General features: G+C 70.6%; 50 protein-coding genes (2 of these 50 running past the window's edge). 33 read left to right on the top strand and 17 right to left on the bottom strand.

Going from position 1 to position 57,287, the window contains the following annotated elements; all coding sequences use genetic code 11:
* From ACT3UL_RS06120 to ACT3UL_RS06130, 3 genes are all read left to right on the top strand, one after another.
* Positions 1–154: the final stretch of a hypothetical protein gene (locus ACT3UL_RS06120; RefSeq protein WP_193116932.1), read on the top strand. 551 nt of this gene lie to the left of the window's left edge; the window shows 154 of its 705 coding nt (coding positions 552–705); the start codon falls outside the window, past its left edge; the stop codon is at positions 152–154.
* A gap of 212 nt (positions 155–366) precedes the next feature.
* A complete protein-coding gene (locus tag ACT3UL_RS06125) occupies positions 367–2,583 on the top strand; it encodes a 3-hydroxyacyl-CoA dehydrogenase NAD-binding domain-containing protein (RefSeq protein ID WP_444577245.1) in 2,217 nt (738 codons plus the stop codon).
* Positions 2,584–2,748: 165 nt separating this feature from the next.
* Positions 2,749–3,819 (top strand): hypothetical protein, encoded by a 1,071-nt coding sequence (locus ACT3UL_RS06130; RefSeq protein ID WP_444577246.1) that lies wholly within the window; start codon positions 2,749–2,751, stop codon positions 3,817–3,819.
* A 127-nt stretch (positions 3,820–3,946) separates the two neighbouring features.
* On the opposite strand, the gene ACT3UL_RS06135 is transcribed toward ACT3UL_RS06130, so the two are convergent.
* The 4 genes from ACT3UL_RS06135 to ACT3UL_RS06150 form a co-directional block, all read right to left on the bottom strand.
* Complete coding sequence (locus ACT3UL_RS06135) at positions 3,947–4,144, bottom strand: hypothetical protein (protein WP_443335723.1); 198 nt, start codon at positions 4,142–4,144, stop codon at positions 3,947–3,949.
* A gap of 41 nt (positions 4,145–4,185) precedes the next feature.
* Complete coding sequence (locus tag ACT3UL_RS06140; protein WP_443335722.1) at positions 4,186–4,848, bottom strand: DUF4352 domain-containing protein; 663 nt, start codon at positions 4,846–4,848, stop codon at positions 4,186–4,188.
* 392 nt (positions 4,849–5,240) lie between these two features.
* Positions 5,241–6,464 carry an aminotransferase class I/II-fold pyridoxal phosphate-dependent enzyme gene (locus ACT3UL_RS06145; RefSeq protein WP_444577247.1) on the bottom strand — a complete coding sequence of 408 codons (1,224 nt, stop codon included), beginning with the start codon at positions 6,462–6,464 and terminating at the stop codon, positions 5,241–5,243.
* A gap of 96 nt (positions 6,465–6,560) precedes the next feature.
* A complete protein-coding gene (locus tag ACT3UL_RS06150) occupies positions 6,561–7,295 on the bottom strand; it encodes a GtrA family protein (protein WP_444577248.1) in 735 nt (244 codons plus the stop codon).
* A gap of 302 nt (positions 7,296–7,597) precedes the next feature.
* On the opposite strand from ACT3UL_RS06150, the gene ACT3UL_RS06155 reads away from it, so the two are divergent.
* The 11 genes from ACT3UL_RS06155 (at position 7,598) to ACT3UL_RS06205 (ending at position 17,646) form a co-directional block, all read left to right on the top strand.
* A complete protein-coding gene (locus ACT3UL_RS06155; protein WP_444577249.1) occupies positions 7,598–8,398 on the top strand; it encodes a hydroxymethylpyrimidine/phosphomethylpyrimidine kinase in 801 nt (266 codons plus the stop codon).
* Positions 8,399–8,909: 511 nt separating this feature from the next.
* Positions 8,910–9,764: an amino acid ABC transporter ATP-binding protein gene (locus tag ACT3UL_RS06160; RefSeq protein ID WP_444577250.1), complete on the top strand. Its 855-nt coding sequence runs from the start codon at positions 8,910–8,912 to the stop codon at positions 9,762–9,764.
* Between the two features lie 154 nt (positions 9,765–9,918).
* Positions 9,919–10,902, top strand: a complete 984-nt coding sequence (locus tag ACT3UL_RS06165; protein ID WP_444577251.1) for a glutamate ABC transporter substrate-binding protein — start codon at positions 9,919–9,921, stop codon at positions 10,900–10,902.
* Positions 10,903–10,974: 72 nt separating this feature from the next.
* Positions 10,975–11,673, top strand: coding sequence for an amino acid ABC transporter permease (locus ACT3UL_RS06170; RefSeq protein ID WP_444577252.1), 699 nt, complete (start codon positions 10,975–10,977; stop codon positions 11,671–11,673).
* Positions 11,670–12,527: an amino acid ABC transporter permease gene (locus tag ACT3UL_RS06175; RefSeq protein ID WP_443351208.1), complete on the top strand. Its 858-nt coding sequence runs from the start codon at positions 11,670–11,672 to the stop codon at positions 12,525–12,527. The genes ACT3UL_RS06170 and ACT3UL_RS06175 overlap by 4 nt, the downstream gene beginning before the upstream one ends.
* Positions 12,528–12,789: 262 nt before the next feature.
* Positions 12,790–13,734 carry an ABC transporter ATP-binding protein gene (locus tag ACT3UL_RS06180; RefSeq protein WP_444577253.1) on the top strand — a complete coding sequence of 315 codons (945 nt, stop codon included), beginning with the start codon at positions 12,790–12,792 and terminating at the stop codon, positions 13,732–13,734.
* A complete protein-coding gene (locus ACT3UL_RS06185) occupies positions 13,731–14,489 on the top strand; it encodes an ABC transporter permease (RefSeq protein ID WP_444577254.1) in 759 nt (252 codons plus the stop codon). The genes ACT3UL_RS06180 and ACT3UL_RS06185 overlap by 4 nt, the downstream gene beginning before the upstream one ends.
* Complete coding sequence (locus ACT3UL_RS06190; protein ID WP_444577255.1) at positions 14,486–15,157, top strand: ABC transporter permease; 672 nt, start codon at positions 14,486–14,488, stop codon at positions 15,155–15,157. Before ACT3UL_RS06185 ends, ACT3UL_RS06190 begins: the two co-directional genes overlap by 4 nt.
* Positions 15,158–15,241: 84 nt before the next feature.
* The gene (locus tag ACT3UL_RS06195) at positions 15,242–16,189 is read left to right on the top strand and encodes an ABC transporter substrate-binding protein (protein WP_444577256.1); all 948 of its coding nucleotides are present in this window, start codon (positions 15,242–15,244) and stop codon (positions 16,187–16,189) included.
* Positions 16,189–17,034, top strand: coding sequence for an SDR family oxidoreductase (locus ACT3UL_RS06200; RefSeq protein WP_444577257.1), 846 nt, complete (start codon positions 16,189–16,191; stop codon positions 17,032–17,034). The genes ACT3UL_RS06195 and ACT3UL_RS06200 overlap by 1 nt, the downstream gene beginning before the upstream one ends.
* A gap of 123 nt (positions 17,035–17,157) precedes the next feature.
* On the top strand, positions 17,158–17,646 hold the full coding sequence (locus ACT3UL_RS06205; protein ID WP_444577258.1) for an SRPBCC family protein: 489 nt from the start codon (positions 17,158–17,160) through the stop codon (positions 17,644–17,646).
* 136 nt (positions 17,647–17,782) lie between these two features.
* On the opposite strand, the gene ACT3UL_RS06210 is transcribed toward ACT3UL_RS06205, so the two are convergent.
* Positions 17,783–18,394, bottom strand: coding sequence for a dihydrofolate reductase family protein (locus tag ACT3UL_RS06210; protein ID WP_444577259.1), 612 nt, complete (start codon positions 18,392–18,394; stop codon positions 17,783–17,785).
* 343 nt (positions 18,395–18,737) lie between these two features.
* Between ACT3UL_RS06210 and ACT3UL_RS06215 the strand changes: the two genes are divergently transcribed.
* The 5 genes from ACT3UL_RS06215 to ACT3UL_RS06235 all read left to right on the top strand — a co-directional run bounded on the left by ACT3UL_RS06215 (position 18,738) and on the right by ACT3UL_RS06235 (position 21,888).
* Positions 18,738–19,238, top strand: coding sequence for a polyketide cyclase (locus ACT3UL_RS06215; RefSeq protein ID WP_444577260.1), 501 nt, complete (start codon positions 18,738–18,740; stop codon positions 19,236–19,238).
* 134 nt (positions 19,239–19,372) lie between these two features.
* Positions 19,373–19,867: a polyketide cyclase gene (locus tag ACT3UL_RS06220; RefSeq protein WP_444577261.1), complete on the top strand. Its 495-nt coding sequence runs from the start codon at positions 19,373–19,375 to the stop codon at positions 19,865–19,867.
* Positions 19,864–20,268 carry an ArsR/SmtB family transcription factor gene (locus ACT3UL_RS06225; protein ID WP_444577262.1) on the top strand — a complete coding sequence of 135 codons (405 nt, stop codon included), beginning with the start codon at positions 19,864–19,866 and terminating at the stop codon, positions 20,266–20,268. The genes ACT3UL_RS06220 and ACT3UL_RS06225 overlap by 4 nt, the downstream gene beginning before the upstream one ends.
* Positions 20,269–20,375: 107 nt before the next feature.
* Complete coding sequence (gene fdhD, locus ACT3UL_RS06230; RefSeq protein WP_444577263.1) at positions 20,376–21,248, top strand: formate dehydrogenase accessory sulfurtransferase FdhD; 873 nt, start codon at positions 20,376–20,378, stop codon at positions 21,246–21,248.
* Between the two features lie 172 nt (positions 21,249–21,420).
* Positions 21,421–21,888 carry an ASCH domain-containing protein gene (locus ACT3UL_RS06235; RefSeq protein ID WP_444577264.1) on the top strand — a complete coding sequence of 156 codons (468 nt, stop codon included), beginning with the start codon at positions 21,421–21,423 and terminating at the stop codon, positions 21,886–21,888.
* 398 nt (positions 21,889–22,286) lie between these two features.
* Here the strand turns inward: ACT3UL_RS06235 and ACT3UL_RS06240 are convergent, their stop codons facing one another.
* A complete protein-coding gene (locus tag ACT3UL_RS06240; RefSeq protein ID WP_444577265.1) occupies positions 22,287–23,246 on the bottom strand; it encodes a sugar-binding transcriptional regulator in 960 nt (319 codons plus the stop codon).
* 221 nt (positions 23,247–23,467) lie between these two features.
* Here ACT3UL_RS06240 and ACT3UL_RS06245 point away from each other — a divergent pair, with 221 nt between their 5' ends.
* The 4 genes from ACT3UL_RS06245 (at position 23,468) to putP (ending at position 30,163) form a co-directional block, all read left to right on the top strand.
* Complete coding sequence (locus ACT3UL_RS06245; protein ID WP_444577266.1) at positions 23,468–25,210, top strand: glycerol-3-phosphate dehydrogenase/oxidase; 1,743 nt, start codon at positions 23,468–23,470, stop codon at positions 25,208–25,210.
* 262 nt (positions 25,211–25,472) lie between these two features.
* Entirely contained in the window at positions 25,473–26,195 is a 723-nt protein-coding gene (locus ACT3UL_RS06250; RefSeq protein WP_443352353.1) for an MIP/aquaporin family protein, read from the top strand.
* Between the two features lie 101 nt (positions 26,196–26,296).
* Positions 26,297–27,841: a glycerol kinase GlpK gene (glpK, locus tag ACT3UL_RS06255; protein ID WP_444577267.1), complete on the top strand. Its 1,545-nt coding sequence runs from the start codon at positions 26,297–26,299 to the stop codon at positions 27,839–27,841.
* Between the two features lie 747 nt (positions 27,842–28,588).
* Positions 28,589–30,163 carry a sodium/proline symporter PutP gene (putP, locus tag ACT3UL_RS06260; RefSeq protein WP_444577268.1) on the top strand — a complete coding sequence of 525 codons (1,575 nt, stop codon included), beginning with the start codon at positions 28,589–28,591 and terminating at the stop codon, positions 30,161–30,163.
* Between the two features lie 129 nt (positions 30,164–30,292).
* Here the strand turns inward: putP and ACT3UL_RS06265 are convergent, their stop codons facing one another.
* The 3 genes from ACT3UL_RS06265 to ACT3UL_RS06275 form a co-directional block, all read right to left on the bottom strand.
* Positions 30,293–31,144: an SMP-30/gluconolactonase/LRE family protein gene (locus ACT3UL_RS06265; protein ID WP_444577269.1), complete on the bottom strand. Its 852-nt coding sequence runs from the start codon at positions 31,142–31,144 to the stop codon at positions 30,293–30,295.
* Between the two features lie 195 nt (positions 31,145–31,339).
* Complete coding sequence (locus ACT3UL_RS06270) at positions 31,340–33,496, bottom strand: glycogen debranching N-terminal domain-containing protein (RefSeq protein ID WP_444577270.1); 2,157 nt, start codon at positions 33,494–33,496, stop codon at positions 31,340–31,342.
* 37 nt (positions 33,497–33,533) lie between these two features.
* Positions 33,534–35,024: an FGGY-family carbohydrate kinase gene (locus tag ACT3UL_RS06275; protein ID WP_444577271.1), complete on the bottom strand. Its 1,491-nt coding sequence runs from the start codon at positions 35,022–35,024 to the stop codon at positions 33,534–33,536.
* Positions 35,025–35,308: 284 nt separating this feature from the next.
* On the opposite strand from ACT3UL_RS06275, the gene ACT3UL_RS06280 reads away from it, so the two are divergent.
* The 9 genes from ACT3UL_RS06280 (at position 35,309) to ACT3UL_RS06320 (ending at position 46,700) form a co-directional block, all read left to right on the top strand.
* On the top strand, positions 35,309–36,259 hold the full coding sequence (locus tag ACT3UL_RS06280; RefSeq protein WP_444577272.1) for a sugar-binding transcriptional regulator: 951 nt from the start codon (positions 35,309–35,311) through the stop codon (positions 36,257–36,259).
* Positions 36,260–36,584: 325 nt separating this feature from the next.
* Positions 36,585–37,673: a zinc-binding dehydrogenase gene (locus ACT3UL_RS06285; RefSeq protein ID WP_193116956.1), complete on the top strand. Its 1,089-nt coding sequence runs from the start codon at positions 36,585–36,587 to the stop codon at positions 37,671–37,673.
* Positions 37,674–38,092: 419 nt separating this feature from the next.
* Positions 38,093–38,767, top strand: a complete 675-nt coding sequence (locus ACT3UL_RS06290) for a DUF2291 domain-containing protein (RefSeq protein WP_193116957.1) — start codon at positions 38,093–38,095, stop codon at positions 38,765–38,767.
* Positions 38,764–40,317, top strand: coding sequence for a sugar ABC transporter ATP-binding protein (locus tag ACT3UL_RS06295; protein ID WP_444577273.1), 1,554 nt, complete (start codon positions 38,764–38,766; stop codon positions 40,315–40,317). Before ACT3UL_RS06290 ends, ACT3UL_RS06295 begins: the two co-directional genes overlap by 4 nt.
* Before the next feature lie 26 nt (positions 40,318–40,343).
* Complete coding sequence (locus ACT3UL_RS06300) at positions 40,344–41,648, top strand: ABC transporter permease subunit (protein ID WP_444577274.1); 1,305 nt, start codon at positions 40,344–40,346, stop codon at positions 41,646–41,648.
* Between the two features lie 146 nt (positions 41,649–41,794).
* Positions 41,795–42,814 carry a D-ribose ABC transporter substrate-binding protein gene (locus ACT3UL_RS06305; protein ID WP_193116959.1) on the top strand — a complete coding sequence of 340 codons (1,020 nt, stop codon included), beginning with the start codon at positions 41,795–41,797 and terminating at the stop codon, positions 42,812–42,814.
* 211 nt (positions 42,815–43,025) lie between these two features.
* Complete coding sequence (locus ACT3UL_RS06310; protein ID WP_193116960.1) at positions 43,026–44,402, top strand: RbtT/DalT/CsbX family MFS transporter; 1,377 nt, start codon at positions 43,026–43,028, stop codon at positions 44,400–44,402.
* 43 nt (positions 44,403–44,445) lie between these two features.
* The gene (locus ACT3UL_RS06315) at positions 44,446–46,158 is read left to right on the top strand and encodes a dihydroxyacetone kinase family protein (RefSeq protein WP_444577275.1); all 1,713 of its coding nucleotides are present in this window, start codon (positions 44,446–44,448) and stop codon (positions 46,156–46,158) included.
* A 71-nt stretch (positions 46,159–46,229) separates the two neighbouring features.
* On the top strand, positions 46,230–46,700 hold the full coding sequence (locus tag ACT3UL_RS06320) for a ribose-5-phosphate isomerase (RefSeq protein WP_444577276.1): 471 nt from the start codon (positions 46,230–46,232) through the stop codon (positions 46,698–46,700).
* 219 nt (positions 46,701–46,919) lie between these two features.
* Here ACT3UL_RS06320 and ACT3UL_RS06325 read toward each other — a convergent pair whose 3' ends face one another.
* From ACT3UL_RS06325 to ACT3UL_RS06340, 4 genes are all read right to left on the bottom strand, one after another.
* Positions 46,920–48,437 (bottom strand): MFS transporter, encoded by a 1,518-nt coding sequence (locus tag ACT3UL_RS06325; RefSeq protein ID WP_444577277.1) that lies wholly within the window; start codon positions 48,435–48,437, stop codon positions 46,920–46,922.
* A 122-nt stretch (positions 48,438–48,559) separates the two neighbouring features.
* Positions 48,560–49,051, bottom strand: a complete 492-nt coding sequence (locus ACT3UL_RS06330) for an NUDIX domain-containing protein (RefSeq protein ID WP_444577278.1) — start codon at positions 49,049–49,051, stop codon at positions 48,560–48,562.
* Positions 49,052–49,097: 46 nt separating this feature from the next.
* Positions 49,098–51,095, bottom strand: a complete 1,998-nt coding sequence (locus ACT3UL_RS06335) for a carboxyltransferase domain-containing protein (RefSeq protein ID WP_444577279.1) — start codon at positions 51,093–51,095, stop codon at positions 49,098–49,100.
* Positions 51,092–51,862: a LamB/YcsF family protein gene (locus ACT3UL_RS06340; RefSeq protein WP_444577280.1), complete on the bottom strand. Its 771-nt coding sequence runs from the start codon at positions 51,860–51,862 to the stop codon at positions 51,092–51,094. Before ACT3UL_RS06340 ends, ACT3UL_RS06335 begins: the two co-directional genes overlap by 4 nt.
* A 160-nt stretch (positions 51,863–52,022) precedes the next feature.
* On the opposite strand from ACT3UL_RS06340, the gene ACT3UL_RS06345 reads away from it, so the two are divergent.
* On the top strand, positions 52,023–52,970 hold the full coding sequence (locus tag ACT3UL_RS06345) for a hypothetical protein (RefSeq protein ID WP_444577281.1): 948 nt from the start codon (positions 52,023–52,025) through the stop codon (positions 52,968–52,970).
* 543 nt (positions 52,971–53,513) lie between these two features.
* Here the strand turns inward: ACT3UL_RS06345 and ACT3UL_RS06350 are convergent.
* From ACT3UL_RS06350 to ACT3UL_RS06365, 4 genes are all read right to left on the bottom strand, one after another.
* Positions 53,514–54,044, bottom strand: coding sequence for a hypothetical protein (locus tag ACT3UL_RS06350; RefSeq protein WP_444577282.1), 531 nt, complete (start codon positions 54,042–54,044; stop codon positions 53,514–53,516).
* A 198-nt stretch (positions 54,045–54,242) separates the two neighbouring features.
* Entirely contained in the window at positions 54,243–55,256 is a 1,014-nt protein-coding gene (locus ACT3UL_RS06355; protein ID WP_444577283.1) for an NAD-dependent protein deacetylase, read from the bottom strand.
* Positions 55,257–55,344: 88 nt separating this feature from the next.
* A complete protein-coding gene (locus ACT3UL_RS06360; RefSeq protein WP_444577284.1) occupies positions 55,345–56,286 on the bottom strand; it encodes a VTT domain-containing protein in 942 nt (313 codons plus the stop codon).
* Between the two features lie 120 nt (positions 56,287–56,406).
* Positions 56,407–57,287, bottom strand: partial view of a DUF222 domain-containing protein gene (locus ACT3UL_RS06365; RefSeq protein ID WP_444577285.1) — the 3' portion only. 820 nt of this gene lie beyond the right edge of the window; the window shows 881 of its 1,701 coding nt (coding positions 821–1,701); its start codon lies beyond the right edge, outside the window — the gene reads right to left on this strand; the stop codon is at positions 56,407–56,409.

Raw genomic sequence — 57,287 nt, forward strand, 5'->3', positions numbered from 1 at the left:
GTCCCAGCTGCCCTGGGAGGTCGCCGACGGGACCGACTTCTCCCAGCAGATCGCCTTCCTGATCCCGCAGGACGCCCCCGAGGGCGGGCACATCGTGCTCTCCCCGGTCGTCGCCGCGGACCTCGAGGAGGGCACGTGGGTGACTGCGGCCTGACTGTGCCAGGCCGCCCGGGACCCTGCCCGACCGTGCCAGGCCGCGCGGGAGCATGCCCGGCTGTGCCGGACCCTGCCCGACCTCGCCTGAGCGCTGCGGCCGCGGTGGACACCGGCCCGCGCTCTGAGGCATGATCTATCTGAAACCCGCGGTATCAGACAACCGTGCGGGGATCCGCCACCCCTCGACGAAGAGATCGCGAAAGGTCACCGATGAGCAGCTACACCGAGCACGTCACCCGAGTCCTCACGGAGGACCGCGAGCACCCCGGCGTCGGCACCGTGGCCGTGCTGACCTTCGCCCCGCCCGAGGGTGAGGAGAAGCGGCCCGCGACCCTCGGCCCCCGCTCGATCGACGCCGTCACCGGGGCGATCGGCACCGCGCTCGACCGCGCCGAGGCCGGGGAGATCCAGGCCGTCGCCCTGACCGGCACCGGTCGCGTCTTCCTCGCCGGCGCCGACCTGTCGATGTTCACCGACCCCACCGCCGTCTCGAACGTCGAGGCCATGACCCGGGCCGCCCATGCGCTCCAGGTCCGCGTGCGCACCAGCTCCGTCCCGGTCCTCGCGCATCTCAACGGGGTCGCGCTCGGCGGCGGCCTCGAGGTCGCGCTGATGGCCGACGTCCGCACGGCCGCCGCCGGCGTGAAGGGCCTCGGCGTCCCCGAGACCAGCCTCGGGATCCTCCCCGGCTGGGGCGGCACCACGCTCCTCCAGTCCGTCGTCGGCCCGGAGAACGCGGTGCGGATGATCCTCGAGGACCCCGCCCGCGACAAGCAGCTGGGGGCCGACGAAGCCCTCGAGATCGGACTGATCGACGAGATCGCCGAGGACCTCGACGAGGCGCTCGACGAGTTCGCCGCGCTGATCGCCGCGCACGTCGACGTCGACGAGGCGGATACCGACATCGTCGACCCGAGCGTCGTCGAGGCCGTCGTGTCCTCCACCTCTCCGATCCCCGGTGCCTGGGCGGGCCGCGAGGCGCCGCTGCCCGGCGTCGACACCCCCGAGGCCGAAGCTCTGCTCGACGCACTCGATGCCGCGCACGGCAGTGCCGAGACTCGCCGCACCTGGTCCGCCCGGCTCGAGAGCCAGGGCGCGCCCGCTGTCGCCCGCGCCATCGGCCTGCTCCAGAAGCTGCCCGGCTCCACCCTGGAGGACGCCCTGGCCCGGGAGGCCGACGCGCTCGCCGAGCTCGTCCGCTCCGATGCCGCCGCGGCCTCGATGTACAGCGCCGAGCTGCTGCGTCGCGGCAAGCCCGGCCGTCGGCCCGTCGACGGGGCGCGGGAGATCCAGCGCGTCGGCGTCGCCGGCGCAGGCCTCATGGCCGCCCAGATCGCGGCACAGCTCGCCCTCGGGCTGCAGGTCCCCGTGATCATGCGCGACCTCGACGAGGCCACCGCCGCCAAGGGCCTCGCCGCCGCCCGCGAGGTCATCGCCCAGACCGCGGCCCGCGGCCGGATCGACGAGGAGATGGCGACGAGGATCGCCGCCGCGCTCGACGCCACCACCGACCTGCAGCAGCTCGCCGACTGCGACCTCGTGCTCGAGGCGGTCCCCGAGGTCCTGACGATCAAGAAGTCCGTGTTCGCAGAGCTCGAGGGCGTCCTGGCCGACGACGCCCTGCTGGTCACGAACACCTCCTCGCTCTCGGTCACCGCGATGTCGGAGGGGCTCGCCCACCCCGAACGGGTCGTGGGCCTGCACTTCTTCAACCCGGTCGCCAAGATGCCCCTGGTCGAGGTGATCCACACCGAGGCCACCGACGAGGCCACCCTCGCGACCGGCCTCGAGGTGGTGCGCCGGCTGCGGAAGTTCGCCGTACGCAGCGCCGACGCGCCCGGGTTCATCGTCAACCGCCTGCTGTTCCGGGTGCTCGGCGGGGTGCTCGCCCCGCTCGACGCCGGCGCGGACCCGGCCGAGGTCGACGCCTCCCTGGATGCCCTCGGCCTGCCGATGCGACCGTTCGCGCTGCTGGACCTCGTGGGGCTGGCCGTCGCCGACCACGTCGGCACCGTGCTCCAGGGGGAGCTCGGCGACCGTTTCCACGCCTCGCCGGGCCTCTCCGTGATGGCGGAGAAGTCCGCACACTTCACCGAGCGCAGCCGGGACGCCGTGCATCCGCCCGTCTCCCCGACGGTCGCGGAGGTGTTCGGGGCCGACGCACAGGGCGCGCCCGGAGCGGAGTCCTCGGCCCCCGTCGGCGACGCGCTGCTGGAGCGGGTCCGGGACGGGCTCGCGGAGGAGATCGCGATCATGCTGGAGGACGGCGTCGTCGAGCGGCCCGAGCAGATCGACCTGGCGCTCATCCTCGGCGCGGGCTTCCCCCGGCACCGCGGCGGCATCACCCCGTACCTCGACGCCACCGGCACGTCCGAGCGGGTGGCCGGGCGCAGCTTCCACGGGGAGACGTTCAGCCCGAAGCGGTGACGGCTCGGATCGGCGCCGTCCCATCGTGACCGGATAGCGATCCGGTGCACGTTCCTGCGCCTGATCGCCCCCGTACTATGTGGCGATCGGGCCCAGGGGGGCTCGACCTCACACAGACGTGTCGGGAGAGAGGGGACGGCGCCGGGTACGGCGCCGGAGGAGACTATGTCGCAGCCACCGCAGAACGGATGGGGCCAGCAGCCCCCGTCCGGTGACCCATTCGGCCAGGATCCGCAGGGCGGCTACGGTCAGCCGTCGCCGAACGGTGGATACGGCCAGGACCAGCCAGGGGGCTTCGGGCAGGGCCAGCAGAACGCCGGCCAGGACCAGCAGGGCTACGGCCAGGACCAGCAGGGCTACGGCCAGCAGTCCGCGAACGGCGCATTCGGCCAGCAGAACTCGCAGAACCCGCAGAACCCGCAGAACGAGCAGGGCGGCTTCGGGAACGCACCGTCCTTCGCGCCGGCCTTCGGGGACAGCGGTCAGATGCCGACCGAGCAGCTGCCCGTCAAGAAGGGACCCGGCAAGCTGCCGTTCATCATCGGTGGCTGCTGCGTGCTGCTCATCCTGGCTCTGATCGTCGTGGGCGGCGGGATCTTCCTCTTCTCGCGCGGTGGGGGCGATACCCCCGGCGGTGGGGGCGAGACCACCACGCAGGAGGAGACCACCACCGAGGAGACCACTGACGAGGAGACCACCGCCGAGGAGCCGACCACCGACGAGGCCACGACTGACGAGGCCACGACCGACGAGGCGACCACGGAGGAGGAGACCACTGCGGCTGCGGGGGATGGCAAGGGCACCGAGGACAGCCCCTACGCCCTCGGGCAGAAGTTCACCCTCGAGGATGGTGAGGGCGGCACCCTGGACGTCACGATCGGAGAGGTCGATTGGGACGCGACCTCGACCGTCATGGAGACCAACTCCTACAACACCGAGCCTGCTGACGACGAGACCTACATCCTCATCCCCATCGAGATGACCTATCACGGCGATGGCGAGGCCGAGGCATATATGTCGCTGGTGATCGAGTACGTCAGCAGCAGCGGCGACCGGTTCTCCGACGAGGGCACTGTGACGCCCCACAGCTCGATCGAGGTCGGGACCATGAAGGACGGAGACACCGGGAGCTGGGAGGTCGGCATGATCGTGCCGAAGGCGAACACCAAGGACGGGAAGCTCGCCGTCGAATCCCTGTTCAACTTCGCGGGCGAACCGGTGTGGGTCGCCGTCTGACGAGAGCCGGCACGCGCACGACCTGAAGAGCTCTCCCTGCTCGCCGGATGATCGGTGAGCAGGGAGAGCTCGTCGTCGAGGGTCGCGGCGCAGCTCAGCGGAGTCGTCGATCCCCCTGCGGGGATGCTCAGCGCCGCGGAGCCGCCCAGGTCTCGAGCCGCTCGAGGGACTGCTCGATCGTGGCGCGGGACTTGCAGAACGCGAGTCGCAGGTACGAGCTTGCCTCGCCGGCCTGCCCGTCGCGGTAGAACGCGGACAGCGGGATCCCCACCACGCCGGCCTCCGCGGGCAGGCGCTCGCATAGGGCGGCCGTGAGGAGCCGCACGAGCTTGATGCGCTGTCTCCTCCCGAGGAGCGCTCTATCGCTTAGGGAAAGGGGACCGTCAGCGACGTGCTGGTGCCGAACGACTCCTGGAGACGCATCTCAGTGAATTCCGTGCCTGGAGGAACCTCGAATATGAGGGTTCCACTGATAGTGAGGCCTGGGTTCACCTCCTCAATTATGAGCGGGTCTTCCACAGCAAGGGAGGCATCTGTGTTCGAGGAGTACTCTTTGCCGTCCGTCCCTACGAGAATGAAGTCATTTGCCCAGAGGTCCTGGGATTCTTCGGATTTGTTTGTGTAATCGATGTTGACTACGAAGTACTCGTTGGAGGTCGTACTCTCCCATAGTGAGTCGCTCAGTTCCTGTGTCCGTTCGGTGGACGTCACTGTGATTGCTGAGCCGTCGGACTCGCCGGACATCCCTGAAGGGGTTCCGGCGGCAGGGGGATCTGCTGTGGCCGACTCAGTGGGACCGTCTTCCTCATCGGGACCGTCTTCGTCGATCGCGCCCGGGTCGCCGCCCCCGTCACTCGCGCTGGACGCCGAAGGGGACGTTCCGCCTGAGCTCTCGGTGCTGTCGCCAATGCTGCTGAGTGCTCCGAGCAGTACGAGGGCGATGAATCCGAACACCAGGAGGCCGCTACAGCCGAGGCAGCCGATGACCAGCCACTTGATGGCGCCGCCCGAAGGCTGTGCGGGCACCATCTGAGATGGCTGAGGGCCCGCATACGGCTGGTATCCGGGGCCGCCGTAGGGCGAGTTCGACGTCGGATAACCGTAGGGACCACCAACATTCGGCGAGGGGGGCTGACCGTTCGGTGCCTGGTATCCTCCGCCTCCAGTTGAGGACGTGTGTATCGATCCCTGAGGTGGATTGTTGATTGGTTGCCAGGAATCAGGCCTAAAAGGGTCGGGTGGAATATTTGGCGAAGGCTGGGACATGGCGACGGGCGCCGAGGCGCCACCCTCCTTGGGGGCGGTTGTGGACCGGAGGGAGTCTCCGGTTCATCAAAGATTAAGTCGATGAACCGTCAATCGGGTGCGCAATATGCCTACAAAAGGTCACATTAAGGACACGCCCCCACAGCGAGTCCTGCTCAGCGCCGCGGAGCCGCCCACGTCTCGAGGCGCTCGAGGGACTGCTCGATCGTGGCGCGGGACTTGCAGAACGCGAGCCGCAGGAACGAGCTCGCCTCGCCGGCCTGCCCGTCGCGGTAGAACGCCGACAGCGGGATCCCCACCACGCCGGCCTCCCCGGGCAGGCGCTCGCACAGGGCGGCGGCGTCGGCCTCGCCGAACGGGGCGGCGTCGGCCACCGCGAAGTACCCGGCCTCCGGGACGCTCACGCGGAACCCGATCGAGCGCAGCCCGTCGGTGAGAAGGTCGCGCCGCTCTCGGAGGTCCTGGGCGAGATCGTGGAAGGCCGAGGACGGCATCGCGAGGCCGGCCGCGACAGCGGGCTGGAAGGGTGCCCCCGAAGAGTAGGTCAGCCACTGCTTGAGGCTCATGATCGCGGTGATCAGCTCGGGCCGGGCGGTGATCCAGCCGATCTTCCACCCGGTCACGGAGAAGGTCTTGCCCGCCGAGGAGATCGACACGGTGCGGTCCTTCGCACCGGGCAGCGTCGCGATCGGCAGGTGCGCGGGGCCGAAGGTCAGGTGCTCGTAGACCTCGTCGGTCACGATGATCGCGTCGTGCGCGACGGCCTCGTCGACGATCGCCTGCAGCGCCCCCACCCACAGCATCAGGCCGGTGGGGTTGTGCGGCGTGTTCACCAGCACCAGACGCGTGCGGTCGGAGAACGCGGCGCGGAGGTCCTCCTCGACGACGCCCAGCACCAGGTCACCGTCCTCGCCCGTGCGGGAGGAGACCGGGACCGTGCGGTGCACGCCTCCGGCGAGGGCGATGATCGCCGCGTACTGGTCGTAGAACGGCTCGAGGGTCACCACCTCGTCGCCCGGCTCCACGAGCGCCAGGATCGTCGCGGCCAGCGCCTCGGTGGCCCCGGTGGTCACCAGCACCTCGCTCGCGGGGTCCCAGCGCAGCCCGTACCACTGGGACTGGTGCTCGGCGATCGCCTCGCGCAGCACGCTCTCGCCGAGCCCCGGCGGGTACTGGTTCTGCCCGGCCCGGATCGCGGCGACCGCGGCGTCGGCCACCACGGCGGGCGGGGCGTCGTCGGGGAAGCCCTGCCCCAGGTTCAGCGCGCCGGTCTCGGCCGCCTTCGCGGACATGCGGGCGAAGACGGTGGGGCGGGCCTCGCCGTCGATGAGCAGGCCGGCCGCAGCGGCGGCACGGGTCCAGGGGCCGGTGGTCTCCATGCCCCCGAGTCTGTCAGAGAGGGGCACGGATCGCCCAGATCGTCCGGGCCGCTGTCGGCGATGTCCTCGGCGGCGGGGGATTCAGCAGCGGGGGATTCAGCGGCGCGGGAAGACGAAGCGGCCGTAGGTGACGTAGCGGAACGACGTCGAGACGATCTGCCCGATGAGCGTGCCGGAGATGTTGTCGGCCAGCAGCGAGTCCAGCCCCAGCACGTAGCGGGAGAAGCCCAGACAGGACAGCTGCAGCCCGGAGGCGATCACGTTGATCAGGATGAACAGCATGATCGAGCGGGTGGTGTCCGGGCGCGGGCGGTCGCCGAAGGTCCACAGCCGGTTGCCGAGGTAGGTCAGGCTGGATGCGGCGGCGATCGTGAGCACCTTCGCCGTGAGCGGGTTGCCGTGCATGAGGCCCTGGCCCCAGCCCTGGGTGGGGTGCCAGAACACGAGCAGGTTGTACATCGCGGCGTCCAGGAGGAACACGAGCCCGCCGACCGCCAGGAATTTGAGCGTCGAGGCCAGGTGGTCGTCGATCAGACCGCGCAGGGGCGGGCGCGGGGTGCGCGGGCTCTGCCGGGAGCGCTGGGCACGGGGGGCCGACGGACGGGGCCGGCGGCCGGGTGCCTGCCGCTCGTCCGCCGCGGCGAGCTCGAGGGACGAGCAGGAATCCCAGCAGGGGGAGGGGGCCGACGGGTGATCGCCCGGCGCAGGCCCGTCGTCCGACAGCGGTGTCGTGGCGGGGTCCGGGGCACTCTCGGCGCGGCGTCCGGACGTCGTGGAGCGCGCGGGCCGGGCCTGGTCCGCGATATCCGCCGGGGTCTCGGGCGTCAGCACGCCCGGCACTGTACCCGAGGCGTTAGGATCGGCCTCCTGTCGCAGCGACGGGTCGGTGGCACCTCACATCGAGGTCTCCGAACCCTGGGAGCGCGCGACACGACCGTCGCGACGGGTCCGGCTCAGGCCGGCGCCCTGGGAGCGCGCGGTCACGGCCGCCGCATCGGCCCCGTCGTCCGTCCGGATGCCTGCTCGGAAGGCCGCCCCCGTCGGGCGACCCCGGGGGTGACCTGGTCGGGCGGCTTCGTCGGGCCGATCGCCGTGCGGCGCACATGATCACCACCTCGCAGGAAGAGAACGCCATGACCCACGTCGCCCTCACCATCGCCGGCTCCGAGACCACCGGAGGCGCCGGGGCGCAGACCGACCTGAAGACCTTCCACCAGCTGGGGACCTTCGGGACCGCGGCCCTGACCTGTATCGTGTCCTTCGACCCGAAGAACGATTGGGGGCATCGCTTCGTGCCCGTGGAGCCGCAGGTCATCGCCGACCAGATCGAGGCCACCACCGCGGTGCACGACATCGACACCGTGAAGATCGGCATGCTCGGCACCCCCGCCACGATCGACACCGTCGCCGCGTCGCTCGCCGAGCGCAGCTTCACCCACGTGGTCCTGGACCCGGTGCTGATCTGCAAGGGCCAGGAGCCCGGCGCGGCGCTGGACACCGACAACGCGCTCAAGGAGAAGATGCTGCCGCTGGCCACCTTCGTCACCCCCAACCACTTCGAAGCCCTCGCCCTGTCGGGGATGAAGTCCATCGAGAGCGTCGAGGAGCTCACCGAGGCCGCGAAGCGCATCCATGACACGTACGACGTGATCGTGCTGGCCAAGGGCGGCGTGGTGCTTGAGGGCGAGGATGCGGTGGACGTGTTCTACGACGGCGAGCAGACCGTCGAGCTGCGCAGCCCCAAGATCGGCCAGGAGCGGGTCTCCGGCGCGGGCTGCACGCTCGCCGCCGCCGTCACCGCCGAGCTGGCCAAGGGGTCCTCGCCGCTCGAGGCCGCGCGCATCGCCAAGGACGTCGTGGTCAGCTCCATCGAGAACCGTCAGGGCGGCCATGCCCCCTTCGAGGCCGTCTACCAGGGCAACTACCGGGCCTGACCTGGTGGTCTGCTGGCCGGCTGGCCTGTTGGCCTGTTGGCCTGTTGGCCTGTTGGCCGGCTTACCGGCTGACCGGCTGACCGGCTGACCGGCTGACCGGCTGACCGGCTGACCGGCTGACCGGCTGACCGGCTGACCGGCTGACCTGTTGGCCCGCTGGCTGGCGGCTGGTGGCTGGCGACTGGCTGCTGGCACGGAGCTGACAGAGCAGGCCGCGTCCACTGGCGGCTGGTGTGCAGGGAGCCGCTATGTGGCGGAGCCTGCTCACCTGACGCCAGTGGATGCGAGGGGCGCCGCTATGTGGCGGAGCCTGCTCACCTGATGCCCGTGGATGCGAGGGGCGCCGCTATGTGGCGGAGCCTGCTCACCTGACGCCAGTGGATACCAGGGGCGCCGCCTCCCTGACGCCGGTGGGTGCGCGGGCGCCACCTCTGGTCACGAAAGCGTTCCGACATGCGATCGATCGAGGCCTGATCTGGACAGATGTTCCATTCCCGCGCATTCTCGGACCATGAGCGACAGCAGCATGCCCACGGGAGCACTCCGCGCGGACACCACGGGAGCACGCCGCGCGGACACCCCGAGAGCGCCCCGGGCCTCGCGCTCCGGCGGCGCCCCGAAGGAGATCGGCGAGGCGCTGATCTCGCTGCGCGGCGTCGACAAGTTCTTCGGCGACTTCCAGGCGCTGAAGAGCATCGACCTCGACATCCACCGCGGTGAGGTGGTCGCGCTGATCGGGGCGTCCGGCTCCGGCAAGTCGACCCTGTGCCGCTGCATCAACCGCCTCGAGACCATCACCGACGGCGAGATCACGATCGACGGCGAGCGTCTGCCCGAGGAGGGCAAGGACCTCACCCGGCTCCGCAGCGACGTGGGCATGGTGTTCCAGAGCTTCAACCTCTTCCCGCACCTCAAGGCGATCGACAACGTGACCCTCGGCCCCCGCAAGGTGCGCGGCGCGAGCAAGGCGGAGGCCGAGCAGCAGGCCCGTGAGCTCCTCGAGCGCGTGGGTCTCGCGGACAAGGCGAACTCCCTGCCCACCGCCCTCTCCGGCGGCCAGCAGCAGCGCGTGGCAATCGCCCGCGCTCTGGCGATGAAGCCCAAGGCGCTGCTCTTCGACGAGCCCACCTCCGCCCTGGACCCCGAGGTCATCAACGAGGTCCTCGATGTCATGGGCGAGCTCGCCGAGCAGGGCATGACGATGCTCGTGGTGACCCACGAGATGGGCTTCGCCCGCCACGTCTGCGACCGCGTCGTCTACATGGACCAGGGTGAGATCGTCGAGCAGGGCGAGCCCGAGGAGTTCTTCACCGCCCCGCGCAGCGACCGCGCGAAGGCGTTCCTGTCCAAGATCCTCGCGCACTGACCGTGCGCCCCGTCCCGAGCGCCTGACCCCCAGCACCAGAGCCGCAGCGCCAGACCTGACCAGACCAAACCCTCAGCACCAGGCCAGACCAGACCAGACCCTCAGCACCAGACCCTCAGCTCCGCCGGAGCGACCCGAGAGACCGGAGAGATCCATGACCCCCACCTCCTTCCGACCCGGCCGACGCGCCGTCGTCGCCGCCGCGGCCGCCCTGCCGGTCGGCATCGCCCTGGCCGCCTGCTCGAGCGACACGGGCGCCGGCCCCGACCTGGGCGGCGGCGGATCCGATGCCGGCGGCGCGGGCAGCCCCTTCGGGGACGCGGTCGCCTCCGGCCCGGTCGCCGCGGATGACGTCGTCTCCGCCAGCGCCTGGGCCACCGCCATCAAGGACAAGGACAAGCTGGTGCGCGGCGGAACCCTCGCCAACCAGGTGTTCTCCCTGGCCAGCACCTCCGGCGGCGACCCCACCGGCTTCGACGCCGGTCTCACCCAGCTCCTGGCCCGCTACATCCTCGGCGAGGACATCACGGACAAGGTCGAGTACATCGACACCACCGTCGAGACGCGCGAGACCCTCGTCGAGAACGGGACCGTGGACTGCGTGATCGCGACCTATTCGATCACCCCCGAACGCCTCGAGGTCATCAACTTCGCCGGCCCCTACTATCTCTCCGGCACCGCGATCCAGGTGCGCACCGAGGACAAGGACAAGATCTCCGGCCCCAAGGACCTCACCGGGCTGAAGATCGTCACCCAGTCGAACTCGACCGGGGTGCAGGCCGCCGAGGAGAACATCCCGGACTACGACAAGTCGCTCGTCCAGACCCTCCCGGACAACGAGTCCTGCGTCGCCGCGCTCAAGCAAGGGCGGGCCGACGCCTACGTCCTGGACCAGGGCGTCCTGCTCGGCAACTCCGCCGCGGACCCCGAGGTCACCGTCGTCGGCGATCCCTTCGTCGACGATCCCTACGGCGTGGGCCTGTCGAAGGATGATGACGACGCCGTCGACTTCGTGAACACCTTCCTGCAGGAGATCATCGACTCCGGCACCTGGAAGGACCTGTGGACCGCCACCATCGGCGAGGTCATCGAGGGCGATGCGCCCGAGCCGCCCGTCCCGGGCGATCTCCCCGCCTGATCCGTCGCCGGCGCGGCGGGCCCCGAGAGGAGCTCGCCGTGCCTACCGACCTCCCCGTCCCGAGAGGCACCGATGCAAGCTATCGCCGAGAACATCCCCCTGCTGGTGCAGGGCATCGCGTACACCGTCGCGCTGACCCTGCTCGGCTACGTGCTCGCGCTGATCGTCGGCACCGTCCTCGCGGTGTGCCGCGTCAGCCCGATCCCGCCGCTGCGCTGGGCCGCGACCGTCTACGTCGAGATCTTCCGCAACATCCCGCTGCTGAGCCTGCTGATCCTCATCGCCTTCGGACTGCCGGACGTCGGTCTGCGTCTGCCCTACTTCTGGTGCGGCGTGCTGGGGCTGACCCTGTCGTCGGCCGCCTTCGTGTGCGAGAACGTGCGCTCGGGCATCAACACGGTCCCCGTGGGCCACGCGGAGGCCGCGCGCTCGATCGGCCTCGGCTTCTTCGGGACCCTGCGCTACGTGGTGCTCCCGCAGGCCTTCCGCACCATGATCCAGCCGCTGGTGAACGTGTTCATCGGCACCGTGATCGGCTCGGCGCTGTGCTCCGCGATCGCGGTCAGCGAGATCACCTGGGTCACCCAGACCCTCAACATCCAGTACGCGCAGGCCGTGATCATGTTCCTGGTCGCCGGCGCCGTCTACCTCGGAATGTCGCTGGGCGGCTCCGCCCTCGGCGGGGCGCTGGAGAGGGCCGTCTCCCCGGACACCCACGGCTCCTCGCGCCGCCGGAACACGCTGGACGTCACGGCAGGAGCGCAGGCATGAGCGTCTCCACCGCCCCTACCTCCCGCGCCCGACGCTCCTCCAGCACCGCGACGCAGGTGCTCTTCGACGCGCCAGGCCCCAAGGGACGGGCGCGCATCGCGCTGCTGTCGGTCCTCAGCTCCGTTGCGATCCTGGCCGTGATCGGCCTCGGGCTGTGGCAGTTCCAGAAGAACGGGCAGCTGGACCCGAACAAGTGGGTCGTCTACCTGCGGGTCGACTATCTCGCGTTCCTCGGCCGCGGGCTCCTGGGCACGCTGAAGGTCACGGCGGTCGCCGCCGTGGTCGCCTTCCCCTTCGGCCTGCTGCTCGCCCTGGCGCGGTTGTCCCGGTTCGGGGCGCTGAGCAGGGCGGCGACCGTCTGGATCGAGTTCTTCCGCGGCATCCCGATGCTGCTGGTGGTCTACGCCTTCCTGCTGGCGCTGCCCGCCTACGGCGTCACCGTCCCGCGGTTCTGGATGCTGGTGATCCCGATGATCCTGGTCTCCGCGGCGACCACCGCCGAGGTGTTCCGCGCCGGCATCAAGGCCGTGGACATCGGGCAGCACGAGGCGGCCGCCGCGATCGGTCTGGGCCGACGCGACGCACTGATCAGCGTGATCCTGCCGCAAGCCGTGCGGCTGGTGCTGCCCAGCCTGATCCTCGCCCTGGTCACCCTGCTCAAGGACTCCACCCTAGGCTACGTGGTCAGCTACAACGAGCTTCAGTTCCAGGGCAAGACGATGGTCTCGATCACCCGCTACCTGGTGCAGACCTACGTGGTCGTCTCGGTCATCTACATCGCGCTGAACTTCCTGCTCACCCGGATCGCGCTCGCGCTGGATGCGCGGATGAAGGCGCGAGCCTCGGCGAGCTGAGGGAGTTGAGCGCGCTGAACAGGCTGAGCGGGCCGAACAGGTGAGCGAAGGCCTCGGGACGGCCTGCCCGTCGGCGGGGTCGGCGAGCCGTTCGGTCGGTCGGGGTCCGATTTAGGCGGTGCACGCCCCACGACGTGTGTCGGACCGATACCGTACTGTCCTGTGCTCCGGGCACCCGCCCGGCGGCCCCGATGCCCACGGGCACCGGACCGGTCGGCGTCCGCCGCCGCTGCCCTCGACGACCCGTGATGGGGGATAGTCCGTGATCGGATTCGAGAACGTCCGCAAGGAGTACCCCGGCGGCACGCTCGCCGTCGAGGACTTCAGCCTGGAGATCGCCTCCCACGAGGCCCTCGTGCTGGTGGGGACCTCGGGCTCCGGCAAGACGACCCTGATGCGGATGATCAACCGCATGGTGGATCCGACGTCGGGCCGCGTGCACATCGACGGCGACGACGTGGCGAGCCTGGATCCGGTGCAGCTTCGCCGCAGCGTCGGCTACGTCATGCAGGCCTCGGGCCTGCTGCCCCATCGCACCGTGCTCGACAACATCGCCACCGTGCCCGTGCTGCGCGGCACCTCGAAGAACGATGCCCGTCGGCGCGCCCAGGAGCTCATGGAGACCGTGGGCCTGGACGCGGCGCTGGCCCGCCGCTACCCCGGGCAGCTCTCCGGCGGTCAGCAGCAGCGGGTGGGCGTGGCCCGCGGCCTCGCGGCCGACCCGAACATCCTGCTCATGGACGAGCCCTTCGGCGCCGTGGACCCCATCGTGCGCCGGGAGCTGCAGCAGGAGCTGATGCACCTGCAGCGGGACCTGAAGAAGACGATCGTGTTCGTCACCCACGACATCGACGAGGCCTTCCTCATCGGCGATCGCGTGGTGCTCCTCAAGCCCGGTGGCGTCATCGCCCAGATCGGCACCCCGCAGGAGATCCTCGCGGAGCCGGCCGACGACTTCGTGGCGAGCTTCGTGGGCGCGGACCGCGGGGTCCGCACTCTGCACGTCGAACGGGTCGACGGGCGCGACGTCGTGGTCGATGCCGACGGGCGCGCCGCCGGCGTGCTGGAGGCTCGCGCCGCCGCAGGGCGTGGGTCGGCGGGTGACGGGCCGACGGGGGAGAGCACCCGGGGCGGCCAGCCGGTCGGTGACACGCCGACCGGTGACCAGGCGACCGGTGACCAGCCGAGGGGGGCGACCTCGCCATGAGCTGGGTGCTCGAGAACCTCGACGTGATCGCGGGCTACACCGGCTCTCATCTGCTGCAGGCCATCCCGCCGATCCTGGTCGCGTTCGTGCTGTCGCTGCCGCTGGCGAAGCTGGCCAACTCCCGCGGCTGGCTGCGCACCGGCGTCACCACCACCTCCGGACTGATGTACGCGATCCCCTCGCTGCCGCTGTTCGTGCTGCTGCCCGGCCTCCTCGGCACCGGCGTGCGCAGCCCGCTGAACATCTCGATCGCCCTGTCGCTGTACGGGCTCGCGCTCATGGTGCCGGCGGCGTCCGACGCCTTCCGGTCCGTGAGCCGGGACGTGCTCGGCTCGGCGACCGCCCAGGGGTATGCGCCGTCGGCCCGCTTCCTGCAGGTCGAGCTGCCGCTGGCGGGCCCCGTGCTGCTGGCCGGGGTGCGCGTCGTCGCGGTCAGCACGATCTCGCTGGTCACCGTCGGCGGTGTGCTCGGCGTGCCCAGCCTCGGCATGCTCTTCGTGGACGGGTTCCGGCGCGGCATCCTCGCCGAGATCGGGGCCGGCGTGGTGCTCACCGCAGTGCTCGCACTGCTCACCGACGCGCTGCTGGTGCTGCTGGGACGTGCGCTCATGCCGTGGTCACGGACCAGCACCCGACCCCGCATCCGGGCCCGACCCCGTACGCAGGCGCAGACCCAGCCCCAGACCGGGCCCCAGGCGCAGGCCGGGTCCCCGTCGCCGGCGCCGGCGCAGAGCAATGCGGGGAGGCAGTCATGAACGGCAACCCGTACCTCGAAGCCTTCGCCTGGCTCGGGGATCCCACGCACTGGTCCGGGCCCTCCGGGATCCCGATGCGCACCCTCGAGCACCTCGGCTACACCGTGCTGGGCGTGGCCGTCGCCGCCCTGATCGCCATCCCGCTGGGCCTGTTCGTGGGCCATACGGCGATCGGCAAGGGGATCGCGGTGACCGCCGCCGGTGCCGCCCGAGCCCTGCCCACCCTGGGCCTGGTCACCCTGTTCGCCCTGATGGTGGGGATCGGGCTCACCGCGCCGATGCTCGCCTTCGTGATCCTCGCGATCCCGTCCCTGCTGGCCGGGGCCTCCTCGGCCGTCGAATCCGCGGATCCGGCGACCGTCGATGCCGCCCGCGCGCAGGGGATGACTGAATGGCAGATCCTCACGCGGGTCGAGGTCCCGCTGGGGATGCCGCTGATCGTCGGCGGTTTCCGCGGGGCGACCGTGCAGGTCGTGGCCACGGCGATGCTCGCCGCCTACGTCGGGAACGGGGGCCTGGGTCGCTACATCTTCCTGGGGCTCGGCTCCCAGGACTACCCGCAGATGATCGCCGGGTCCGTGCTGGTGATCGCCCTCGCCCTCGTGCTCGACCTCGCCCTGCTGCTGACCCAGCGACTGACGCTGCCCCGCGGCACCCGTCCCGCCTGACCGTCCGCCCGCCTGACTGCCTGATCGCCCGCCCACTCGAGTGCCCACCACGATCGCTCAGCCCCGCCTGTCTCAAGGAGAATCATGTCCATCCACAGCACCCGTCGTCACCTGCTCGGCGCGCTCGGTCTCGGCGGCGTCGCACTCGGCGCGGCCGCCTGCAGCTCCTCGGATCCCTTCGCGGAGGAGGACGGCGCCGGCGGCGGCTCATCGGACGGCGGCGGTTCGGCCGACGCCGGCACGATCGTCGTCGGCTCGCAGGCGTACTACTCCAACGAGATCATCGCCGAGCTGTTCGCCCAGGTGCTCGAGAAGGCCGGCCTCACCGTCGACCGCCAGTACCAGATCGGCCAGCGCGAGGTGTACCTCCCCGAGCTCGAGAGCGGAGCGCTCGACGTGATGCCCGAGTACACGGGCAACCTGTTGCAGAACTACGAGCCCGACGCGGAATCCGCGAGCCCGGAGGAGATCCACTCGGCGCTGTCCGAGGTGCTCCCGGACGGGCTGCGCCTGCTGCCCTTCGCGGAGGCCACCGACCAGGACTCGTACACCACGACCTCCGACTTCGCGAGCTCGAACTCCCTGGCCACGATCGCGGACCTCGCCGGCCTCAAGGACCTGAAGATCGCCGCCAACAGCGAGTTCGAGGTGCGCCCCTACGGCCCCGAGGGCGTCAAGAAGGTCTACGGCGTGGACATCGCCGTGGTCCCCGTGGAGGACGGCGGCGGGCCCCTGACCGTCCAGGCCCTGACCGACGGGGACGTGCAGCTCGCGGACCTCTACACCTCCGACCCCGCGATCATCGCGAACGATCTGGTCCCGCTCGAGGATCCCGAATCGCTGATCCTCCCGCAGAACGTGGTGCCGGTCGTGTCGAAGAAGGTCGACGACGACGCCGCGGCGGCGATCACCACGGTGATCGAGGCACTCAGCGCCGACGACCTCGTCGAGCTGAACCGGCGCAGCGTCGAGGACCAGTCGAGCTCCGCGGACATCGCGAAGGACTGGCTGGGGGAGAAGGGACTGATCTGATGCGCATCGCCGTCACGGGAGCCACCGGGAAGGTCGGCGGGGAGGTCGCGCGCCTGCTCACGATCGAGGCCGACGGCGAGGGCCGTCTGCGCCTGGTCGTCCGGGACGAGGCACGAGCCCCGCGGGAGCCCGGAGCGGAGATCGCGGTCGCGGACTTCTCCGACGCCGCAGCCTGCCGCGCCGCTTTCGCGGACGTCGACGCGCTCCTGCTCGTCTCGGCCGGGGAGGCGGCGGACCGCATCGAGCAGCACCGCACCGCGATCACCGCCGCCGCGGAGGCCGGGGTGGGGCACATCGTCTACACCTCGTTCCTCGGGGCATCGCCGAGCGCCGAGTTCACCCTCGCCCGCGACCACGGGGCCACCGAGCAGATGCTCCGCGAATCGGGCGTGGCCTGGACCGTCCTTCGTGACAGCTTCTACGCCGACGTGCTGATCGACTTCGCCGGCGAGGAGCGCGTGATCCGCGGCCCGGCCGGGGTGGGACGCTGCGCGTACGTCGCCCGGGCGGACGTCGCCGAGGTCGCCGCGACGATCCTGCGCGACCCCGCCCCGTGGGCGGGACGGGCCCTGGACCTCACCGGCCCGGTCGCCGTCACCCTCGGGGAGGCCGCGCTGCTGATGACCCGGGCGCGCGGGGTGGAGTACGAGTACGTCGACGAGACGCTCGAGGAGGCGCGTGCCTCCCGCGCCCCGTACGGCGCCCCCGACTGGCAGGTCGATGCCTGGATCAGCACGTACACCGCGATCGGATCGGGCGCTCTCGACGTGGTCAGCGGGGACGTCGAGCTCGTGCTGGGCCGCGGCCCCCGCACGCTCGAGGAGACCGTCGCCGACCCGTTGTGATCACCCCGGATCTGCGGTGACTGCCGACTGCTGCGACTGCCCCGTACCGGCTGTGACCGGCGGTGATGACCAGGTGGTCGGCTCACGGATGACATCGTCCGTCCGACGCGGCACAGTGAAGGCATGACGAACAACGAGACCCATGTGACCGTGACCCGCACCATCGACGCCCCGGCGAAGGACCTGTTCAGCCTGCTGACGCTGCCTGCGCGGCACCACGAGTTCGACGGCTCGGGCACCGTGCGGAACTCGGACGACACCGAGCGCATCGACAAGTCCGGCGAGAAGTTCGTGATGAACATGCACCGCGACGCGATGGGCGGCGACTACCGCACCCACAACTTCGTCACCGCGTACGACGAGAACAAGATGGTCGGCTGGCAGCCGGCCCCCGAGGCAGAAGATGGCACCGCCCCCACCGAGCCCCTCGGCTGGGAGTGGCTCTACGAGCTCAAGTCCCAGGGGACGGACTCCACCGAGGTGAGCCTGACCTACGACTGGTCCAAGGTCACCGACCAGAAGCTCCTGAAGCAGGTCGGCTTCCCGGCCATCCCCGAGGAGGACCTCGAGCAGTCGCTCAACCTGCTCGCCGCGGCGGTCACCAACCCCTGATCAGCCCCCGAGCGGCGGCCTGATCGGCCCTCGAGTAGCGGCCTGACCTGCCCCCGAGCAGCGGCCCGACCTGGCCTGCGCAGCACTGCGGTGCCTCCCGGACGGGAGGCGCCGCAGTGAGTACGGGAGGTCCGGGTCAACCGGCGTCGGGGGACGAGAGCGCGTCGGCTCTGTCCCGGAGGACGTCGTAGACGTCCAGCCGCACCCCGTTGGAGAAGGTCTCCGAGCGTTGCAGCGCCAGGCGGCTGTAGGCGTCGCCGTCGGCGAACAGACGCTTGCCCGTGCCGAGCACGACCGGGAAGGTGAGCAGGTGATAGCGGTCCACGAGTCCCGCCGCGGCGAGCGACTGCACCAGCGCCGCCGAGCCGTGCACGAGGACCGGACCGCCCTCGCCCGCCAGCAGCTCCCGCACCTCGTCGAGATCGCGCAGCAGGTGGCAGTTCTCCCAGCGCGTCCCCATGACCTGCTCCCGGGTGAGGGTCGTGGACACGACGTGCTTGGGCATGCGGTTGTACGCGGCGAACTGCTCGTCCATGTCCGGCCAGACGGGCGCGAACTCCTCGAAGGAGACCCGGCCCAGCAGCAGCGCGGTCGCCTCCTCCTGCTCGCTGCCCTTGATCGCGTACGCCTCGGGCACGAACTCGAGGCCCTGGACGGTCCATCCCGCATGGGGATGGGCGCCCCCGCCGGGGGCCTCCATCACCCCGTCGAGGCTGAGGAACTCGGTGACGATGAGCTGACGGGTCATGGGTCTCCTCGGAGAGGGGTGCGCCGCAGCGTGCATCGCAGGCGGACACAGCAGGCGGACACAGCAGGCGGACACAGCAGGCGGACACAGCAGGCGAGTGCAGCAGGCGGGCACAGCAGGCGAGTGCAGCAGGCGGGCACAGCAGGCGAGTGCAGCAGGCGGGCACAGCAGGCGGGCACAGCAGCGATGGCACCTCGATGGCACCGCGGCGGCACGGCGACGGTGCGGTCAGCATAGGCCGCTCGGACTCGCCGCGCGGGTCGGTCTTGACTGCGGGCCGGACTCTGTCACTCTGGGGTACAGGCGGCACCGTAGCCGCCCACCGAGCACGAGGAGTTCCATCATGCGTGTTGGCAACATCCAGGCCACCTCGGACGACGTCCCTGATGAGATCAAGCGCAGCATCCGCATCAGAGCGACCGCCGAGACCGTGTTCGCGATCGTGCGCGAGCCGGGCTGGTTCATCAACGACGGGGAGTACCGCAAGCACGAGGTGCAGACCGCCGGCGGGATCTCCCGGATCAAGGACCCCGTGTACGGCATCTGCAGCCTGTCGGCCACGGTGTACGAGCCGCCGGACAAGGTCGGATTCCGCTGGCTGGGAGGAGGGATCGGAGCCATCTCCGACGCCTCCAACAGCGTCGTGTTCACCATCGATCCCGTCGGCTCCGCACGGTCCGACGAGGTGCGGCTGACCGTGCAGGAGACCGGGTTCGCCCGGCTGGGGGAGGACGTCGCAGTACGTCGGAAGAACTATGAGGAGAACGCCGTCGGCTGGGACCAGCAGCTCGAGCTGGCACGCGATCTGGCCGAGAAGCGCTCGGACCCGCGCCGACGCGGCTGACGGGTCCCCGTCGGTGCGACTGACGAGAACTTCCCACACCGGGGTGCAACCAGCGGGTTGCACCCTGTCGTCGGCTCTGGCACGCTGTGGGGAAGCGGCCGCTTCGGCCGCGCCCCCACGCCGAGGAGCAGGTCATGACCGACCACGAAACCCGTCTCACCACGGACGACGTCCCGGACGAGATCGAGCGAAGCATCCATATCGACGCCACGGCCGAGACGGTCTTCGCGATCATCCGTGAGCCGGGGTGGTACATCAACGACGGGGAGTACCGCGAGCACGAGATCACCACCGACGGCGCCGTATCCACGGTCGTCGATCCCGTGCACGGGACGTTCTCGATCGTGACCGAGACGCTCGAGCCGCCCCGTCGTGCGGTGTTCCGCTGGCTCGGTGGAGCACCTGGCGGAGCTGCTGACGACGCCGATGCCTCCTCCACCGTCGTCGAGTTCACGATCCGCTCCGCGGGTCCGACGGCAGCGGACGGCGTGCAGCTCACCGTGCGCGAGCACGGCTTCTCGACGATCAGCGAGGACGCTGCGGTGCGTCGTACGACCTTCGAGGAGAACTCCCGGGGATGGATCGAGGAGCTCGAGGTCGCACGCACGGTCGCGGAAGCCGCGCGGTGAGCCCGGACTCCGAACCGGGTCGACGACTCCTCTCACCGGACTCCTCGGGGGCGCCGGATCCGTCGGAAGGCCTGCTCGGTCCAGGTGCGGACGCCGTCTTCACGGCGCTCGCCGACCGCACCCGTCGGCAGATCCTGGTGCGCCTGGCGGAGAAACCCGATGACGCCGGCGCCGTGGCCCGCGATCTGGGTCTGTCGCGGCAGGCGGTCGCGAAGCAGCTGCGAATCCTGGAGAGCGCCGGGATGGTCGATGCCCAGCGGGTATCGGCGAGGAAGGTGCACTCGGTCGACCCCTCCCGGATTCTCTCGGTCTCCGATCTGCTCGGGGCCGTGGGCGGCGGCTGGGATCGTCGCCTCGCGCGGATCAAGGACGTGGCCGAGCAGTGGGACGGGTCGGACTGAGGGAGCGGGCCGTGGGGTGGCGCCGAGCGGGCTCGCTGTGGGCTCGGACCACGGGGTCGGATTGTGGTGCGGAGCCGCGGCGCAGGTGAGCGGACTATCCTCGGAGGATGGGCAGGGTCACCGACACGACGCGGATCCGCACCGTCCGGGTGCGTGAAGGCAGGCTGTATGCAGGCCGCAAGGGCGATCACGTCGCGGTCGAGGAGCCTCTGGACATCCGGGTGAACGGTCAGCAGATCTCGCTGACCATGCGCACTCCGGGCCACGACGTCGAGCTCGTCCACGGCTTCCTGCACGGCGAGGCCGTGATCCGCGACCGCGAGGACATTCTCGAGGCGCGCTACTGCGACGGCGCCGTGGTGGACGACGGCAGCGGCTTCGCCCGGAACTCGTACAACGTCATGGACTTCACGACCTCCCGACCCCAGTTGCTTCCCCTGGTCACGAAGAACTTCACCACCACCTCCGCCTGCGGGGTCTGCGGCTCCGAGAGCATCGACGCGGTGCGGCAGAAGAGCCGCTACACGCTGCTGCGCAGCTGGACCCTGGATCCCCGCGTGATCCTCGAGGCCGCGCGCACGCTCACCGCTCACCAGGCCGTCTTCGCCCGCACGGGCGGCGTCCACGCCGCGGCGCTCGTCGATCTCGAGGGGAACCTCCTCGTGGCGCGCGAGGACGTGGGCCGGCACAACGCGGTGGACAAGGTCATCGGCTGGGCTCTGCTCGAGGACCGGTTGCCACTGCGCGACTGCTTCCTGCTGGTCTCCTCCCGGGCCAGCTTCGAGATCGCCCAGAAGGCGTATATGGCCGGCATCCCGCTGCTGGCCTGCGTCTCCGCCGCGACCTCGCTCGCCGTGGAGACCGCCGAGGAGTTCGGGATGACGCTCGTCGGCTTCACCCGTGCGGCCGAGGACGGCGATGGACGCATGAACATCTACACCCACCCCGACCGGCTCGACCTCTCCGCCGCCGAAGGCTGACCGGCTCTGCAGGGCCAGCGAGACCACCGGGTGCCGACGGGGCCAGCGCGGCGAGCGGGCGCCGACGAGCCAGTGAGGGGAGCATGTTCCGACGGGGCCAGCGAGGGGAGTGGGCGCCGACGAGTCCATGAATTCGCTGTTCATCTCAGGAATCGGAATGTAGCGTCGCGGTGTGAATCTCTCTGCGCGCAGCGACTTCTGGGCGCTCGCCCGCGCCGCCCATCCGGGCCTCCCCTTCGAGCCCCCGGAAGCCTGGGCCTTCGGGGCGACCGCGGGACAGGCCGATGAGCTCCTTGCCCTCGTGCTCGACGGGTCCAAGTCCGCCACGAGCTCCTCAGTGCAGGATTACGCCGACGAGGACGAGCCCCTGCCCGCGATCGGGGACCTGTCGATCGTGCTTGACGAGGCAGGGGTGCCCAGGGCGGTGCTCGAGGTGGTCTCCGTCGAGGTGAGGCCCTTCGACGAGGTGACCGAAGAGCATGCCCGCGCCGAAGGGGAGGACGACCGGACCCTGGTCAGCTGGCGTCGCCTCCACGAGCAGTTCTGGCGGGAGCACTCCGCCCACGGCTTCGCCCGGGACATGCCCGTGCTCTGCGAGAGCTTCCGGGTGCTGCACGCAGCAACCCCGCGACATTCCTGACGCTGTATTGCGCAGGGGTGGGCCGATGGTGCTGCGCAGGGGCGAGCTGCTGGTGCTGTGCAGGGGTGAGCCGGTGGTGAGGTGACGTGGGGATATCGCCATGTCACCTCACCAGTGGCCCGGCGCCGACACGGCACCGTGCCCCACGCCGGGAGGTAGCCGGTGGCGCGAGGTGTGCAGCGGGGACATATATGGCGGTGCCTGTTCACCTGGCGACGGTGGATGCGTATTTGGCGGTGCCTGTTCACCTGGCGACGGTGGATGCGTATAGGTAGGGGTGGATCCGGACGGATAGGGGTGGATCCGGACGGATAGGGGTGGCCACGGACGGATGCGGGTGGATGCGTATAGGTAGGGGTGGATCCGGACGGGCATGGGCGGCTGCGGCCGCCGGCAGATCAGCGCAGTGCGAGCAGGCTCATCGCGGTGACCTCGTCGACGACCAGGTCGGTGGCGGCGCCGGCCCGCAGCGCGGCGCGCAGCGGCAGGGCCTTGCGGGTGCCGGCGGCGAGCAGCAGCCGGCGGGGGATCCGCGCCAGCTGGGACGGGTTCGGGCCGGAGCAGCGGGCGTTCATTCCGATGTCCCGGAAGGTCCCGTCGGCCCGCAGGAACACGGTGCACACGTCCCCGACCGCCCCGTCGGCCCGCAGCGACCGCAGGTCCTCGCCGGTCAGGTAGTTGTTGGTGTAGACGTGGCTGGGCACGGCGGCGTCGAAGGCGCCCACCCCGAACACGGCCAGGGTGCACTGCTGCTGGGTCTCCAGCACTCGGTGCACGGAGCGCTCGTGCCACATGGCGTCCCGGGTCGCGGCGTAGTCGAAGAAGGCGGGGACGGGGAAATGGTGCACGGTCGCGTCCCAGAGCGCCGCGGCGCGGGAGAGCACCGTGGAGACGTAGGTGAGGCCGGAGCCCTCCGTGTTGATCGCCCCGTTGAGCTGCACGATCCGCAGCCCCGGCACCGGGCGCGGCCGCAGCGACCCCACCAGGGCGGCGATCGTGGTGCCCCAGGCCATCCCCACCGTCATCCCCGGCTCGAGCATCTCGTCGAGCATCGTGGCGCCTGCGTCGGCCACGGCCTGCAGGCGTTCGCGCTCGTCCTCGGTCGCACCGGCGGCGATCACGTGCGCCTGGACGCCGTACTGCTGGGAGATCCGCCGACGGAGCTCCTCGACCCGGTGCGCCCCGGGCGGACGCAGCGAGATCTGCACCAGTCCGGCCTCCCGGGCATCGCGGAGCATCCGGGACACCGTCGACCGCGAGACGGCCAGGGAGCTCGCGATGGACTCCATGGTCTGGCTCTCGCCGTAGTACATCCGTGCAGCCGCAAAGGCGGTTTCGAGGCGGTGGTCGGGGATCACCCCCTCAGTGTTGCACGTTCGTGCACGGGACTTGCGGGATGGTGCACGGAGGTTCCACGATGGCTCCGGATGCCGCAGCTAACGGCGGCGCCCACTGCGACGGATTCGGCCTGAGAAGGTCCGGTCTCGGGAGATACGGCCCTACAGGGTCCGCCTCCACAGGGCCCGCCTCCAGAGGACCAGCCGTCGCGGCGCAGACGTCACGGCAAAGGAGCAACCACGTGTCCGATCAGCATCGGTCAGCACTCACCCCGGAGAACCGGGCGGAGCACCTCTCGCGTCTTCGCGCCGCGACCCCGCAGAACCCCCTGGACGTGCTCGTCGTCGGCGGCGGTGTCAACGGCGCCGGCGCGGCCTTCGACGCGGCGACCCGCGGCCTCTCCGTAGGCCTCGTGGAGACCCGCGATTGGGCCAGCGGCACCTCCTCCCGCTCCTCGAAGCTCATGCACGGCGGCCTTCGCTACCTGCAGATGCTCGACTTCAAGCTGGTCGCCGAGGCGCTGCGCGAGCGCGACCTGCTGCTCACGCACACGGCCCCGCACCTGGTGAAGCCCATCAAGTTCGTCTTCCCCTTCTTCAAGAAGGTCGTGGACCGCGCCTTCATCGGCTCGGGTGTGATGCTCTACGACGCGATGCAGTCGGTGGGCCGCAAGCGCGCCGTGCCGATGCACCGCCACCTCCTGCACGACAAGATGCTCGACGTCTTCCCGGCCCTGGACGGCGAGAAGGCCGTCGGCGCGCTGGAGTACTACGACGCCCAGGTGGACGACGCCCGCTTCGTGATGATGCTGGTGCGCTCCGCCGCGCAGCATGATGCCTCGGTCGCCAACTACACGAGCGTCGTCGACTACCTCCACGAGGGCACCCGCGTGATCGGCGCCCGGGTGCGCGACGAGGAGACCGGCGAGGAGTTCGACGTCCACGCCCGCGAGACCATCCTCGCCGGCGGTGTCTGGACCCAGGACCAGCAGGACCTCGCCGGTGCAGACGCCGGCCTCGAGGTGCTCGCCTCCAAGGGCATCCACATCACGATCGCCCGCGACCGCATCCCCGCCGTGCCGGATACCGGCATCATCACCCAGACCGAGAAGTCCGTCCTGTTCATCATCCCGTGGGACGAGTACTGGGTCATCGGCACCACCGACACCCCGTGGACCCAGGACCCCCGCGACGTGAACGCGACCGCCGAGGACATCGAGTACGTGCTCGCGCACGCCAACGACGTGCTCGCCGACGATCTGACCCGTGAGGACGTCATCGGCGTCTACTCCGGCCTGCGCCCGCTTCTGCAGCCGGTGCGCAAGAACTCCGGTGGGGGGTCGACGAAAGTCTCCCGCGAGCACACCGTGATGGAGGTCGAGCCGGGCCTGTCCGCGATCGCGGGCGGCAAGTACACCACGTACCGGGTGATGGCCGAGGACGTCGTCGACTTCGCGATCAAGGACTCCCAGCCCGGGCGCCCGAGCCTGACCCGCTCGGTGCCCGTGATCGGTGCCCAGGGTTACGAGTCACTCGTACGCGACAAGCAGGAGATCGGCCGACGCTACGGCTTCGACGAGATCCGCGTGGATCGCCTGCTCTACCGCTACGGCGCTCTGCTGACCGATGTCCTCGCCCTGATCGATGAGGACCCCTCGCTCGGCACCCCGCTCGAACACGCCCCCCGGTACCTCCGGGCCGAGATCCTCTACGCCGTGCGCGCCGAGGGCGCCCGCCATCTCATCGATGTGCTGCAGCACCGCACGCGGCTGGACTACGAGACCCGCGATCGCGGCGTCCACGCGGCCACCGAGGTCGCCGCGCTCGTCGGCCCCGAGCTGGGCTGGGACGACGCCATGCGCGACCGCGAGGTCGAGACCTACCGAGATCTCATCACCGCCCGTCTGGACGGCGAACGCACCACCAGCGATGAGCAGGCCGCGGCCCGCCTCGCCGACGTCGCGGAGGTGCCCCCTCGCCGATGACCGAGACGGTGCCCGGAGACGAGATCCGGGCACCGTGGGGGCGCGCACCGTGCGCGCCCCGGCAGAGCTCCCCGGGGCTCTGCGACCGGCCGATCCGGGTTCCGCCCGACGCGCCCCCGCTCCACGACGAGCGGCAGAGGCGCGTCACCCGTCGACTTGCTGCGTCCATCGATGCCGCAGCATGCGCGCCGAGGAGCCAGGGCTCGACCGGATCCCGATCCGCACCGACGCGGATCGCTAAGGAGAACACCTGATGGAAACGATCGGAACGATCCTGCTGTCGGAGATCGCGGGCACCGCGATGCTGACGCTGATGGGTGGTGGCGTGGTCGCCAACAACATCCTCGGCAAGACGAAGGGCAACGGTGGCGGCTGGCTGATGGTCAACTTCGGCTGGGGCCTCGCGGTCTTCGTCGGCGTCTACACCGCGTTCAAGACCGGCGCGCACATCAACCCGGCCGTCACCACCGGTCTGCTCTTCAGCGAGGCCACCGAGTACGCGCCGGGCATCCCGATCACGTTCGGGACCACGATCACCTACTTCATCGCCGAGGTCGTCGGCGCCTTCATCGGCGCCGTGCTGGCCTGGCTCGCCTACAAGAACCACTACGACCAGGAGACGGACCCCGGGACCATCCTGGGCACCTTCTCCACCGGCCCCGAGATCCGCTCCAAGGGCTGGAACCTGGTCACCGAGATCATCGCGACCTTCGTGCTGGTGTTCGTGATCATCATGTTCGGCAACACTCCCGACAAGCTCGGCCCGCTCGCGGTCGCGCTGCTGGTGGTCGCCATCGGCGCCTCCCTCGGCGGGCCGACGGGGTACGCCATCAACCCCGCCCGTGACCTCGGCCCGCGCCTGGCGCATGCAATCCTGCCGATCAAGAACAAGGGCGGCTCGGACTGGGGATACTCGTGGGTACCGATCGCCGGCCCCCTGATCGGTGGCCTCCTGGCAGGCGTAGCCTCGATCTTCTACTTCTGATCGACGACTTCTGACCAGCCACGTAGCGTCGCGCCGATGCGCGGCACTGCGACCTCACGACACGTCATCCACGACGACTCATCCATGACGAAGGAGTTCTGATGAACGACGACACCATGTACATCATGTCCATCGACCAGGGCACGACCTCGACCCGGGCGATCATCTTCGACCACGGCGGCCAGATCGTCGCCAGCGGCCAGAAGGAGCACGAGCAGATCTTCCCGAAGTCCGGGTGGGTCGAGCACGATCCGAAGGAGATCTGGAAGAACACCCGCGACGTCGTGGGTCAGGCGCTCGTGAACGCCGAGATCAACCGCCATCAGCTGGCGGCCGTGGGCATTACCAACCAGCGTGAGACCGCCGTCGTGTGGGACAAGAACACCGGTGAGCCGGTGTACAACGCCATCGTCTGGCAGGACACCCGCACGCAGAAGATCTGCAACGAGCTCGCCGGCGACGAGGGCGCCGACAAGTACAAGGAGCGCGTGGGCCTGCCCCTGGCCACCTACTTCTCCGGGCCCAAGGTGAAGTGGATCCTCGACAATGTCGACGGCGCCCGCGAGAAGGCCGAGGCCGGGGACCTGATCTTCGGCAACACCGACGCCTGGCTGATGTGGAACCTCACCGGCGGCACGAACGGCGGTATCCACGTCACCGACGTCACCAACGCCTCGCGCACGATGCTCATGAACATCGACACCCTGGACTGGAACGAGGACATCGCGAAGGACATGGGTATCCCGATGTCCATGCTCCCGGAGATCAAGTCCTCCTCCGAGGTGTACGGGAAGGGCCGCAAGAACGACCTGCTCATCGACACCCCGATCGCCGGCATCCTCGGCGACCAGCAGGCGGCCACCTTCGGCCAGGCCTGCTTCGAGGTGGGCCAGGCGAAGAACACCTACGGCACCGGCAACTTCATGCTGATCAACACGGGCGAGGATCTGGTGCGCTCCGAGAACGGGCTGCTCACCACCGTCGCCTACAAGATCGGCGACAACAAGCCGGTCTACGCCCTCGAGGGATCGATCGCCGTGACCGGCTCGCTCGTGCAGTGGGTGCGCGACAACCTGGGCCTGATCAAGGACGCACCCGAGATCGAGGACCTCGCCAAGAAGGTCGACGACAACGGCGGCCTGTTCATCGTCCCGGCGTTCTCGGGCCTCTTCGCCCCGCACTGGCGCTCCGACGCCCGCGGCGCGATGGTGGGCATGACCCGCTTCCACACCAAGAACCACATCGCCCGGGCCACCCTGGAGGCCACGGCCTTCCAGTCCCGCGAGGTGCTGGACGCGATGGTCGCCGACGCCGAGAGCGAGGGCGTCGAGCTCTCCGAGCTCAAGGTCGACGGCGGCATGGTCATGAACGAGACCCTCATGCAGTTCCAGGCCGACATCCTCGGCGTGCCCGTCGTGCGCCCGAAGGTCATCGAGACCACCGCGCTCGGTGCCGCCTACGCGGCCGGCATCGCCGTGGGCTTCTGGGACGGCGAGCAGGACGTCATCGACAACTGGGCCGAGGACAAGCGCTGGGAGCCCGCGATGGACGACGAGACCCGCGATCGCTACCTGCGCCTGTGGAAGAAGGCCGTCGAGCGCACCCTGGACTGGGTCGACGACGACACCGAGGCGCTGTACAGCTGAGTCGTCGCCCTCGGGCCTTCGGGCCTTCGGGCCTTTGGGTCCCCGGGCCCTCGCGTCCCCACGCCAGTGCGCGCTGGGTTTCCATGTCTGGAAGCCCAGCGCGCACTGCCGTGAGGATGGCAAGGCGTGGGGAAGGAAAAGCGTGGGGAAGGCACGGCGTGGGGCGGGCAGTCGCCGGCGGTTCCCGACCGCACCTGAGCCCCTCCCTCCAGCCCTCACCTCAAGCCTCCCCCCCCCGCCCGCCCCGCTCTCCAGGTCGTTACCGCGGGGTTATGTGCACGTGGCTTCCCGTTGTGGAAGCCACGTGCACATGACTGCGCGGTAGCTGGTGGGAGTGAGGGATACGGGTCGGCGGGACGCTGAGAGGCGAGCGGGATGGAGCGGGGGAGTGCTGGCCCGGACAGCGGAATCGACCGTCGCGAGAGATGTCACCGTTGGGATACAGCTGCAGTGATCGGCGACACGGAGGCGTATCCTCGGCGTCACCCCTCAGTACCGACGCTCGCGCGGCGTCCCGTCACCATGTCCGAGGGCCGGCGCTGCACCATCGTCGGACGGTGATCGAGATCCGCGCACCGATCTGCGGCGCTCGTCCCGAGCGTCGTGCACGGAGCACGCTGCACCCGGCAGCTCCTCGAGAGCTCGCCGTGTGCGCTCGTTCCCCCCGCCCCCCGAGCGCGCCCTGTCCGTCGCCCGCCCCTCGACCCCCTCGACCACCTTCCCCACCCCTGAGATCGGAGTCCCCTCATGGATCTCGTCTTCAAGATCATCGCCCTGGCCGTCTACTTCCTCGTCATGATCGGCATCGGCCTGTACGCCTTCCGCAAGACGTCGGACGGTGAGGACTACATGCTGGGCGGGCGCCAGCTGCATCCCTTCACCGCCGCGCTCTCCGCCGGTGCGTCGGACATGTCCGGCTGGCTGCTGATGGGCCTGCCCGGCGCGCTGTACATGAACGGCCTGGTCGAGGCGTGGATGGCCATCGGTCTGACCGTCGGCGCCGGTCTGAACTGGGCGTTCGTCGCGCCGCGTTTGCGTCAGTACACGCAGATCGCCGGCAACTCGATCACCGTGCCGAGCTTCTTCGGCAACCGTCTGCATGACCGCACGAACATCCTGCGCGTCGCGGCGGGCGTGATCATCCTGGTGTTCTTCACCTTCTACGTCTCCTCCGGCATGGTCGCCGGCGGCGTGTTCTTCCAGTCGACGTTCGGCGGCTCCTACCTCATGGGCATGCTCCTGGTCGCAGGCGTCACCATCCTGTACACGCTGTTCGGCGGCTTCCTCGGGGCCAGCTACACCGACGTCGTCCAGGGCATCATCATGATGATCTCCCTGATCGCGGTCCCGATCACCGCGATGATCGTGGTCGGCGGACCGACGGCGATGTTCGAGTCCGTGCGCGAGGTCAACTCCACCTTCGGCTCCCTGACCGCCGGGGGCACCTTCATCGGCATCGTCTCCTCGGCCGCCTGGGGCCTGGGCTACTTCGGCCAGCCGCACATCATCGTGCGCTTCATGGCGCTGCGCTCCTCGCGCGATGCCAAGTACGGCCTGGTCGTGGGCATGAGCTGGATGATCATCTGCGTCCTCGGCGCCGTGTTCACCGCGCTCGCGGGTCTGGCCTATTTCCAGCAGAACGCCGATGCGGTCCTCACCGACTCCAAGAACGGCGAGTCGGTGTTCCTGGACCTCTCGCAGCTCCTGTTCCACCCGCTGATCGCCGGGTTCCTGCTCGCGGCCGTGCTGGCGGCGATCATGTCCACGATCTCCTCGCAGCTGATCGTCTCCAGCTCCGCGCTGATCGAGGACCTCCTGGGCGGCATCGGCATCAAGCTCAGCGCCAAGAGCGCCCTGTGGGGCGGCCGCATCGGCGTGCTCGCCGTCTCGGTGATCGCGCTGATCCTGGCTCTGAACCCGGACAGCTCCGTGCTGGGCCTGGTCGGCTTCGCGTGGGCCGGATTCGGTGCGGCCTTCGGCCCGATCGTGCTGCTGTCGCTGTTCTGGCGCCGACTCACCATGATCGGCGCTGCCGTGGGCATGGTCTCCGGCGCGGCGGTCGTCTTCATCTGGGGCCAGTTCACGCCCGACGTCGCCTGGGGCCTGTTCGGTGATCAGCACCTCTACGAGATCGTCCCGGGCTTCCTGGTCTGCCTCGTCCTGGCGATCGTGATCAGCATGATCACGCCCCAGCCGCCGGCGAAGGCGATGGAGGAGTTCGACGAGATGCTCGGCTCCCTCAAGACCGGCGAGTTCATCGATCATTCGGCCGACGCGGAGCCTGCCGGCTCCGGCGCGACCGGTTCCGGACCGGCTGTCTGACCCGTTCGGAACGCCTGATCGAGACGGCGCCCGCCCGACGAAGGACTGTCGGGCGGGCGCCGTCTCGTGGCGCGGGTACCGGATCTCGCCTGCTTCTCGCCTCAGGGCAGGGCAGGGCAGGGCTCCGGATCAGGCGGCGAACAGCCGCTCGCCCGTGGGGCCCGCGACGCCGGGTCGGACCGAGAACAGCGACCCGGCCTGCGGATCCTCCCCGTCGGAGAGGTTCTCCCGGCTGGTGGTGATGAACAGGGTGCTGAGGTCCTCGCCGCCGAAGGTGCAGGCGGTGACCTGTCGCGCGGGGACCTCGATCCGGGAGGCGACCGCGCCGCGAGCGTCGAGACCCAGCACCTGGCTCCCGCCGTGCATCGCGACCCACACGTTGCCCTCCGCGTCGAGCGTGAGCCCGTCGGGGGAGCCGTTCTGGTCGGCGAGGTCGGCGAACGGGCGACGATTGGTCAGGCCCTCCGCGTCGGACCAGTCGAACAGGTCGACGCGGTTCGTCGGGGTGTCGACGTAGTACGCGAGTGTGCCGTCGGCGGAGAAGGCGAGCCCGTTGGAGATGGTGAGATCGCCGAACTCGCGGTGGGTCGTGCCGTCGGGCAGCAGGCGCCACATGGCGGCGCCGCCGGTGTGGCCGTCATAGGCCATCGACCCGCACAGGAACGAGCCGTCGGGCGCGATCGCCCCCTCGTTCATCCGCACGTCCTCGTCCCACAGCGGCGGGAGCAGGCTGATCGACCCGTCGGGATCCTCGAGGCCGAAACCCTTCTCGAGGGCGAGCACCGCGCCGCCGCTCGAGGCGGGGCGCACGCAGGCCACCACCGGGCTGGGCGTGGAGATGCGCTGCACCGTGCCGTCGGCCGTGAGGTGCATGAGGTCGCCGGCGAGCATGTCGACCCAGCGCAGCCCGCCCCAGGTGTCGGACCAGTACGGGCCCTCGGCGTGATAGCAGATCGAGTCGGTGAGGCGGTCGGCGTGCATGAGGGCTCCATTCACTCGGAACTGCGGTGCGGCCCACCGTACGGGGTGCAGCTGGTGGCGTGTGCCCAGGGGAGAGGACCCGCGGGATCCGGCCGACGGGGGACGGCCGGCGGGCTCGGGCCGACGGGGGACGGCCAGCGGGATCCGGCCGACGGGGGACGGCCAGCGGGCCCGAGTCGACGGGCGTCCCGGTGCTCAGCGCGGCAGCACCCCGAGGGCCTGCGCCACGGGGACGGCGCTCGCGGCCGCCCAGGCCTGGGGCCGGCACGAGGACGGATAGGGGAGCGGCGGGTCGACGTCGTCGCTGCTCCTGCCGCCGAACAGCTCGGGCAGGCGCTGGTCGAGGCCGTCTGCCGCACGGAGCAGTCCCCTGGCCACGATCTGCGCCTCCGCCTCGAACCCGGAGCGGAGCAGGCCGCGCAGGATGAACCCGGTGTCGTGGGTCCACACGCTGCCCCCGTGGTACCGCAGCGGCCCATAGCCGCTGTTGGTCGTGGACAGGGTACGGATCCCGAAGCCGGAGAACAGGCTCGGATGCAGCAGACGGTCCACCACCAGGCGTTCCTGCGACGCGTCGAGGATCCCGGTGCTCAGCAGATGGCCCATGTTCGAGGCGACCCCGGTGACCGGGCGCTTCTGGCCGTCCAGCGCGAGTGCCACGAACGGCCCCAGCTCGTCCTCGCACCAGAACGTCTCGTGGAAGCGTGCGTGCAGGCGGTCGGCCCAGGTGCGGAGGCGGTCGGGGAGGGCGGCGCGGGATACCGACGCCTCGAGCAGGCCCGACGGCGCCTCGAGCAGGCCCGACGACCCCTCGAGCATGTCTGCGGCGTGCCGGGCCGCAGCATAGGCATAGCCCTGCACCTCGGCCGGGGCGATCGCTCCGGTGGCGACGGAGCCGTCGGCGAAACGGATCGAGTCCCCGGAGTCCTTCCACCCCTGATTGGCCAGGCCGTGCCCGGAGTCGTCGAGGTATTCCAGCAGACCGTCCCCGTCGGCGTCGGCGTGCTCGAGCAGCCAGAGCGACGCCGCCTCCAGGGCGGGTCGCAGCTCGCCGAAGGTCGCGTCGTCCAGCCCCGCGCGCCGTGCGTCGTGCAGCAGCTCGATCCACAGCGGGGTGGCGTCGATCGTCCCGTAGTAGACCGGCGGCAGATAGGTCTCGACCATGTCCATGCCCTGGGCGCGAACCTCGTGGAGGATCTTCCCGGGCTGCTGCGCGGTCTCCACGTCGACGACCGTCCCCTGTCGGCGTGCCAGGGTGCGCAGGGTGCCTTCGGCGATGGCGCGGTCCACCGGCAGGGCGAGTGACGCGGTGATCAGAGAGTCGCGGCCGAACAAGGTGAAGAACCATGGAGCGCCGGCGGCGAAGAAGGTCTGGCACGGCTCGCCCGGCACCTGCAGCCGCAAGGCGTCCAGGTCCGACAGGGACCTGCGCAGCAAGCGGTCGACGGCGCGGGACTCGGGGCTGGTGGGCTCGAGCGGGCTGGCGGGCTCGAGCGGGCTGGCGGTCGTGCACGAGGCGGTGGCTCCGGTCGACGTCGCGGCGGCCCACGGCTCGTCGGCAGCCTCGAAGGGGACCGACGGATCCTCCAGGTCCAGGCGCCACGAAGCGCAGGCCTCCCCGCGAGCCGGTGCCTCGAGCGCAACGGTCCAGGTCACGATGGGGCCGTCGGCCGCGAGAGCGCTATCGGCCGCGAGGGCGCCGTCGGCTGAGAGGCCTTCGTCGGGCCCGCGTGACGTCGCGCTCGTGCCCGCGCTTGTGCCCGTGCCCGTGCCCGCGCCCTCACCTACGGTCAGCCGCGCGCGGCCGCCTTCGGTCCCGATCTCCCACTGGGCCGTGTCGGCCTCGACACTCACGGCCGGGCGCTCATCCTCCTGGGCGAGCGCGAGTCGGTGGTCCTTCACCGCGGACATCGACATCCCGTCCGTGATCAGCGCGAGGCGGAGCACCACGCGGCGCGGGCGGTCATCGTCCGAGACCAGGCGCAGCTGCTCCCGGAACCCGTCGGTGTCCGCCGTGCGGGTGCGTTCGAGGATCAGCAGCGGATCGCCCGCCCCATCGGCTGTGGAGACGACATCACGATGGACGATCTCGTCAGCCGTCCGCACCTGCACGCCCAGCGGGGAGAGATCGGCCGCCCGGGCATCGCAGCGCAGGTCGGAGACCACCCGGGTGTCCCCGAGGTAGATGCCTTCCGCGCCTGCTCCGCGCATGGCGCCATCAGGCCGGGACCAGGCCTGCACCGGGGCACGGAAGACCCCGGCGAGGTCGTGGACGAACGGCTGGTGCAGCGGGACCGGGCGCTGCGCGGTCAGGGGCGGCGCGGTGAGGGACGGCAGGGTGGGCTCGTGCATGGATGCTCCGATCGATGGCCTGTGCGTGCCGTGCTGATCAGCCCTCGCGCTGCATGCTCGCGAGGGAGTGGGCGATGTCGCGGGTCGCGGGGTAGAGCTCGCGGTACATCCGGTACAGCTCGTCATAGCGCGCCCCGGCGTCAGGTGCCGGCACGCAGACGCGATCGATCGCATTCCAGGCCTCGGTGTCGCGGCCGTGGACCGCGCGGGCGGCGAGCATCGAGGTGCCGTACGAGGCGCCGACGGTGCGGCGCGGGATCTCCTGGGCGAGGCCCGTGACGTCGGAGACGATCTGCGGCCACAGCTCGTTCTGGGTGCCGCCGCCCACGGCGACCATGCGCTCGATGCGCACGCCCGCCGCGCGCAGCTCCTCGAGGTGGTGGCGGACGCCGTACGCGGCGGCCTCGAGGGCGGCCCGATACAGATCGCCGCGGGCGTGGGAGAGGGTCAGCCCGGCGATCACGCCGCGGGCCGACGGGTCGTGCATCGGGGAGCGTTCTCCGGCGAAGTAGGGGAGCATGAGCAGGCCGTTCGCCCCGACGCCGCTCGCGGCCGCTTCGCGCACCAGGTCCTCGAAGTCGGCCCCTCCGGTCAGGTCGCGCAACCACCCGGTGATCGCCCCGGAGCTCGCCATCCCGCCGGACAGGGTGAAGGTGCCCGGTGTGGTCCCGGAGGTCACCCACATCGCGCGGCTCGGGGCCGGCTCGGCGGTGATCGCGACCAGGAACGTCGTGGTGCCGTACATGAGCATGACGTCCCCGGGCGAGGTGGCGCCCACGCTGATCGCCTCGGCCCAGGCGTCGGTGCTGCCGGCGACCACGGGCGTGCCCGCCTCGATGCCGCTGAGCTCCTGGGCCGCGGCGGCCGTCACGGTGCCGGTGATATCGCCGGACCAGGCCAGCGGCGGCAGCTCCAGCCCCGGTGCGACCTCCTCGGCCCAGGGCTGGTGCCAGTCCAGGGTGCTCGTGTCGTAGAGCGGCGTGACCATGCTGGCGCTCGCGTGATCGAGCGCGTACTCGCCGGTGAGGCGGAAGCCGAGAAAGGACGACGGCATGAACAGGTGCGTCGCCCGGGAGAAGACGTCGGGCTCATGATCGGCGACCCACCGGATCTTCGGGCCGGCGGCTTGCGAGGAGAGCACGCACCCGCTGCGGGAGAGGATCTCGTCCTCGCCGAAGCGGTCGGTCAGCTCTTGGATCTGGCGCTCGGCCCGGGTGTCGACCCCGTAGAGGATCGCGGGGCGCACGGGCTCCCCGGTGTCGTCGGCCAGCACCACGCACGGGCCCATCCCCGACACGCCGATCCCGGTGACGCGAACATCTGTGCCGGCGGTGAGCTCGGCGGAGATCCCGACGAACTCCTCCCACCACACGCGGGCGTCCATCTCGACATGGCCGGGCGCGGGACGCTCGACGACGTGCTCCCGGGTCGCCGTGCGCAGGATCGTCCCGTCGAGCGCGACCAGCACCCCCTTGGCGCTGGACGTGCCGATATCGACGCCGAGCACAGCCTCCTCGTACTTCGTCATCGACCAGCCCTTTCGTCGCCGCCTCGGCGTGATGGCCCGGTCGGATCCGCCGATGGGCCTGCTCCATACTGCCACTGACCGCGCCCCGATATGCGTCGCTCCGGCGCCGTGGCCCCGGGCCGTGCCCGGGCCCGGATCGCCACCCGGGAGGGGGCCCGATCTGCTCGACGTCGGTGCGCCCGGCTCCGACGTCGATAGGATCGGCAGCCAGAACATATGTGACCCGGGCACATCCGTGCCTCGACACCGGGGTCGGGGACGGACCGACGACGAAAGGAGCGGGCATGCTCGACTCGACCATGGACCCGCAGCTCCTGCACCGCGCGGCGTCCGCGTACTACCTCGACAATCTGCGCCAGGCGGAGGTCGCCGATCGGCTCGGAGTCTCCCGTCCCACGGTCAGCAAGCTGCTCACCGAGGCTCGACGCATCGGGATGGTGCGCTTCGAGGTCCTCGACGTCTCCGGCCCCGATGTCACCGATCTGGAGCAGCGGCTGCGAGACCTTCTGGGCATCGATCGGGTGCGCATCGCCCCCGGTGACCAGCGCGAGCGGGAGTTCCGCGGCATCGGCGACCTGCTGGGGGAGGAGCTGCGTCGGCTCGAGCTGCGCCGCCGTGACGTGCTGCTCCTCTCCTCGGGGACGACCACGCGCGCCGTGAGCCGGATGCCCGGCATGCCCGAGCTGCGCGGCGTGATCATCGCTCCCACCGTCGGCGGCCAGCAGGAGTCCGATCCGGTCTTCCAGACCAACGAGATCGTGCGGAACCTCGCCGACCGCACCGGCGGCGACCCCCGCTTCATCTTCGCCCCGGCCCTGCCCAGCCCCAGTCTGTGGCGCTCGTTGCAGGCCGATCCGAGCTTCGTGGGGATCACCGACCTGTGGGCTCGGGCCTCCGTGCTGGTCTCCGGCATCGGTGCGCCGTATTCGAGCCGTGAGTCCCTGACGTCCGTGGTCCCGCGCGACGACCCGTCCCTGCGCGACGCGGTCGGGGACGTGTGCCTGCACTTCTACGACGCCGACGGGAACACCCTCGTCTACCCCGGCTCGGACCGTCTGGTGCGACCCTCGGCGGACGTCCTGCGCGCCATCCCCACCTCGATCGCGCTCGCCGCCGGGCGCGGCAAGGCCCTGTCGATCCGGGCCGGGGCGAAGGCCGCGCTGTTCACCACGCTGATCACGGACGCGCCGACGGCCGAAGCTGTTCTCGCCGACACGGAGTCCGAACAGGGCTGAGCGGGACTGGGCGGGACGGAACGGGGGCTGAGCAGGACGGAACGGGACTGAGCAGGTCTGGGCGGATCGGCGCCCGCCGTCTGTCCTGGTGTCCGCCCCCATGCCTGCCACAGTGCCTGCCTCTGCCTCTGCCCCCGCCTCTGCGCACGCCACGTGCCGACATCACGGTCGAACATTTGTGCTTGACGAATGTGCGTCCTGTGCCTAGGCTCACAGGTGACCGGCTTCTGCGGCCCGGGCCGGCCAGGCCCCCCGAGCGGATCCGTGGACGGCGGCCGCCGGTGCCGCGCAGTGAGCCTGAACGTAGTGAAGGAGAAGTGTCGAGATGACCGATGTCCCCAAGACCATGCAGGCCGTGGTGATGCACGCGCCCGAGGACTACCGCCTCGAGGACAAGGACGTGCCCACCCCCGCCGCCGATGAGCTGCTGATCCGGGTCGAGGCCGTCGGCGTCTGCGCGAGCGACCTGAAGGCATACGCCGGTGCCGCCAAGTTCTGGGGCGACGAGAACCGTGAGCGCTGGGTCGAGCCCGGCATCACCCCCGGCCACGAGATCACCGGCCTGGTCGTCACCGGGTCCGACGAGGCGCTCGCACTGCATGGCGTGAAGCTCGGGGACCGGATCGTCGTCGAGCAGATCGTGCCCTGCGAGGAGTGCATGTACTGCAAGCGCGGCTGGTACTGGATGTGCGGCCCGCACGACATGTTCGGCTTCAAGCACTACGACGGCGGCATGGCCGAGTACATGATCGTGCCCTCGCTCGCCCGCGCCCACACGATCTCCCCCGAGATCCCGCCGCACCACGCCGCGTTCGCCGAGCCCCTGAGCTGCTCGCTGCACGCCGTCGAGCGCGCGCAGCTCACCTTCGACGACGTCGTGGTCGTCGCCGGCGCCGGTCCGATCGGCCTCGGCGCGATCATCGGTGCCTCGCACAAGACCCCCAAGATGGTCATCGCCCTCGACTTCGACGAGCACAAGCTCGAGCTCGCGAAGAAGTGCGGAGCGGACCTCACCCTGAACCCCTCGAAGGTCGATGTCTACGAGGAGATCCGCGCCCTGACCGGCGGTTATGGGGCGGACGTGTACATCGAGTGCACCGGCCACCCCAGTGCGGTCTCGCAGGGACTGAACCTGCTGCGCAAGCTGGGCCGCTACGTCGAGTACTCGGTGTTCAAGGAGAACGTGTCGGTGGACTGGTCGATCATCTCCGACGACAAGGAGCTCGACGTGCTCGGCGCCCACCTCGGCCCGCACTGCTGGCCCGCCGCCATCAAGATCATCGAGTCCGGCGTGCTGCCGCTCGACGAGATCTGCACCCACCAGTTCGGCCTGAAGGACGTCCAGAAGGCCCTCGACACCGTCGCCGACTCCGCCGGCGCCTCGATCAAGGTCTCGATCCTCCCCGGAACCTGACCCGTCCGGCCGCGGTGCCGACGGCTCCGCGGCCGCCGACGCCGACGTCGTGGTCGGAGCGTCCCGCCTGACGCTCCGGCCACGGGGTCCCGGCGATCAGCCGCTGCCCACCCCACCTACGAGCCTTCCGGACCGCAGCCGTTCCGGACCACCTCACCCCTAGTCGTTCCGGATCGCAGTCGTTCCGGACCACTTCATCCCGCTGGGCGTTCCGGACCGCAGTCGCTCCGGATCACCAGCTGTCGATCAGCACCACGGACGTCCGGTGAGTTCGACGCCGAGCTCGCCATCCCGCCGCACACGGCCCGCCGACGAGGGCGGGCCCGCGCCTCCCATCCAGGCCACCGCGTGGTCTGCCCCCGGTCCCGTCGCCGCCCGCAGCAGACGGCCCGCCGGGCCCCTCCAGAGGAAGGCTCTCCATGAGCACAGCAGCAGTCGCCGAGCACGGGAGCCGCCCCCGCCCGGCGCGCCCGCCGAAGAGGCATCTGGGCCGGTGGATCGCCGCCGCGCTCACGGTGCTCGCCCTTCTCGTCGTGGTCCTGGGCACCAAGGTGGTGCCCGACGGGCAGGAGGAGGTCGCCGGGCCCGCCGCGTTCGACAAGGCCACCTTCGGAGCGCAGGAGTTCCCGACGGTGCAGAAGCAGGTCACCGAGCAGGCGGTCCCCGCGACGGAGCTGGCCGCGGCGATCGCCGCGGACCCGAAGGCTGCCGCCGCGGACCATGGCGTCGAGGCGGCCGGCAACACCGTGTACAGCACCACCTTCACCGGCACGGTCGGGGAGGGGCAGGCCGGTATCTACGACGTCGCCATCGAGGGCATGCCGAAGAACGTCACCGTGCGGATCCAGACCGGCCCGGCCATCAACGGCACCGAGCTCCGCGACGCCACCGGGAACTACGGCTTCGGCCAGTTCACGAACCAGATCGAGTTCCAGGACGCCGGCGCCGCCCTCAATGAGGAGATGAAGAAGCAGGTCCTGGATCCGGTCGATCCGAGCACGCTGAGCGGGAAGACGGTCACCGTGACCGGTGCCTTCACCGCCATCAACCCCGAGGGCTGGCTCGTCACCCCCGTCTCCCTGGAGGTGGCATGAGCACCGCGACCGGGTCCGTCGCACCGGAGGACAGTACCCGTGGCGACAGGGTGCTGGAGGCCCGTGACATCGTGAAGACGTACGGCGGCACCCGGGCGCTGAAGGGCGTGAACTTCGAGATCCATCGCGGCGAGGTCACCACCTTGTTCGGCGAGAACGGCGCCGGGAAATCGACGCTCATGAAGATCCTCTCCGGCGTGGAGCAGCCCACCTCGGGGCAGATCGTCCTCGAGGGCGAGCCGGTCACCTTCGCCACCACGAACGACGCGCGCGACCACGGCATCGCGATCATCCATCAGGAGCTGAGCCTCGCCCCGAACCTCTCGGTGCGCGACAACATCTTCCTGGGCCGCGAGATCACCAGAAACGGGGGAGTGGACTTCGCCGAGGAGACCCGGCAGACCGCCGCGCTCCTGGCGGAGATGCACCTGGACGTGGACCCCTCCACGATGGTCGGGGACCTGCGGGTGGGCCAGCAGCAGATCATCGAGATCGCGCGCGCCCTGTCGATCGACGCCCGCATCCTCATCATGGACGAGCCGACGTCGGCCCTCGCCGCCCGCGAGGTCGAGATCCTGTTCGAGATCATCGAGGACCTCACCTCCCGTGGCGTCTCCCTGGTCTACATCTCGCACCACCTCGAAGAGGCTCTGCGGGTCACCGACCATGCGGTGGTGCTGCGGGACGGCTCCATGACCGCCCGCGGCCGACGCGAGGAGATCGACCTGGACTGGATCGTGCGGCACATGGTCGGCGAGAACTTCGATCTCGGCACCGCCCCGCAGGGCTACGACTTCGGGGAGCCGGTGCTGGAGATCCAGGAGCTCACGGTGCTGGACCCCGAGAATCCTGAGCGCGCGGTCGTTGATCAGCTGTCCCTCGAGGTCCGCGAGGGCGAGATCGTCTGCGTCTACGGCCTCATGGGGGCCGGTCGCACGGAGCTGCTCGAGGCCGTCGCCGGTCGCGGAGAGATCGCCGGGGGCCGGATCCTGTTCCGCGGCGAGGAGCTCGGCACCGAATCGATCCGCGATCGCCTCGCGATGGGCATCGGCCTGGTCCCCGAGGACCGCCAGCGCGACGGATTGGTGCCGACGATGACCGTCGGCCAGAACCTCACCCTGGCCAGCATCACGCAGTTCCTGCGTCGCGGCTTCACCTCGCGTCGTGCGGAGACGTCCCTGGCCACAGGGTTGATTCACGACGTCACCGTGAAGGCGCCCGGGCCCGACGTCAGCATCGGGTCGCTCTCCGGCGGCAACCAGCAGAAGGTCGTCATCGGCAAGATCCTCGCGACCCGGCCCGGCGTGATGCTGCTGGACGAGCCCAGCCGCGGCATCGACATCGGCGCCAAGTCCGAAGTCTTCGGCCTGCTCGCGGACCGTGCCCGCGAAGGGCTGGCCGTCGTGTTCTCCACCTCCGAGATCGAGGAGTGCTTCGGCATCGCCCATCGCATCGTCGTGCTGCACCGCGGCCGCATCTCCGCCGAGTTCGGGCCCGACGCCGAGAAGGCCGACGTCATGGCCGCCTCCGGCGAAGTCGTCTCCTCCTGACCCTGCTCCCTGAACGGATACGCCTCATGACCTCCACCGCCGCAGGCGACGCGCCCCGGATGCCCGACAGCCCGACCCCCGACAGTCCGACGCCCGACAGCTCGAATCGGGGCTCGTCGACCCCTGGCTCCTCGACCCCTGGCTCCTCGACCCCTGGCTCCTCGACGCGGGAGCGCTCCTCGCTCGACATCTCCAAGGTCCTCATCGAGAGCCGGGCCTTCCTGGCCCTCGCGCTGATCATCGTCATCTTCTCGCTGCTGTCCCCGAATTTCCTCACGGTCAACAACCTGCTGATCATGTCCTCGCACGTGGCGATCTTCGCGCTGCTGTCCCTGGGGCAGCTGCTCGTGGTGCTCACGGGCGGCATCGACCTGTCCGTCGGCTCGATCCTCGGCTTCACCGCCGTGATCGGCGGCTTCCTGCTGCGCGGCGTGCCGCTGAGCATGTTCGGGGTGACGCTGTACCCCAGCGTCCCGGCGGCCGTGCTCATCGCGATCGTGCTCGGCGGGGCGCTGGGACTGCTCAACGGCGTGCTCGTGGCGAAGTTCAAGGTGGCGCCCTTCGTGGCGACCCTGGGCATGCTCTACGTGGTGCGCGGCTTCGCGCTGCTGATGACCAACGGACGCACGATCAACGACCTCTCGGGCGAGGAGGGGCTGGGCAACACCGGCTTCGAATGGCTCGGCTTCAACCGCATCCTCGGGATCCCCGCCGGCGTGCTCATCATGGCGGTGATCGCCCTGGTCATCGCCGTGGTGCTGGGTCGCACCACCTTCGGTCGGTGGCTGTACGCGACCGGCGGCAACGAGCGCGCCGCGCAGCTCTCCGGGGTGCCCGTGCGCACGGTGACCGTGTGGGTGTATGTCATCTCCGGGCTGTGCTCGGCGGTCGCGGGGATCATCCTCGCCTCGACCCTGACCAGCGCGAGCCCGACCGCCGGCAACACCTATGAGCTGACCGCCATCGCCGGTGTGGTGATCGGCGGTGCCGCGCTCTCGGGAGGTCGCGGCACGGTGCGCGGCACCCTGCTCGGCGCCTTCGTGATCGGCTTCCTCTCCGACGGGCTCGTGCTCATCGGCGTCTCCGCCTACTGGCAGACGGTCTTCGTGGGCGCGGTCATCGTGGTCGCGGTGCTGCTGAACACCCTGCAGTACGGCCGCCCCGGCGGCTCGAAGCGCAGGGCCCGACGGAAGCCCGGGACGGACACGGGCGCCTCGCCGGAATCCCCGTCGGCGCAGAACTCCTCGCCCCAGCGCTCCCCGTCCGATCCCCCGCTGGCTGAGCCCTCGTCGACCGAGCCCCCGCGCCGGGGGTCACCTCCGACCGACTGATCCACCCTCCGACCCCTCGACCCAGCTCTCCACCCACCCAGTCCTCTCCACCCGCTCACTCCTCTCCATCCATCCGGCTCGCCGCATCTCGCGCACGAGCTCCGACGCCTCCCGATCGGGAGACGTCGCCTTGAAAGGAACACATCATGGAACGCAGGCATTTCCTCTCCGCACTCGGCATCGGGGCCGCAGCGGCCGGTCTCGCAGCGTGCTCCGGAAGCTCTGACGACGCCGGAGGAGGCTCCGGCGGCGGGTCGTCCGACGGCGGCAGCGATGGAGGCGGCGGGGGCACGGACGGCGGTCTGATCACGATCATCGTCAACGACCCCTCGAACCCGTACTGGAAGATCGAGGGCGACGTCGCCGCGGCGAAGGCCGAGGAGCTCGGCTACACGACCACCATCGGCGCCCACAAGGGCGACACCAACACCGAGAACACCCTGGTCGACACCGCGATCTCCAACAAGTCCGTGGCCCTGATCATGGACCCCGCGAACGCCGACGGCTCCATCGGCACCATCAAGAAGGCCATCCAGGCCGAGATCCCCGTCTTCCTCATCAACGCGGAGATCAACGAGGCCGGCCTCGTCAAGGCGCAGCTGGTCTCCAACAACGCCCAGGGTGCCGCCCTCGGCGCCCAGGAGTGGGTGAAGCAGATGGGGGAGAAGGGTCAGTACGTCGAGCTGTTCGGACTGCCCTCGGACAACAACGCCCAGACCCGTTCCAACGGCTTCACCACCACGATCAGCCAGTACCCGGATCTGGAGAAGGTCGGCGAGGAGGTCGCTGACTGGGACCGCACCAAGGGGCATGACAAGGCCCAGTCGCTGCTCCAGGCCAACCCCGATATCACCGGCCTGATCTCGGGCAACGACGAGATGGCGCTGGGAGCGATCGCGGCCTTCAAGGAGGCCGGGGCGCTCGAGGGGATCATCGTCGGCGGCTTCGACGGCTCACCCGACGCCATCGAGGCGATCAAGAACGGCGAGCTCGCCTATACGGTGCTGCAGCCGGTCGCGACCTTCGCGGAGCTGGTCATCGAGATGGCCGACGACCTGCTGCGCAACGGCACCGAGCCGGAGACCGAGAAGCAGGCGCTGGACTGCATCCTCGTCACCGAGGACAACGTGGACAAGATGACGGCGCCGTTCACGTACACCGAGTGACCCCGGACGCCGCCGCGTCGCGAGGCGCGTGCGGCGCCTGATCGTCATCGACCCACCGATGATGCACGTCGGTTCCCAGTGGCACATTTGTGCTTGACGTATGTTCTGGATTCGGCCTATGGTCGTGCCGATCCTCGGCCCGCTTCGCCGAGCCCGGGGTCGCGTTCGAAGGTCGGGGATCCGGCCGCGCCCACACGAAGGAGTGTCCTGTATGAGTTCGGCGACGCAGGCAGCCGGTCCGATCGGTGGAACAGGCGGTCGGGAGACCTTCCTGGACCGCCTCGGCATCCCCCACGTGCTGCGCTGGGGCTTCCTCGGCGTGCTCGTGTTCATGACCGGCAACGGCATCGAGTCGAACTTCGTCTCCCCGCACATCGCGCAGGCCTTCGGCGGCGGCGACGACAAGATCGACCTCGCGGCGAAGATCATCACCGCCTACAGCCTCGCAGTGCTCATCGGCTCCTATCTCGCCGGCGCCCTCTCCGACCTCATCGGTCCGCGCCGCGTGATGGCCCTGGGCGTGGCCGTGTGGGTCGTGTTCCAGCTCGCCTTCCTCGGCTCCCTCCAGCTCGAGTCGGTGCCCCTCATCGCGATCTCCTACTTCCTGCGCGGCTTCGGGTTCCCCCTGTTCGCCTTCGCGTTCCTGGTATGGATCAACGCCGTGATCGACAAGGAGCGCAACGGCGCCGGCGTCGGCTGGTTCTACGTCATGTTCACCGGCGGCTTCCCCACCCTGGGCTCGATCGTCGCCGTCTTCCTGATCGGCGGCTTCGGCGGCGGCCACACCGGGCAGACCGGGGCGATGGCGGCCTCCACGGCAGTGGTCGTGGCCGGCTTCCTCATCGCCTGGTTCGGGGTGCGCGAGAAGCACGGCTCCATGCGCCTGGCGCCCCAGGGCGAGTCCTCCGCGGGCGTGATCCTCTCCGGCCTGCGCCTGACCTTCACCAACAAGCGCATCGCGATGGGCTTCCTGACCCGCCTGATCAACACCGCCCCCGAGTTCGGCATGTTCATCATCCTGCCCAACGTCATCGCCGGGTCGATCGACGACGGCGGCCTGGGCTGGAGCCAGTCGCAGTGGCTGGTCATGACCGCGATCGTCTACGCCGGGAACATCCTGTTCAACGCCGCCTTCGGCACGCTCGGCGACAAGTGGGGCTGGACGAAGACGGTGCGCTGGTTCGGCATCGTCGGCTCCGCCATCGGCCTGCTGCTGTGGTGGTACGTGCCGCACATGGTCCCGGCCGGCTCCGACTGGGGCTTCGTGGTCTCCGTCGCCGCGGGCACCGTCTTCGGCATCCTGCTCGCCGGCTTCGTGCCGCTGGGCGCGATCATGCCCGCGATCGCCCCGAAGCACACCGGCGCCGCGATGGCGATGTACACGACGGCTGCGGGCGGCGCGACCTTCCTCGGCTCCGCCGTGGTCGCGATCGTGCGTCCGCTCGCCGGGAACGTCGGCGTGGTCTGGGCCTTCATCCTGCTGTACGCCTGCGCCTTCACGATGACCTTCTTCTTCAAGGTGCACCAGCCCCGCCTGCACGGCGAGCAGGTGCAGGATGAGGCCGACGCGAGCACCGCGGCGTCCTGATCCAGCCCCCGTCCGTCCCCGCCTCCGACCGAAAGAGACTCCGATGACCTACCTCTTCGATGATCCGAAGTCCTTCCCCGCCGACGCCGTCGAGGGCCTCGTGGCCGCCCACCCCGAGGAGCTGCTGCAGGTCCACGGTGGTGTGGTGCGCAAGAACGCCACCGTGAAGGGCCAGCCGGCGCTCGTGGTCGGCGGCGGCTCCGGGCACTACCCGGCCTTCGCCGGCTGGGTGGGCCCGGGCTTCGCGCACGGCGCCCCCTGCGGCAACATCTTCTCCTCGCCCTCCTCCGACCAGGTCTACTCGGTGGCGAAGAACGCCGAGAACGGCGGGGGCGTGATCCTCGGTTTCGGCCATTACGCGGGCGACGTGCTCCATTTCGGCGTCGCCGCGGAGAAGCTGCGCGCTGAGGGCATCGACGTGCGCATCGTCGCGGTCAGCGATGACGTGGCCTCCGGGGCGAAGGGGGACCACCGCGACCGCCGCGGCATCGCCGGCGACCTCACGGTGTTCAAGATCGCCGGCGCCGCGATCCAGGCCGGCGCGGACCTCGAGGAGGCCGAGCGCCTGGCCTGGAAGGCGAACGACGCCACGCGGTCCCTCGGGGTCGCGTTCGACGGCTGCACGCTGCCCGGCGCCGACGATGCGCTGTTCCACGTCCCCGAGGGGAAGATGGCCATCGGCCTGGGCATCCACGGCGAGCCCGGGATCGACGAGGTGGACATGCCGTCGGCCGCGGAGCTCGCGAAGGTGCTCGTGGACGGCGTGCTGAAGGAGACCCCCGAGCTGGACTCCGACCGCGTCGCCGTGGTCCTCAACGGCCTGGGCACCGTGAAGTACGAGGAGATGTTCGTGGTGTGGAAGCATGCCTCGGCGCTCCTCGCCGACGCCGGCCTCACCCTCGTGCGACCGGAAGTCGGCGAGCACGTGACCAGCCTCGACATGGCCGGGCTCTCGCTCACCGTGATGCGCCTGGACGAGGAGCTCGAGCAGCACTGGCTGGCCCCGGCCGACACCCCCGCCTTCCGTCGCGGCGGCACGGTGGGCGGCGACCTGGGGGAGGAGCGCGGGGAGCTGTACACCCCTGGCGAGGACCCGATCCCCGAGGCTTCCGAGGAGTCCCGCGGCAGCGCCGCGCGGATCACCGCGATCCTCGGCGAGGTCGAGGCCCTGCTGGGTGAGCTCGAGCCGGAGCTGGGCCGTATGGACGCGGTCGCCGGCGATGGCGACCACGGCCAGGGCATGGTGCTCGGCATCCGCGCCGCGCAGGCCACCGCGCAGCGCGTCACCGAGTCAGGCGCCGGGGCCCGCACCGTGCTCGTGCAGGCCGGGGCGTCCTGGTCCGCCGAGGCCGGCGGCACGTCCGGTGCGCTGTGGGGCGCGGCCCTGACCAGCCTCGGCAGCGCCTTCGCCGATGAGGAGGCCGTGAGCGACGAGCAGCTCCTCACCGGTCTCGTGCAGGCCGTCGAGGCCGTCGAGCGGCTGGGCCGTGCGAAGCCCGGCGACAAGACGATGGTCGACGCCGCAGTGCCCTTCCGGGAAGCCCTCGCCGACGCGAAGGATGCGGCAGGTCCTGCGGCCGACGCGGTCGTCGCGGCGGCCGAGAAGGCCACCGCCGCCGCCGAGGCCACGGCGGACATCGCCGCCACCATGGGCCGGGCCCGCAACCACGGTGACAAGTCCGTGGGCACCCCGGACCCGGGCGCGATCTCCTTCTCGAAGATCGTGACCCTCCTGGGGCAGCAGCTGAGCAGCTGAGCAGCTGACCTGCCGAGCCACTCCTGTCCCGACCCCACCGCAAGCACCACCACTCACCCGAAGGAGCAGTCATGGGCTGGAAGATCATCACCGGATCCGACAATGCCGGGTACGGCCACAAGAGCGCGCTGAAGGAGCTTCTCGAGAGCGACCCCCGCGTCGACTCGGTCGTCGATGTCGGCGTCACCGGTCGTGAGGACGGCACGTACTACCCGAACGTCGCCGTCGAGGCCGCGGAGAAGATCGCCGCCGGTGTGGCGGACCGAGCGCTGCTGGTCTGCGGCACGGGCCTCGGTGTCGCGATCGCGGCCAACAAGGTCTCCGGTATCCGCGCCGTGACCGCGCACGATCTGTACTCGGTGCAGCGCTCGGTGCTCTCGAACAACGCCCAGGTGCTGTGCATGGGCGAGCGGGTGATCGGGCTCGAGCTCGCGAAGGAGCTGGTCAAGGTGTGGCTGGACCTCGAGTTCGACCCGGAGTCCTCCTCCGCGGCGAAGGTCGACGCCATCTGCGCCTACGACGGCTCGCTCGACCAGGCCTGACCGGAGTCGGACCGCCCGGCTCCGCCGGACACCCCAGACCCCGACCGCCCGACCCGACCCGGCCTGTTTCCCCGTGCTGTGCTCCGAAATGTTCCACCAGAGGGAACATTTCGGAGCACAACCCGTGAGCTGGACGCCGTAGACGCGCGAGCGCGAGGGTGGGGCGTGACGGGTGGGCCGCACGAGCCGCGCGGTGACTGATTCTCGTGGGCGCCGCTGCTACTCCGCGAGGGCACGTCCGCGCTGCTCGGGGAGGGTGAAGGCGGCCGCCGCGGCGAGGGCGAAGGCGATCGCGAAGGCCACGAAGGCCAGCACCTGGCCGCCGGCGACCACCAGCACCGGCACCAGGAACGGCGCGAGCATCGAGGCGATCCGGCCGAAGGCCGCCGCCGCACCGGTGCCCGTGCCGCGCACTGCCGTCGGGTACAGCTCCGGGCCGATCGCGTACAGCGCGCCCCAGGCGCCGAGGTTGAAGAAGCTCAGCGCGCAGCCGGCCGCGATGATCGTCGCCTCGGAATCGGCCAGGCCGTAGCAGGTGGCGGCCACGGCGGAGCCGGCGAGGAAGACGGTGAGCGTCCAGCGCCTGCCGAGCACCTCGATCAGCCAGGCGGCCATCGCATAGCCGGGGATCTGGGCGAGCGTGATGATCAACGTGAAGGTGAACGACTGGGTGAGGGAGAAACCGCGCTCCACCAGCAGCGTCGGGATCCAGATGAAGGCGCCGTAGTAGGCGAGGTTGATGAAGAACCACACCGCCCACAGCCCGGCCGTGCGCGCGCGCAGGGCCGAGGACCAGATCCCACCGGTGCGCACGGCGTCCGCTGCCGGGACCTCGCCCACGGCGGAGGGTGCTGCGGCACTGACTGTGGTGGCTGCGCCGGCAGCAAGCTCCTCGGGAGCGCCGGCAGCGGGCTCCTCCGGCGTGCCGGCCGTGGGCGCCGACGCGCCGTTCGCGGGCGCCGACTCGCCGGCCGCGTGCGCCGACGCGCTGTCGGCGGAACCAGCCCCAGTGTCCAGCCCGGCCGATTCCTCGAAGCTGCGCACCACGGTCTCGGCCTCGTCGTGGCGGCCCTTCCGCTCCAGGAACCGCACCGATTCGGGCATGCCCCATCGCACCACCAGCGAATATGCAGCGGGGACGAGCCCCACCGCGAGGGCCCAGCGCCATCCCGTCGGCCCTGAGGCGGCCACGAAGGTGCCGATCACGGCGGCGAGGATCCAGCCCAGCGCCCAGAACGCCTCGAGCCACACGATCACGCGACCGCGGATACGGGCCGGGGCGAACTCGCTCATCAGTGTCGAGGCGACCGGCAGCTCCGCGCCGAGGCCCAGCCCCACCACGAAGCGCAGCGCGATCAGCGCACCGACGCCCATCGCGAGCGCCGAGGCTCCCGTGGCCAGGCCGTAGACCAGCAGCGTGAGGGCGAAGACGCTGCGTCGGCCGATCCGGTCGGCGAGCAGACCGCCCACGCTCGCGCCGATCGCCATCCCGGCGAAGCCCGCCGAGGCGATGAGTGAACCGTCGCCCTTGGAGATCCCCCAGTGGACGCTGAGCGCGGCGATCACGAAGGAGATCAGGCCGACGTCCATCGCGTCCAGCGCCCAGCCGATGCCGGAGGCGCCCAGCAGCTTCCCGTGCTTGCGGGTGAAGGGCAGGCGGTCCAGGCGCTGCGATCTGGTCAGGGTGCTGCCCGGGTCCACGAGGGCACCGTCGGGCGAAGCGGGGGCAGGGCTCATCGTCATCTCCGGGAACGGCTGGAAGGTCCGGGGGACATCTTGACGCATGGTCGCGCCCGACGGGGGATCGAGCCGGTCGGGAACGCGCGCCTGCGCCGGAGGCGGGCGCTCCCAGCGGGACGTCAGCGGTGGGCGTGCGCGGTCAGGTCGGGCAGGACGTCGCCGCGCAGCACGGCGAGCGCGCGGCGGGCACGGGCGCCGCCCCAGGGAGAGAGGATGTCCGCGTCGGCCTCGTCGATCAGGGCCCAGTCGTCGAGCTCCTCGACCTGCGGGACCACGGTCGCCTCGAGCTGGGCGCGCGGGATCATGCCGGCGTCGAACACGAAATGCACGCCCATCGGAGCGCTCCGCACGGCGCTGGAGGGCATCCAGTCGATCGCGAGCACGCGTCCCACCTCGACGTCCAGGCCGAGCTCCTCGGCGACCTCGCGCTGCGCGCAGCGTCGGGGATCCTCGCCGGGGTCGACACCCCCGCCGGGCAGCAGCCAGTGGTCGCGGTAGTTCGGCTTCTCGACCACGAAGCGGCCGTCCTCGTCGCGCAGGATCACCGCGCCGGAGCTGATCACCGTGGGCAGGGAGGCGAAGTAGGCGGGGTCCGGGAGCAGTCGGGGCATGACCCCATCGTGGCACCCTCGGCGCCTCCGGGGCAGGGGCAGTCCGTCAGCGGGCGGATCCTGCCGCCGGTATGAAGCGCACCGCGGTGCCGGGCGCCGCCTGGGCGAGGCGGTTCAGACCGGTGCGGGTCACGACCGCGACCACCGGATACCCGCCGGTCGTGGGATGGTCCGGGCCGAACACGACGGGCAGGCCCGACGGGGGGACCTGGATCGCGCCGGGCACCATCGCCTCGCTGGGCAGTGACCCTGATCCGTCGGGAACCGGCAGGGGTGAACCGTCCATCCGCACGCCCACCCGGTCCGAGTCCGAACGCACCGTCCACTCCGCACGGATCAGGGCGTCGAGCACGGCCCGGCCGAGGAGGGCATCGCGAGGCCCCGCGTGCATCGGGATCTCGAGACGGCGACGGGCGGGGGAGCGCTCCGCGTGTCCGTCTGCATCTCGGTGTGCCTCTCCGTCGGCACGTCCGTCTGCCTGACCGTCGACCGAGGTATCGTCGGCCGGATCGTCCCGGTCTGTTCGTGGCACAGCCCCAGGAATCGCCTCCGGCACAGCGTCCGGCACCGCATCGAGCCCCTGCTCGGGGCCGACGAGGAGCACGTCACCGGCGCGCAGCGGCGCAGGACCGAGACCGGAGAGGGTGTCGCGGGAGAGAGAGCTGAGGAACGGGACGTCCGAGGCCGGAGGTTCGCCGTCTTCCGCCCCGGCAGGGCGCACCACCTCGTCCGGCGCCCGGCGCACACCGGCTATCCCTCCGCGCACCGCGATCAGGCGTCGCAGGCCCTGCCACGGAGCGCCCAGCGTCAGGACGTCACCGGGATCCAGGCCGATCGCACGAATCTGTCCCTGGCCGGCGTCGGGCTCGAGCTCCGGGCCCTCGGGGTCCGCGCGGTGCACGGTGACCTCTCCCGCTCCGCCGGCGACCGCGATGACCGTGGGCGCGAGCGCGCGCAATCGCACCGGTCCCAGCAGCGCCTCCAGTGCGGCCATCTGGGTCGGGTTGCCGACCGCGGCGTCGGCCCGAGCCAGCGCGCCGCGGTCGAACGCACCGGAGAGACTCACCCCGATCGCCCCGTGGCCAGGGCGTCCGGCATCCTGCAGCAGCAGCTGCGGCCCCGGGGAGAGGACCTCGAGCGTCGGGTCGCCGACCGGCGGGAGCGTCGCTCCGTCCCCTCGCCGGCGGCCCAGCCGGCGAGGTGCCACCGCCACCCCTGACCGTGCTCGGGCGAGAGCAGAAGCCATGGTCGTCGTGGAGGTCGTGGAGGTCGTGGAGGTCGTGGGTGACCGGGTGCCGATCCGTGCGGACGGTCGCCGGGGGCTGAAGCGCACCCGTGATCCGGGAACGAGCAGCGCCGGCGACGTGCGGTCCGGGTCGAACAGCTCGGCGTCGGTGCGCCCGATCAGCTGCCATCCGCCCGGGGACGGCCGCGGGTAGATGCCGCAGTACCGGGACGCCAGGCCGACGGCCCCCGCGGGAACGGTGGTGCGCGGCTCTCCGCGGCGCGGAACCTCCCAGGGAGGGCCGGCGGCGCTCTGCCTGTCTGCACGTGACCCGTCGACACCGGTCCCGTCAGCGCCCGCCCCATCCGCGCCCGCCCCCTCAGCGACCAGATAGGGGAACCCCGGGGCGAATCCACCGAAGGCCACGGTCCACAGCGCCCCGGTATGCGCGGTGATCAGGGCGTCGGTGCTCATCGAGAGCAGGCCGGCCACCTCGGCGAGGTCCGCCCCGTCGTAGACCACGGCGAGGGTGTGCTCCGCGCCGGCGGCCTGTTCCTCGGTCGCTGCGGGGAGGGCGCTCAGCAGGTCGGTGAGCTCGTGGCGATCGCGCGGCGCGGCGCCGACCAGCAGCAGCGTGCGCTCTGCGGGGACGAGGTCCACCAGGTGCGGAGGCGCGAGGGCTCGCAGAGCGGCGGCTGCGGCGAGCACGGCACGCGTGTCGGGGTACTCGGCCAGCACCGAGACCTCCCCGGCCCGGTGCACTGCCGACGGTGGGCCCAGCAGCTCAGGAGCGACGGAACTCTCAGGGCTGCTGGTCACAGAGCCGCCTCGAGCTGCACGCCGGCCCCCGCCAGCCCGTTGCGGACAGCGCGGGCGAGCTCCACCGCGCCGGGGGTGTCCCCATGCAGGCACAGGGAGCGGACCGGAAGATCGACCCAGGTCCCGTCGTCAGCGCGTACGCGATGTTCGGTCGCGATCGCCATCGCCTGATCGACGACGGAGGCGGCGTCGGTGAGCACGGAGCCCGGCCGGCTGCGTGGCATGAGCGTCCCGTCGGGGAGGTACGCCCGGTCGGCGAAACCCTCGAGCACCACCTCGATCCCGGCTGTGCGCGCCGGCGCGAGGACCGCCGCCCCGGGAGCGGCGAGCAGCGCCAGACCCCCGCCGAGCTCGCGCAGGGCCTGCACCACGGCTGCGGCCTGCTCCTCGTGGTGGGCCAGCGCGTTGTACAGCGCCCCGTGCGGCTTCACGCCCCGCACCGTGGTCCCCTCGGCCCGCGCCATGGCCTGCAAGCCTCCCACCTGCACGATCACGAGATCGGTGAGCTCGGTCGGGGGGATGTCGAGGAAGCGTCGGCCGAAGCCCTGCAGGTCCGGATAGGCGACGTGCGCCGTGACCGCGACGCCCCGGGCAGACGCGCCGCGCAGGGCCGAACGCATCGTGCCGGGATCGCCGGCATGCCCGCCGCAGGCGATGTTCGCCGTGGTCACGACGTCGAGCATGGCCGCGTCGTCCCCCATCGACCAGTCGCCGAAGCCCTCCCCGAGATCGGCGTTGAGATCGAGCAGCACGGGGTCAGCGATCATCGGTGATCGTCTCCTTCCTGCGGGGCCGCGGTGCGCTTCCCTTGTCGGCTCCTCCATTGTCGGCCCTCCGGCTGTGAGGCGACAGCCGACGCCAGGCCGCCGGGGCGTCCGGCCGGTCGACCGGCGACAGCCAGGTGCACACGGCCGATAGTGTCGAGGCATGAGCCAGACCCCCGCCGACCGGCCCGAACCCTCCCGAGCAGGCCCGTCGGGCGCATCCGACCCCGCGGGGTCCAACGACGCCTCGGGGCACTCCGACCCGTCGGCGCCCGGGGCCCTCCCGGACCTCCCGGCGGGCCTCGGTTCGAGCGACCCGGAGGCCCCCGTCGCCTATTCCGCGGCGGACGTCTCCGCCGCCGAGGACGTGCTGGCCCAGGCAGCAGAGGGTGACCCGGAGATGCTGATCGCCCTCACCGACGAACAGCTCGCGGCGCTGGACGGCTACGCGAGGCGCCAGTTCACGGCAACCCCGTGGCTCGACGAGCATGCTGATCAGCCCCGGTTCGCTGCCGGGGTCGGGCTGCGGGCGCTGATCGCCGCGGGTCAGGTGAGTGCGGGAATCGACCCGAGCACCGGCCGACAGCAGTGGACGGCGGATCCGATGCTCGCCGGCTGCCTGGTGCTGCGCCGCACCGCGACCCTGTTCACCACCGCCGAGCGCACCGTGCAGAGCCCGCAGGGTCCCCAGGTGCAGCGCCTCCACTACTACGTGCACGAGGGAGGGGTGCTCGAGGAGGAGGTCACTGCGCTGGGCATCCATCGCTTCACACCGCTCCGCGCCCCGCAGGTCAACGCCCGACTGCTGGCTGTCGTGGACCCGGCCGGAGTCGCCGCCGGCGGCGGGGAGCCGATGCAGGTGCGTGCCTCCGAGCTCCCGGCGAGCCCGCTCGCGCCGCGACTCGCCGCCACGCGCGCGCTGACCGTGTTCACGATCGTCACCACGGCCGATGGCGGGGTGCGTCAGGCGAGCGTGTACGCGACCGGCGACGAGGTGCTCGTCATGGAGGCCCTCGATCCGGGGGCAGACGATCCGCTGCTGGAGTTCCGCAGCGTCGACTCCGCGGAGCTGCACGCGCTGGCCACCGTGCTGGTGGGTGCCGCGGGCTGAGCCCCGCTGGAACAGTCCAGGCCGGCGGGGACATCTCGCACGGTGAAACCCGCGCAGTGGAACCAGCTCGGTGGAACCCGCACGGACAGTCCGTGCGGGTCCGGTCAGGACCGCGCGTCCCAGCGCTCGAGGACGTCCTCGAGCCGGCCGTGCAGGCGCTCGAGCATCTCCGCCCGGCCTGGAGCGGTCGGGAAGGGCATCTGCGGCACCTCGCGGGCGGCTAGGCAGCCTGGGAGACGGCCCCGCCCGAGGCATGAGGCCGACGCCGATACGACGACGACCCATCTCCTACGTCGACCCGCGTACGAGTGGATTAGCCGGCTCGGAGGATCTACGAGGATCTACTTCTGATCGATGATCGGATGCGCCGTCTCGTGGTAACGGGCCTCGGGAGAGGCCACTGGGCGGCATATATCGAGATCACTGTTGATTTTCATCGTTCCTGTGTGATCTGCGCCGTCGAGCTCGCCTACCGAGGGCGAGGCCCGTCAGTGATCCACTGAATACGACGAGGAATGTCACGAAGATGGCCGGTGTCATGGCTCAGCAGTGCGTGGAAACCCAGGTCCAGAACACCGCTTCGCCGAGGCCGACGAGAATCGCAATGGCCGGGTTCACAGCGATGAGAGTAAGTGCGTAAGCCCATGTGGCAGCATGGCCATAACCGATCACGGTCGTGAGGTACGGGCAGACATCTGACGCGCTTACCCCGTAAGCCTGGGGGCCAGATAGGGCAGAGCGGTCTTCGTCGCTCGCACGGTTGAGAATGTTCTGGAGCTCATCCGCGACGTCGTTGACGTTCTTCGTAGTGACAGAGCCGTCAGGATTCGAGATGGTCAGGTCGCCCGTGTCGCAGTCCAGGCGTGCACTGAACGAGCCGTGCCCGGGGAGCGTTTCTGTGGTCTCGACGACGCCGTGCTTGGTTCCGCCAGCGAAGACTGGGACCTCGGTGCGATCGACGCCGTCCACGGTTGGCGCTTCAGTGGGCTTCTCGGCGTGAGCAATTGCGGGAGTGCCGAGCACGGTTAAGAGCGTTGCGCTTCCAACTCCGGTGAACAACTGTCGGCGCTTCATTGCGGTCCCCTTTGCGCATTGACGTTTCTATTGCAGGGTGCACCCCGCGTCACGGAATGGCCATGTCATAAATCACTTTGACATTAGCGGAGAGGGGTCGTCAAGTCGGTGCTGGCAAGCGATGCTCGGCCACTGCGGAGACGAGGCTGCCGGACGCAGCCTTGGCCTTCGGCGTGCGTCATGGATTAACCTGGTGGTTCAGTCTCGGACCACGGCGGTTACCCAGGCTTCCAGCACATCCTCCAGGCGCCCGTGCAGGCGCATCGTGGCGTCGGGGTCGGCGCGGGTGGGCCCGTCGTTGAGGATCACCACGGGCTTGTGCTGGCGGCCGGCGGCGCGCACGAACCGCAGCCCCGACTGCACGGTCAGGCTCGACCCGAGTACCAGCAGCACTTCGGCCTCCTCGAGCGCGGCGAAGGCCGAGGCGACGACCTCGCGCCGGGCGGATTCCCCGAAGAACACGACGTCGGGCTTGAGGATCCCTCCGCACAGCGGGCACGGCGGATAGCGGAACGAGCTGGTGCGATCCACTTCGGCGTCCCCGTCGGGAGCCTGGGCGGCGTCGGCCGCGAGATCGGGCAGCCGCGCCGCGAGCTCGGGATTCATCGAGAGCATCCGCGCGTGCAGCGCCGCGCGGGAGGAGAGGGTGTCGCAGCTCTGGCAGCGCACTCGGTCCAAGCGTCCGTGCAGGTCGAGGACCGGGGCGGAACCGGCGGCCTGGTGCAGCCCGTCGACGTTCTGGGTGATCACCGCGGTGGTGGTGAACAGGGTGCGGCCGAGGCTCGCGAGCAGCTGATGGGCGTGGCCGGGGCGGGCACGGTTGAACTGCTCCCAGCCGACGGTGGAGCGCGCCCAGTAGCGGCGTCTGGCCAGGTCATGGCCCACGAACTCCTGGTACGTCATGGGGGAGCGGGGCACGGCGTCGCGGCCCCGGTAGTCGGGTAGGCCGGAACCGGTGGACATCCCCGCCCCCGTCAGCACCGCGACCGGGCGTCCGCGCAGCAGATCTCGAGCGGCGTCGAGCTCGGAGGGCGGGCTCTGCAGGCCGTAGTCGCTGCTCTCCATCGGGCCCCAGGCGGGCAGGCGCGGGGCGCCACGCCGGCCGGTGGATCCGGCGGCAGGGGCTGCGGTCGAGAACCAGCGCCCGACGTCCGCCGCCGGGCCGATGCCCGCCCCTGGACCGGTGTCGGCAGCCGGGCCGACGTCGTTCACCGGGCCGACGTTTCTCGCCGGGTGGGCGTTCCTCGCCGGGTCGGCGTCTCTCGCCGGGCCGCCGGCTCACCGGCAGCCGATTCGCTGTTCATCCCTCGAGCGTAGGTGCTGGATGGGGATCCGGGTCGGGCGCCGCGCTCGGCTCGTTGCGAACGGGTCGCCCCGTGCGATCCGGCGGCTCCGGGTCACGTGGTTGATCCGTGGTGTCCGGTTGCGCTGGGCCGTGCGCGCCGTCCGGCCCGTCGTCGTGCTCCCCGTCCGGCTTGGCGTCGTGCTCGCCGTCCGGCCAAGCGTCGTGCTCTCGGCCCGGCTCCGTGCCGCGCTCATCGTCGTGCTGGTTGCTGCCGTGCTGGTCGCTGTGTTGGTTGCGGTGCTGAGAGCCCTGCTGGTTGCCCTGCGGCGGGACGCGCCGGGGGCTGCGCCGGGCCCGACGTCGGTCCCGGAGGCGACGGACGCAGAAGCCGATCGCGGCGAGCAGGCCCAACCCGGCGACGGCCACGGAGTAGAGGCGCACGAAGCTCTCGAGGGCGTCCCCGCCGGCCTGGCCGAAGACATAGCCGGCGGTCACGAAGACTGCATTCCAGATTCCCGACCCGAGCCCTGTGGCCAGGGCGAACAGGCCGACGTGCATCCTCTCGATGCCCGCTGGGATCGAGATGAAGGTGCGCACCATCGGCACGAAGCGGGCGATCACGACGGCAGGGAATCCCCAGCGGTCGAAGAATCGCAGAGCCGCGTCGACGTCGCCCTGCTCCAGCAGCGGGAGGCGGGCGATGACCGCCCTGGTGCGGCGAAGTCCGAGTCCTCGGCCGACGGCATACACCCCGAGGCCACCGATCACCGACCCGGCGGTCGTCCACGTCAGCGGGACCAGCACGTTCTGTCCGTCCGACGCCGCGGCGACTCCGGCGAAGGGCAGCAGGATCTCCCCGGGGATCGGCGGGAAGATGGCCTCGGCGGCGATGACCAGTGCCGTGCCCGGCCCGCCGAGGAGCTCCATGAGGCCGATGGCCCACGCGGTGATGTCCACGGCCGCCTCCTTCCGCCGGATGAGCGCGACGCTAACCGCCAGGAATGGCGGGATGGTGAACAGTGCATGGCGATGGGTCGCATGAGGTGGGTGCTGCGCGGGCAGCTGGACAGCGCGAGATCAGTCGGGACGGTCGACGGTGCCGTCGGTGCCGTCGGTGCCGTCGGTGCTGCGGGGCCCGCCTCCCTCGCCGAGGTTCCCCTCGACGGCACGCTGAGCCTGCTCACCCCGCGGAGGTGGTGTGTCCGATGAACTCGTGAGCTCAGGTGGTGGCTCGATCCGAGGCCCCGTGAGGGCTGTGGGCCCGGTAGTCCTCACGGTGCCTCCCCGGCTGGTCCAGGTCACCTGATGGCCGGGGCTCTCGGTGGAGAGCTCGACGGAGGTGGTCTGCTGTTCCTTGTCGTTGCAGAAGGCGCAGAGCCCCTGCCCGTTGTCCAAGCAGGTGTGGCCGCCGGCCGCGTAGGGCCGGATGTGGTCGCTGTGCCGGATCGGGGCGTTGCAGAACGGGCCCCGGCACGTCACGTCGCGCCAGCGGATGAATCTGGCCAACGCGCGGGGGAACTCACGCGCCACGGAGTCGACCGCGACGAGCTCACCGGTGGTGGGATGCGTGTAGAGCCTGCGGAGGGCGAGCCTGACCGCGGGGGCGTCGGCCCCGAGCGCGTCGTCCAGCCCGCGGGTCTCCACCGCTACAGGGTCGAGGTCGGTGGGTCCCGCGGCAGCATTCTGCGTTCCCGGGCCGCCGGTCGGGACGGCCGGCGAACGATCCTGAGCGAGCTCGCGCAAGGGCCCGGAGAGCTCGTGACGCAGTGCTTCGACGGGCACGGGGCCGTAGCCCTCGACGTGGGCGAGCTCGCCCTGTCCCGGATGCAGCAGCGCCCGGTCCGTGATGATCACGCCGATATCGAGGTCGGTGCGGTCCATGCCGTCCTCTGCGCCGAGGAGGGACGCGATGAACGAATCCGCCTGGATCTGCTGATGGCCGCGCCGGTCGCCGCTCG

The sequence above is a fragment of the Brachybacterium sp. 107 genome (genome assembly GCF_052379725.1).
Classification (GTDB): Bacteria; Actinomycetota; Actinomycetes; order Actinomycetales; family Dermabacteraceae; genus Brachybacterium.

Excerpts from the sequence above, each read along its gene's own strand:
- ACT3UL_RS06125 (WP_444577245.1), top strand. The coding sequence starts at position 367 with ATGAGCAGCTACACCGAGCACGTCACCCGAGTCCTCACGGAGGACCGC.
- ACT3UL_RS06130 (WP_444577246.1), top strand. The coding sequence starts at position 2,749 with ATGTCGCAGCCACCGCAGAACGGATGGGGCCAGCAGCCCCCGTCCGGT.
- ACT3UL_RS06140 (WP_443335722.1), bottom strand. The coding sequence starts at position 4,848 with ATGGTGCCCGCACAGCCTTCGGGCGGCGCCATCAAGTGGCTGGTCATC.
- ACT3UL_RS06145 (WP_444577247.1), bottom strand. The coding sequence starts at position 6,464 with ATGGAGACCACCGGCCCCTGGACCCGTGCCGCCGCTGCGGCCGGCCTG.
- ACT3UL_RS06155 (WP_444577249.1), top strand. The coding sequence starts at position 7,598 with ATGACCCACGTCGCCCTCACCATCGCCGGCTCCGAGACCACCGGAGGC.
- ACT3UL_RS06160 (WP_444577250.1), top strand. The coding sequence starts at position 8,910 with ATGAGCGACAGCAGCATGCCCACGGGAGCACTCCGCGCGGACACCACG.
- ACT3UL_RS06165 (WP_444577251.1), top strand. The coding sequence starts at position 9,919 with ATGACCCCCACCTCCTTCCGACCCGGCCGACGCGCCGTCGTCGCCGCC.
- ACT3UL_RS06170 (WP_444577252.1), top strand. The coding sequence starts at position 10,975 with ATGCAAGCTATCGCCGAGAACATCCCCCTGCTGGTGCAGGGCATCGCG.
- ACT3UL_RS06175 (WP_443351208.1), top strand. The coding sequence starts at position 11,670 with ATGAGCGTCTCCACCGCCCCTACCTCCCGCGCCCGACGCTCCTCCAGC.
- ACT3UL_RS06185 (WP_444577254.1), top strand. The coding sequence starts at position 13,731 with ATGAGCTGGGTGCTCGAGAACCTCGACGTGATCGCGGGCTACACCGGC.
- ACT3UL_RS06190 (WP_444577255.1), top strand. The coding sequence starts at position 14,486 with ATGAACGGCAACCCGTACCTCGAAGCCTTCGCCTGGCTCGGGGATCCC.
- ACT3UL_RS06195 (WP_444577256.1), top strand. The coding sequence starts at position 15,242 with ATGTCCATCCACAGCACCCGTCGTCACCTGCTCGGCGCGCTCGGTCTC.
- ACT3UL_RS06200 (WP_444577257.1), top strand. The coding sequence starts at position 16,189 with ATGCGCATCGCCGTCACGGGAGCCACCGGGAAGGTCGGCGGGGAGGTC.
- ACT3UL_RS06205 (WP_444577258.1), top strand. The coding sequence starts at position 17,158 with ATGACGAACAACGAGACCCATGTGACCGTGACCCGCACCATCGACGCC.
- ACT3UL_RS06210 (WP_444577259.1), bottom strand. The coding sequence starts at position 18,394 with ATGACCCGTCAGCTCATCGTCACCGAGTTCCTCAGCCTCGACGGGGTG.
- ACT3UL_RS06215 (WP_444577260.1), top strand. The coding sequence starts at position 18,738 with ATGCGTGTTGGCAACATCCAGGCCACCTCGGACGACGTCCCTGATGAG.
- ACT3UL_RS06220 (WP_444577261.1), top strand. The coding sequence starts at position 19,373 with ATGACCGACCACGAAACCCGTCTCACCACGGACGACGTCCCGGACGAG.
- fdhD (WP_444577263.1), top strand. The coding sequence starts at position 20,376 with ATGGGCAGGGTCACCGACACGACGCGGATCCGCACCGTCCGGGTGCGT.
- glpK (WP_444577267.1), top strand. The coding sequence starts at position 26,297 with ATGAACGACGACACCATGTACATCATGTCCATCGACCAGGGCACGACC.
- putP (WP_444577268.1), top strand. The coding sequence starts at position 28,589 with ATGGATCTCGTCTTCAAGATCATCGCCCTGGCCGTCTACTTCCTCGTC.
- ACT3UL_RS06265 (WP_444577269.1), bottom strand. The coding sequence starts at position 31,144 with ATGCACGCCGACCGCCTCACCGACTCGATCTGCTATCACGCCGAGGGC.
- ACT3UL_RS06270 (WP_444577270.1), bottom strand. The coding sequence starts at position 33,496 with ATGCACGAGCCCACCCTGCCGTCCCTCACCGCGCCGCCCCTGACCGCG.
- ACT3UL_RS06275 (WP_444577271.1), bottom strand. The coding sequence starts at position 35,024 with ATGACGAAGTACGAGGAGGCTGTGCTCGGCGTCGATATCGGCACGTCC.
- ACT3UL_RS06280 (WP_444577272.1), top strand. The coding sequence starts at position 35,309 with ATGCTCGACTCGACCATGGACCCGCAGCTCCTGCACCGCGCGGCGTCC.
- ACT3UL_RS06285 (WP_193116956.1), top strand. The coding sequence starts at position 36,585 with ATGACCGATGTCCCCAAGACCATGCAGGCCGTGGTGATGCACGCGCCC.
- ACT3UL_RS06290 (WP_193116957.1), top strand. The coding sequence starts at position 38,093 with ATGAGCACAGCAGCAGTCGCCGAGCACGGGAGCCGCCCCCGCCCGGCG.
- ACT3UL_RS06295 (WP_444577273.1), top strand. The coding sequence starts at position 38,764 with ATGAGCACCGCGACCGGGTCCGTCGCACCGGAGGACAGTACCCGTGGC.
- ACT3UL_RS06300 (WP_444577274.1), top strand. The coding sequence starts at position 40,344 with ATGACCTCCACCGCCGCAGGCGACGCGCCCCGGATGCCCGACAGCCCG.
- ACT3UL_RS06305 (WP_193116959.1), top strand. The coding sequence starts at position 41,795 with ATGGAACGCAGGCATTTCCTCTCCGCACTCGGCATCGGGGCCGCAGCG.
- ACT3UL_RS06310 (WP_193116960.1), top strand. The coding sequence starts at position 43,026 with ATGAGTTCGGCGACGCAGGCAGCCGGTCCGATCGGTGGAACAGGCGGT.
- ACT3UL_RS06315 (WP_444577275.1), top strand. The coding sequence starts at position 44,446 with ATGACCTACCTCTTCGATGATCCGAAGTCCTTCCCCGCCGACGCCGTC.
- ACT3UL_RS06320 (WP_444577276.1), top strand. The coding sequence starts at position 46,230 with ATGGGCTGGAAGATCATCACCGGATCCGACAATGCCGGGTACGGCCAC.
- ACT3UL_RS06325 (WP_444577277.1), bottom strand. The coding sequence starts at position 48,437 with ATGAGCCCTGCCCCCGCTTCGCCCGACGGTGCCCTCGTGGACCCGGGC.
- ACT3UL_RS06330 (WP_444577278.1), bottom strand. The coding sequence starts at position 49,051 with ATGCCCCGACTGCTCCCGGACCCCGCCTACTTCGCCTCCCTGCCCACG.
- ACT3UL_RS06340 (WP_444577280.1), bottom strand. The coding sequence starts at position 51,862 with ATGATCGCTGACCCCGTGCTGCTCGATCTCAACGCCGATCTCGGGGAG.
- ACT3UL_RS06345 (WP_444577281.1), top strand. The coding sequence starts at position 52,023 with ATGAGCCAGACCCCCGCCGACCGGCCCGAACCCTCCCGAGCAGGCCCG.
- ACT3UL_RS06350 (WP_444577282.1), bottom strand. The coding sequence starts at position 54,044 with ATGAAGCGCCGACAGTTGTTCACCGGAGTTGGAAGCGCAACGCTCTTA.